We start from the raw sequence: 57,671 nt of genomic DNA, 5'->3' as shown, positions 1-57,671 counted from the left end.
GCACCGCCGGCCGCGCTGCCCGTGGCCACGGTCTTGGCATCGGGGCTGCCCATGCGCATGTTGGTGGTCTCGCAGCCGGCCAGGGCCAGCGCGGCCACCACGGTGGCGGCCACGAGGGTCGCGCGGGCGGGGGTGGAAGGAAAGCAGGCGGAGGCAGCGCGCCCAGCGGGCTGGTTCGGTGTCGTCATGGAAGGCATGGCTTCAAGCAAAGCGTTGAACGTTATGCGCTGCGGGGGCCTGCCACAACCCCACCGGGGGAGGGTTGCTGTAACACGGCGGCAGGCCGCCGCCCCAGCCACGCACCATTCAGGTGCCGGCGCGTTCCAGCATGGCATGCAGCAGCACGTTGCAGCCAGCGGTGATGTGCCCGGGTTGGGCGTCTTCGATCTCGTTGTGGCTGATGCCGTCCTTGCACGGAATGAAGACCATGCCCGCAGGTGCCAGGCGCGCCATGTAGACCGCATCGTGCCCCGCGCCCGACACGGCTGGCATGTGGCTGTAGCCCAGGCTGGCGGCCGCCCGGCCCACCGCGTCCACGCAGTCGGGGTGGAACACCTGCGCGGGGTAGCTGGACACCAAGTCGATCTGGATCGGCAGGCCGGTTTCGGCGCTAAGGCGGGCGGCCACGTCGCGGATGTCCCGGTCCATGCTTTCGCAATCGGCGTCGGTGGCGTTGCGCAGGTCGATGCTGAACTTGACCTGGCCGGGGATCACGTTGCGACTGTTGGGGTGCACCTGCACCATGCCCACCGTGCCGCGACCGTGCGGCGGGTGGCGGTGCGCGCAGGCCACCACCTCCTGCATGAGGCGCGTGGCAACCTGCAGCGCATCCTTGCGCAGGGCCATGGGCGTGGGGCCGGCATGGGCCTCCATGCCGGTCACGGTGCAGTCGTACCAGCGGATGCCGAGCACGCCCGTCACGACGCCGATGGTCTTGCCGTGGTCCTCCAGCACCGGGCCCTGCTCGATGTGGGTCTCGAAATACGCACCGATGGGGTGGTCGCCGGGTACCTGATCGCCCACGTAGCCGATGCGCTCGAGCTCGCCCTTCACCGTCTTGCCTTCGGTATCGGTGGCGGCGTAGGCATGCTCCAGGGTGAAGGCCTTGGCGAACACGCCCGAGCCCATCATCACGGGCACGAAGCGGCTGCCTTCCTCGTTGGTCCAGAAGGCCACCTCGATCGGCGCCTCGGTCTCGATGCCGTGGTCGTTCAGCGTGCGCACCACCTCGATGCCGGCCAGCACGCCGTAGTTGCCGTCGAACTTGCCGCCCGTGGGCTGGGTGTCGATGTGGCTGCCGGTCATGATGGGCGGAAGGTTGTTATTGCGCCCCGGGCGGCGCATGAAGCCGTTGCCGATCTGGTCGATGGTGACGGTCATGCCGGCCTCGCGCGCCCAGCGGGTGACGAGGTCGCGGCCCTGCTTGTCCAGGTCGGTGAGGGTGAGGCGGCAGACGCCGCCCTTGGGCGTGGCGCCGATCTGCGCCAGCTCCATGAGCGAATCCCACAAGCGCTCGCCGTTGACGCGCAGGTGGCTGATGTCGGTTCGGGTGGTCGTGTCCATGGTGTTCTCCGGATGCGTGGGCGGCCGTCAGCGGGCGACCGCGGTAGGGGCGAGGTCCTGCGCGCGCTTTTGCACGGCCTGGAACTGGGGGCCGAACGCGGGGCGCTTGATGTAGCGGCCCCGGCCCGGCTCGGCGCGCAGGTCGCCGTTGGCGAACACCACGCGCCCCTGGCTGATGGTGTGGCTGGGAATGCCGCGCACGGTGCGGCCCTCGAAGATGTTGAAGTCGCCCTTGCTGTGCTGCGTCTTCGCGGAAAACGTCTTCGTGCCTTGCGGATCCCAGAGCACCAGGTCGGCATCGGCCCCGGTACCGACGAAGCCTTTGCGCGGGTAGATGTTGAAGAGTTTGGCCGCGTTGGTGGAGGTGATCGCGACGAACTCCGAGGGCGTGAGCCGCCCGGTGTTCACGCCGCCGTCCCAGATGGCGGCCATGCGCTCTTCCACGCCGCCGGTGCCGTTGGGGATCTTGGCGAAGTTGTCGCGGCCCATGGCTTTCTGCGCAGCGCAGAAGGTGCAGTGGTCGGTGGCCGTGGTGTGCAACTGGCCCGATTGCAGGCCGCGCCACAGCGCCTCCTGGTGGCCGCCCGAGCGGGGGCGGAACGGCGGGCTCATCACGTGGGCGGCGGCGGTGGCGAAGTCCGGGTCGCGGTACACGCTGTCGTCGATCAGCAGGTGGCCGGCCAGCACTTCGCCGAACACGCGCTGGCCCCGGGCGCGGGCGCGGGCGATGGCCTCGGCCGCCTCGGCGCAGCTCACATGCACCACGTAGATGGGCACGCCCAGCACGTCGGCGATGGCGATGGCGCGGTTGGCCGCCTCGGCCTCCACCATGGGCGGGCGGGCCAGCGGATGGCCCTCGGGACCGGTGATGCCCATCTTGGCCACCTCCTGCTGCAGCAGGTAGACGAGTTCGCCGTTCTCGGCGTGCACGGTGGGCATGGCGCCCAGCTCCAGCGCGCGCCGGAAGCTGTTCACCAGCGTTTCGTCGTCGCACATGATGGCGTTCTTGTAGGCCATGAAGTGCTTGAAGCTGTTGACGCCCTCTTCCTGCACCAGCGTGCCCATGTCGGCCCGCACCTGCTCGCTCCACCAGGTGACGGCCACGTGAAAGCCATAGTCGGCCGCCGATTTCTCGGCCCAGCCGCGCCACTTGCGGTAGGCCTCCATCATCGGCTCCTGCGGATCGGGGATCACGAAGTCGATGATGCTGGTGGTCCCACCCGCCAGGCCCGCCGCCGTGCCGGTGAAGAAATCGTCCATGGTGACGGTGCCCATGAAGGGCAGCTGCATGTGCGTGTGCGGATCGATGCCGCCCGGCAGCACGTACTGGCCGCTCGCGTCCAGCGTCTCGGCACCGGCAGGCGCCTCGCCCGCCACATCGGGGCCCACGGCGGCGATGCGGCCGTCCACGCACAGCACGTCGGCGTGCTCTTCGCGGTCGGCATGCACCACGGTGCCGCCGCGGATCAGCACGGCGTTGGAAGGGGTCGGGCTCATGGCAGGTCTCCTGAAGGATGAAGGGGTGGTCGCCGTGCTCAGGCGCGGCGCAGCGGAGTGGGTGCCGGGCGTGCCTGGCCGGCCATGCCGAGGCGGTACACCACGGCGGCAATGGCCAGGCCGATGAACCAGGCATAGGCATAGATCTGCTTGAACACCTCGCCCACACCGGGGAAGGTGGCCGGGAACGCCGCGTTCAGAAAGCCGGGAACGTTGGGCGCCACGCCCAGCACGAAGGCCACCACGGCCACCGCATTCCAGCCGCCGCGGTAGCGGTAGGCGCCGCGCTCCTCGTACAGCGCGGCCACGTCCAGCTCGGTGCGACGCACCAGGTAGTAGTCCACCATCAGGATGCCGGCCACCGGCCCCAGCAGCGCCGAGTAGCCGATGAGCCAGGTGAAGATGTAGCCCTGTGTCGATTCGAGGATCTTCCACGGCATCATCGCGATGGCGATGCCCACGGTGATGTAGCCGCCCACCCGATAGCTGATGCGCGACGGGCTCAGCGCGGAGAAGTCGTACGCCGGTCCCACGAGGTTGGCAGCGAGGTTCACGCTGACGGTGTCGATCAGCAGGATGATGAGCGCGATCAGCACGGCCGCGCCCGTCATGCGGCTGGCCAGGTCCACCGGGTCCCACAGCGCCTTGCCATAGATGACCACCGTGGCCGAGGTCACGAACACCGCCAGCGCGGCCAGCAGGCCCATGGGCACGGGCAGGCCGATGGCCTGGCCTACCACCTGATCGCGCTGCGACCGGGCAAACCGCGTGAAGTCGGGAATGTTGAGCGCCAGCGTGGCCCAGAAGCCCACCATGGCGGTCAGCGACGGCCAGAACACGGCGCTGAACTGCCCCGCCTTCTTGCCGCCGGGCGCGAACTGCGAGGGCTGGTCCAGGATGGGCCCGAAACCGCCCGCTTTGTCATACGCCCACCACAGCAGCAGAAAGCAGATGACGATCTTGATCGGCGCCGTCCACGTTTCGAGCTTGCGGATGGACTCGATGCCGTGCACCACGAAATAGAACTGGATGGCCCAGAACACCAGGAAGCACACCAGCTGGCCCAGGTTGATGCCCAGCCCCGCGATCTTGTCGCCCTCCAGGGGATGCCCGAGGAGCACGCCGGCCAGCGTGTAGATCATCATTCCGCCAAACCAGGTCTGGATGCCGTACCAGCCGCAGGCCACCAGTGCGCGCAACAGCGCCGGCAGCTTGGCGCCGCGCGTGCCGAACGACGCGCGCGCCAGCACCGCATAGGGAATGCCGTACTTGGCCCCTGCGTGGCCGATGAGCAGCATGGGCACCAGCACGATCAGGTTGCCCAGGAACACCGTGCCCACCGCCTGTCCCCACGACATGCCGCTGTCGATCAGGCTGGCGGCCAGCGTGTAGGCGGGGATGCACATCACCATGCCCACCCACAGGGCCGCGAAGTGGTACCAGCGCCAGGTGCGCTGGTGCGGCTGGGTGGGCGCCAGGTCGTCGTTCCACAGTTCGTTGCTGGCACCGGGGGCATGCAGGGTCTTCATGGGGCGGTCTCCGAGACGTTGCAGACAGGCTGGCAGGCGGAAGGCGGGCGCGAAGGTGCGCACCAACGCGGGCAATGGGCCGCGGCAGCGCGGCTCAGGCGGCCACGCGCTGCGGGTTGTTGGGGTGCATGGTCCAGTTGGCGTACTCGCCTGTCACCACCTTGCCGGTGCGCGCATCGACCTCGCCAGGCGCGAGGCTGCGCAGCGTGATGCATTCGGGCACGGGGCAGATCGACACGCACAGGTTGCAGCCCACGCATTCGGCCTCGTTCACCTCGAACCGGCGCACGCCGCCATCCTTGGTGAAGGTGATGGCCTGGTGCGACGTGTCTTCGCACACCACGTGGCAGCGGCCGCACTGGATGCAGGCATCCTGGTCGATCACCGCCTTGTCGATGTGGTTCAGGTCCAGCTGCTTCCAGTCCTTGACCGTCGGCACGGCCTGGCCGCGGAAGTCGTCGAGGGTGTGGTAGCCGTGCGCGTCCATGAAGTTGGACAGCCCATCGCACATGTCCTGCACGATCTTGAAGCCGTAGACCATGGCCGCCGTGCACACCTGCACGGTGCCGCAGCCCAGGGCGATGTACTCGGCCGCATCGCGCCAGGTGGAGATGCCGCCGATGCCGCTGATGGGCAGGCCGGCGGTCTGCGCGTCGCGCGCGATCTCGGCCACCATGTTGAGCGCGATGGGCTTGACCGCCGGGCCGCAATAGCCGCCGTGCGAGCCCAGGCCGCCGGTGCTGGGACTCATGGCCATGCGCTCCAGGTCCACGCCCATGATGGAGTTGATGGTGTTGATGAGCGACACCGCATCGGCCCCGCCGGCTTGGGCAGCGCGGGCGGGCTGGCGCACGTCGGTGATGTTGGGCGTGAGCTTCACGATCACCGGCAGCCGGCTGTAGTGCTTGCACCAGGCTGTCACCATCTGGATGTATTCGGGCACCTGGCCCACGGCGGCGCCCATGCCGCGCTCGCTCATGCCGTGCGGGCAGCCGAAGTTCAGCTCGATGCCGTCGGCCCCCACGTCCTCCACCATGGGCAGGATGCGCTTCCAGCTTTCTTCCACGCAGGGCACCATGAGCGAGACGATCATTGCGCGGTCGGGCCAGTTGCGTTTGACGCGGCGGATCTCGTCCAGGTTGGTCTGCAGCGGGCGGTCGGTGATGAGCTCGATGTTGTTGAGCCCGATCACGCGGCGGTCTTGCGACATCAGCGTGGCATAGCGCGGGCCGTTGACGTTGACCACGTGCGGGTCTTCGCCCAGCGTCTTCCAGACCACGCCGCCCCAGCCCGCCTCGAAGGCGCGGGTGACATTGATTTCCTTGTCGGTGGGCGGTGCGGAGGCCAGCCAGAATGGATTGGGGCTCTCGATGCCGAGAAAGCGGCTGCGGATGTCTGCCATGGGAAATGCTCCGGGGGTGCGGGGTGTTGGAGGGAGAAGGCGCCGGCCGTCAGCCGCGCAGCGCCTCGCTGATGGAGAGGGCGGCCACCTTGCCGTGCTCGACCGCCTCGACCGTGAGGTCGCGCCCGCCGGCACGGCAGTCCCCGCCGGCCCACAGCCGCGCCACGCTGGTGCGGCCCATGTCGTCGGTGGCGATGCGCCCGCCCTGCAGGGCCACCGTGGGACCTGCATGCTCGGGCAGGTAGCTCTGGCCGATGGCCTTGAGCACCATGTCGGCCTCCAGCGTGAAGGATTCGCCCGTGTCCACGAGGCGTCCACCCGCCAGGGCCGTGGCCGCGAACCGCATGCCACGCACCACCCCGCCTTCGCTGAGCAGTTCCTTCGGCGCCGCCCAGTGGCGGATGGCAACGCCGTTCGTCTGCGCCCAGCGCTGCTCCACGGCGGAGGCGGACATGCCGTCGGCACCGCGGCGATAGACGATCGTCACCTCTTCGGCGCCCAGCTTGCGCGCCTGCACGGCAGCGTCCACAGCCGTCATGCCGCCGCCGATCACGACCACGCGGCGGCCCACGGGGACGGTCGAAAGGTCCTGCGCTTGGCGCACGTCGGCAATGAAGTCGACCGCGTTGCACAGCCCCTCGACCTGCGGCTCGGCGATGCCCAGCGCATTGACGCCCGCCAGTCCCAAACCCAGGAACACGGCGTCGTAGGCCTGAAGCAGGCTGTCCACGGTGGCATCGCGGCCCAGAACCTGGTTGCAGCGCACCTCGATGCCGCCGATGGACAGCAGCCATTCGATTTCCTTTTGCGCGAAGCCGCCCGTGGTCTTGTAGCTGGCCAGGCCGTATTCGTTCAAACCGCCCAGCTTGGGGCGCGCCTCGAACAGCACCACGTCGTGCCCGCGCACCGCCAGGCCATGGGCGCAGGCCAGCCCTGCGGGCCCCGCACCCACCACAGCCACCCGGCGGCCCGTGGGCGCGGCACGGGTGAACAGGGGCGCGCCCGGGTCGGCAAAGTACGCATCGGTGGCGTGGCGCTGCAGCGCGCCGATCTCCACCGGCTTGTCGTCATGCGAGTTGCGCACGCAGGCCTGCTCGCACAGCACCTCGGTCGGGCAGACGCGGGCGCACATGCCGCCGAGCGGGTTGGCCTCGAGAATGGCGCGGGCCGCGCCGCGGTCGTTGCCCTGTGCGACGCGGTGGATGAATGCGGGAATGTCGATGCCGGTCGGGCACGCCGTGGCGCACGGCGCATCGAAGCAGTAGTAGCAGCGCTCGGCCTCTACCAGAGCCTGCGCCTTGGTGAGCGGCGGATGCGCGTCGCCGAAGTTCACGGCGTAGTCGGCCAGGTTCAGGCGTGCGGCATGAATGCCGCACGCGCGGCTTGCGGTCGTTTCCATCGGTAGTCCTCGGGGCGAAGGGTCAGGGACGGGAGATCAGGGACGGGAAAGGGGCGCGCGAACGCGGCGTGGCGCGTGGGCGTGGCGCTTGCGGCGTTGGCGGGGCCAGGCGCAGGCGGCCGGGCGGCCGCACATCGGAACAGTCTGCAGAGGTTTCATCGGGGGGCCTCGCTGTCGTGGTGCAGGTGTCTTCGGCGGTGCCGTGCCCTGCTGGTTTCAATTTACCAATCAGTAAAAATTTACCAATCGGTAAAATCCCCTAGTGCAAACACCGTGCCAGCGAAAACACCCCGCAGTCGTTCCACAATGGTGCAAATGAGCCCTTCGCCCAAGCCCTCCCGCCCCGCACCTGTGCGAACGCGCACCGCCCTGCAGCCCCCCGCGCCCGATGGAGCGCCCGCCGACCCGGGGCGCCCGCCCACCGCCTCGCGGCTCAAAAAGGAACAGGCCATCCTCACCGAGGCGGAGACGCAGTTTGCGCAGTTCGGTTTCGAGGGCGCGTCGCTGGAGAGCATCGCCGCGGCCATCGGGCTGAGCCGCCACAACCTGCTGTACTACTTTCCGAACAAGGAGGCGCTGTACCTGCGCGTGCTGGACGACGTGCTCAACCAGTGGCTGGCCGGCATGGAAGAGATGTCCCATGGCGATGATCCGCACGAGGCGCTGCGCCGCTACATCCGCGCCAAGCTGCGCTCGTCGCTGGAGCGGCCGAACGCCGCCAAGGTGTTCGCCAAGGAGGTCATCGCCGGTGCGCCGCGCTACGCGGGCGTGATCGCCGAACGCGTGGGCCCCGTGCTCAAGAACGATGTGCGCACCTTCGAGCGCTGGGCGCGCGAGGGCCGCATCGCCAAGGTGAATTTCACCCATCTCATGTTCATCATCTGGTCAGTGACCCAGGCCTACGCGGACCAGCAGGCCCAGTTCGCGCTGCTGCTGGGCAAGCCCGCGCTGACCGAGCGCGACTACGACAAGGCGGAGGAATTGCTCTGCCACCTGGTGCTGCGGGGCCTGGAACCCGGGCCGGCGGCGCCCGCCCAGGACTGAAATCGGGCCGCCGGGCCGCTGGCAATGGCCCGGCCTGGAGGCACCCCGCATCCGGCGGTGCCAAGCGGGTGCGAAAATTCCATCGCTTAGACTTCCCGGCTGCCTGCGCGCACTGCCACGCACCGCTGCGCCCGTCCACCTGCTTCCTATCCGCCCATGGTCAAACCGTCCATTTCCCTTGCTGTATTCGGCATCGCCGTTCTGGCGGCCGTGCTGGCCATCTACCTGCCCGGCTGGAACCATGCGTTGCTGTTCGACGATCTGCGGCTTTCCGACGGCGCGATCTTCGGTAGCTACGGCAGCCTGCTCACCTTCAAGCAGCGGATGCTGTCATATGGCAGCTTCATCTGGGTGGACTCCTTGGCTGGCCCCGGCTGGGGCAAGCAGCGGCTCGTGAACATTGCACTGCATCTGGCCACGGTGGCCGCGCTGTATGCGCTGGTGCGCGACCTGCTGGCCCGCACGCGCTTCCCGGAGGAATTCGAATCGCAGCCGCATTTCGGCCTGTCGCAACAGGCGGCGGTGCGGGTGGGCGTGGCACTGTTCGCGGTCAATCCCATGGCGGTGTATGCCGTGGCGTACCTGGTGCAGCGCTCGATCGTCATGGCCACGCTGTTCTCGGTGCTGGCGTGCTGGTGTTTCGTGCGGGGCCTGTCCGGCCGGGGCGTGCTCTGGTATGGCCTGGCCCTGCTGAGCTACGTGGCGGCGGTGCTGTCCAAGGAACATGCGGTCATGGTCGCCGCGATGAGCGTGCCGCTGTATATCCATGTCCGCCGCCCGAGCTGGAAGACGGTCGCCACGCTGGCTGGCGCATCCGCCGCGCTGATCGCGGTGGCAGCGGTGGTCTTTTTTGGTATCTACGGCGAATTCATCGGCAAGCTCTTCGACCAGCGCTCGCTGGACTTCGCCCAGCAGCTGGAGCGCCTGAGCCCGGGGATCACGCAGCGCATGTACCCGCTCAGCATCCTGAACGAGGCGGCGCTCTTCTTTGCCTACGGGTTCCTGTGGTTCTTCCCCAACGTGATGTGGATGTCGGTGGACCTGCGGCCCGCGTTCCCGCTGTCGTATGCCGCATTCCCGCAGATCCTGGGCATCTTCGGCTATGTGGCGCTGTGGGCCGCCGCGCTCTGGGCCGTGCTGCGCCGCCGCGGGGCGTTGAGCCTCGTGGGCGTGGCGCTGATGTTCCCGCTGCTGCTGTACGTGACCGAGTTCGCGACCGTGTGGGTGCAGGACCCGTTCGTGCTCTACCGCAGCTATCTCTGGGCCATCGCCGTGCCGGTGCTGGTCGCCATCGTGCTGACCGGCTTCAAGCCGAAAACCATTTACGTGCTGGGCTGCATGGTGGGCCTGGTGTTCAGCCTGCTGGCGTTCGAGCGGGTGGAATCCCTGCGGGACGACTACGCCGCCTGGGGCGATGCGGCCGAAAAGATCGACCTGCAGGCATCGCCGAGCGCCGTGGGCCGCTGGCGTCCGTTCCTGAACCTTGGGGCCTACCACCTCGATCGCGGTTCGGTGGCCGAGGCCCAGAAGAGCTTTGCCACCGCCGAGGCGCTGGGATCGCTGCAGGGCTCCGCCCGCTTCAATATCGGCGTCGCGCTGCAGCAGCAAAAGAAGCACACCGAAGCCTTGGCGGCCTTCGCAGAAGCGGAAAAGCAGGGATTCACCGACCTGCCGCTGTACTACCACCGGGGCGAGTCCGCCTTCGCGCTGGGACAGTTCGCCGCGGCGTACGACGCCTTCACCCAGGGCATGACACGTGCAGCCGAAGGCGTCACCGACAAGGAGGTCGAGCGCATGCGCGAAGCCATGCGCATGCGCCGCGCCGAAGCCGCCATCGGCGCACAGCGGTACGACGACGCCATCAGCGACTTCAGCACCTTGATGAAGGCCACGCCCAACAACCAGCGGCTGATGCTGGGCCTCGGGATGGCGCAGGTCGGCAAGGGCGACACGAAAGCGGCGATCGCGCTGTTTGATCAGATCATCGCCCGCACCCCCAACGCGGCCGCGGCCTACTACGGGCGGGCCATGGCCCACCGCACGGCCGGCCGCCTCGACGACAGCCTCAAGGACCTGGACCGCGCCATCGCGATCGATCCGCGCAATCCGCAGTACCCGCAGGTGCGCGCCCAGGTGGCGGCCCTAAAGAAGTAATCTGCGGCAGAAAGAACTCCGTGGCACTGCGCGTCCTGCACATCGGCAAGTTCTTTCCGCCCTACCTGGGCGGCATGGAAGTGTTCCTGGCCGACCTCATCGAGGCCCAGCGGGCCCAAGGCATCGAGGCGTTCGCGCTGGTACACGGAACCCCACTACCGGACGACCCGCCCTGGCTGGTGCGGGTACCGGTGCAGTTCAATCTGGTCTATGCCCCCATCGCCATCGGCTTTCGCTCGGCACTGGGGCGGGCGATCCGGCGCTTTCAGCCCGATGTGCTGCACCTGCACTTGCCCAACAACTCTGCGCTGTGGGCGCTGACGCTGCCTGCGGCCCGCAAGGTGCCGTGCGTGGTGCACTGGCATTCGGACGTCGTCGTCTCGGACATCAAGCTATCCGTGGCGCTGGCGTATTTTCTGTACCGCCCGTTCGAGCACGCGGTGCTGGACCGGGCGCAAATGATCTTCGCGACGTCGCCGCCCTATCTGGAGGCCAGTGCGCCCCTGCAGCCGTGGCGCAGCAAGTGCGAGGTCATTCCCCTGGGCATCAACCTGCGGCGCCCGCCCCCGCCCGCCACCTTGCGCAGCGAGTTGCAGTGGGGCGCGAAAACGCAACTGCGGCTGCTGTCCATCGGCCGCCTCACCTACTACAAGGGGTTCGAGACGCTCATCAAGGCGGTGCAGGCCATGCCAGGAGTGGAACTGGTGATCGCCGGCGAGGGCGAGTTGCGGGTGTCGCTGGAATCCCTGATCCGGGACACCACGCCCGCCGGCCGTGAACCTGCAGTGCGCCTGGTCGGCTCGGTGCTCGATGCGGAAAAACACGCCTTGCTGGAAGGCTGCGACGTCTTTTGCCTGGCGTCGCGCGAGCGCACCGAGGCGTTCGGCATCGTGTTGCTGGAGGCCATGATGCACAAGCGCCCCTGCGTGGTGACGGACCTGCCCGGCTCCGGCATGCCCTGGGTGGTGGCCTACGCCCGTGCCGGGCTGCATGTGCCCATCGAAGACGTGGAGAGCTGGCGCAGTACCCTGGCGCGCCTGCAGCACGACACGCGGCTGCGCATCCAGTTCGGCGAGGCGGGCTACCAGGCGCTGCTCCAGCATTTCGACATTGCCCAGTGCGAACGCGCACTGGCGCACCAATACCAATACCTGGCCCTGGGCAGCACGCCAGCCGCGCCCAATCCACGCGTGCTCGTGGTGATCTCCACCCGCAACCATGCGGCAAGCATCCAGCACCTCATCCAGCGCGTTCGCGCGCTGGTGGGGGCCGACGTGCTCGTGGTGGACAACCGCAGCAGCGATGGAACCTGCCATCTGGCGGAGAGCGCGGGCGCGTGGGTACTGCGCCCACTGCTGGCCATGACCACCTGGGGCAGCCTGCAGACGGGGCTTCGCTACGGGCTGTCGCGGGGCTATGACGCAGTAATCACCATCGATGCGGACGGCCGCTATGAGGTGGAAGAGATCTCCAGCCTGCTGTCCCGCCGCCAGGACGGCGATGTGGTGGTGAGCCATTTCGCGACCCGAACCAGTTGGGCGCGCCGTTTGGCGTGGGGCTGGTTCCGGTTCCTGACGGGGTTTGCGCTGCACGACTTCGTGTCCGGCTTTCGCCTGTACAACCGCAAGGCCCTCGAAGTGGCGGTGTCCACCGAGGCCACGCTGCTCGACTATCAGGACATCGGCACCTTGCTGCTGATGCGGCGTCAGGGCCTGCGCATCAAGGAAGTCGCCTTGCCGATGCACACCGCCAAGGTAGACCGGTCGAAGATCTTCCAGTCCTGGGCCAATGCGCTGCGATACGTTGCGGTGTCGTCGCTGCTGTGCATCGCGCACTGGCGAACCCGCGGCTCGGCCGACTGAGCCCAGGACCTATCGCAGGATCGCCTGCATTCGGTCGATGAAGGCGGCTTCGGTGAATCGCCGGGCGCGTTGCCGGCATTGTGCAGAAAGTTTCTCGCCATGGATCTGCTCAATCCGTGCCACGGCGTCCATCACCGCCTGGGGGGCGGGATCGGGTGCGATGAGCACCCCCGTTTCGCCGGGCAGCACCGTTTCCAACAACCCCCCTTCGGCCACACCGATCACGGGTTTGCCTGCAGCCATGGCCTCCACAGGCGACATGCCAAAATCCTCGTCCACCGGCAGGTAGATCACGCAGCGAGCGTTGCCTACCCAGCGCCTCAGCGCCTCATCGGCCTGCCAGCCGGTGAACCGGATGTTGGGAGCCTCTCCCGCGATCGCTTTCAATCGCTCCAGCTCCGGCCCGCCAGAGAGCACCACCAGGGAGCGCTCGGGCATCTGAAGGAAAGCCCGCACGATCACATCCACCCGCTTGTTGGGCACCAGTCGTGCGGTAGAGAGGTAGTAGCCTTCATCGGCCAAAAACCGAAAGTGCTGTGTGGCCACAGGGGGGTAGACCACCTCGGCATCCAACCCGGTATACCGCTGGAGCCGTGCGCGAACATTCTCCGAGTTCACGAAAATGCGGTCCATGCGCCCGATGGCCGCCTCGTACTGCGCCCGGAACCAACGCACGAATACCGCATAGAAAGGCCGGAGCCAGAACGGGAAGCCTGCCAGCGTGCTGTCGTACAGATCGTAGGCGAATCGGGGAATCGTGTGGCAATAGTAGAGGCGCCGGCCAGATCGCTGCTGGTAGACCGCCAGCGGGGCATAGAAGCCGCTGTAGAGCACGGTGTTTGCATTCTGCAACCGCTCGGCCCGGAACCGGAAGCACCACAGGCTCTCCAGAATACGCGGCAGCCGCGCAGACCAGCCACCCTGCAACTCCTGCACCTTGGCGGCAGAACCATCCAGCAGGGGTTGGGCCTCCGGATAGCAACGGCTGACCAGGGTCTGGAATTCCGGAAACGCCTCTGCCAGCGTGAGCGTGACACGCTCCGCGCCTCCGGCCACCTGCATGAAGTCGTAGAGAAGGTAGTTTTTCATGCCAGCAACATCTCCAGACGGGCCAGCATGGTCTGGGCGCGCGTACTCCAGTCATGGGCTTGCACGAAGTCTTTCGCGAAGCTCGCAGGGCGGGCACGCGCGCTCTCCCGGGCCTGCACGATGGCATCGGCGAATGTCCGCGCATCGTCGCCATAGCAGGCCAGATCACCCATTCCGTGGCGCAAAGCGCCCAGATCGGTGCTGGCCACGCCCAATCCGGCTGCGATGTATTCATAGAACTTCAGAGGGCGCTCGACATAGCGCATGCGGCCCTCGGCCTCGCGAAAAGGAATCAGGCCCACTTCGTGGCTTTGCAGAACCGCTGGCAGCTCAGCGCGGCCCACGTGGCCGCGCCAATGCAGGTTCGCAGGCCATCCTTTCTGCTCCGACGCGCCGGGCGCATAAACCCCGAAGGTCCAATCGGGCAGCAACCGCGCGGCATGGCACAGCAAACCGATGTCCAGCCAAGCCGTCAGCCCACCGACATAGACCGCGCTGCGCGGCTGCCGCACCACCGGGCTTTGGGACTCAGGCACCAAGAGCCGCGCCTCCACCCCATTGGGAATGTGCACCACCTCACCCTGCGGATTCAGCGCCCGGGCATATTCCGCCAGGGGTTCGGAGACGGCCCACACTTCATCGAACTCAGAGCCGCCCACCATGGATTCGAGCGCGTTGACGAGCACCGGATGCAGATCGCGGGCGAACCCCTGCGGCCAGTCGTTGAGGCGACAGACCTTCGCGCGGGCTTTGATCTGGCGCATCAGCAACATGTTGGGGGCCACGTCGGCAATACATGCATCGAAAGGCACGCTGCCCAGCAGGGCCGGGCACCGTTGACCGTACGCTGCCAGTTGCCAGGGCCAGCGCAGAAAAAGCCGATGCGCGGGAAACATCGACTGAAGGCTCCATTCGGTGAGGCCTTGAGAAATACCCACCGAGCGCTGCCGCAGCCCATGCCCCCATGCTCTCGCCAGCCTGGCATGGCGCTGGCGCCCCACCACATCGACGGGCGACGAGAGCGTGGGCACGTAGTCCACCGACCAACCCTCCGCCGCCAGCGCTTGCGCAAGATGCTGCGAGCCCACCTTGGTTCCGCCGTCGATGAACGACTGGGTGCCTAAAACAAGTGCGCGCATGGGGTCAGTGGACCGCGCTTGCACGGCCGGCCAGAAGGCCATCCACCTCGTCACGAAGCCATTGGCGGGTGGCCGCCGCATTGAAGCGCTGGCTGGCCGAGTCCGAAGCATGCTTCATGGCATCGATGTCTTGGGGCGTGAGGCGCGAGAGATGCGCGGCCAGGTCTGCTGCTTCGAAACTGCCGCTGACCACGCCGCAGCCAAGCTCCGTCACCAGGGCCTGCATTTCCGGCGAAGGACCGATGGCAATGGCCAGGCGTGCCTGCATGAATTCGAAGAATTTGTTGGGCAAGGCATGCAGGTAATTGAAATTGGTGGGCGGCAGCAGGAACAGGCCAATGTCATAGCCGTTCGTGTGCACCGCGATATCGCGCATGGGCACGGGCGGAATGAACCGGATGCGCGCGTGCCGAGCGGCCCGTTGCTTCAACGCGGCCAGGTAGGCCGGATCTTGCTCCACCAGCATCAGGTCGAGGCTGAAGCGATCGTCCAGATGGTCCATGAGATCGATCATCACCTCGATCTTGCGCGAGGCGATGGCTGCACCGTGGTGGATCAGCCGAATGCGGTCGGCGCGTGTCGGCTGCACGGGCAATGCTTGAGGCTCGGGGCAATTGGGCATGACAGACGCCGGCACGCCATAGCACCGCTCATACTCCCGTGCGATGCCCGCGCACACGGTGCTCATGCGCGCCACACGCGGTAGCGCTTCCCGGCAGGTGGCATCGAAAAAAGGCCCCAGCAGCATGCGCCACGCCCAAAGGTCCTCGAATTCGCGGGGCGCATATTCGTGCGCGTCCAGCCACACCGGGGCTTTGCCCGCCAGCCGCAACGCCATGGGCAAAGCCATCACGTCGTTGGCCAATACCAGGTCGAAGTTGGCCGGCACATGCGCGGCGGCCTTCTCCAACGCAAGAATCTGGGGGTGCTGGCAGTAATAGGCGTCATAGCGGCGAAAGGCCAAACGCAGCGCATTGCGTAAAACCCCCATGCGGCTCGCACGCGGCTGCTCCACGGCAGTGAAATGGCGCACCCCGGGCGGGCACGCACCAAAGCCCATCACATGGACATCATGCGCATTGCTCAGCGCCTCGTACTGGCGCATCACGCGGGGGTCGGACGCGATGGGCGAAAGCGACAACAGCAGCAGACGGGCCACAGTCACTCAACCCGCGAAATGCTGCGCATACCAGCGCGTGAAATTGATCCAGCGCCAAACCTGCCAACTGAACGGCCGCTGTCCCGCGACGACCTGATCGAAAGCCTTCAGCACTTCGTTCTGGTGTAAGAACGGCAAATTCAGCGGATACCGCAGCCACCCCCGCACCTGCGGCGCCATCTGCAAAAGCCATGCTTGTTCGGGCGTGGCAAAGCCGATCTTGTCCCGGCGGTTCAGAATCTCATCCGGCACGAGGCCCCGCATGGCGCGGCGCAGCAAATGCTTGGTTTCGCCCTGGGGCGACACCAAGTATTCCTCCGGCAACGTCAACAGAAAGTCGGCCAGCTCCGTCGTCAAAAAGGGCACCCGGCTCTCCACTGAAAATCGCATGGAATTGCGGTCGCCGTGGCGCAGAAGCCCGGGGAGACCGACGCCGTGAAGCGAGCGGGCCAGCTCAGCCACCATGCGGCGTTCTGAAGCAGTTTGAGACGGCAACTCCCGCGGAAACCGCAGGGCCACACCGGCGTCCGCCAGAACATGCGCGTCAATCCACGACGGGCTGGCATCGGCCCCGTTCATGCGGCGCAGAGCTTGGTAGGCCGCGTCAGAGGTGTATTCGGCAACGGCGGCCTTCAGGCCGTCCAAGCCCGCTCGGCCAGGCCATCGCCCCCATTTGCCCAGAAACGAAAGTGCACCGAGCCAATGCCCACCATCCAACAAACTGCGCACTCGCGGTCCTGGGTAACCCACATAACCACCGCACAGTTCATCCGCACCCTGCCCGTCGAGAGTGACGGTCATGCCGTGATCCCGCGCCAATTTGAAAACCCGGTATTGGGCGTAGATGCTCGTGCTGCCGAAGGGCTCGCCTTGCGCCGCGATCATGTCGTCGAGGTCGGCGGCCAGTTCACTGGGAGCAATGCTGACTTTGTGAGCCACCGCGCCGACCTGGGTGTTCACTTGATCGACCCAGCACTCTTCGGATACTGCGCTGCCAGAAGCGATAAAGCTGAATGTGTGAATGGGCACATCAGGTTCGAGGTGGCGCATGCACCCGACGATGGCCGAGGAATCCAGTCCACCAGACAGTGCCGCGCCGAGAGGAACATCACTGCGCAAGTGCAGGCGCACGCTGTTCAACAAATGATTCCTGAGCCCATCCGCAGCATCGCTAAATGCAATAGGTTCTACCGGTGTGATCTTTGGTGCCCACCAAGGCTTTATCTGCAAGACATTGGACCGCAGGTCATAGGCGAATTGGTGACCTGCAGGCAAGGCCAGGACGTCAGAGAAGAATGTTCGCTCCCCCGCGTCGTAATTTCCGTGCACAAGATAATCGTAGGAGGTCTGTAAATCGAGCTTCGGCGCAGTGGAACGCAGCGCTTGAACCGCAGGGATCTCGGACGCAAAAACGAAACTGGCACCGCTGGTGCTGTAATAAAATGGCTTAATCCCAAAGGCATCACGAGCGCCGTATAAAGTACCTGTTTCGCGATCGAAAATGACGAAGGCAAACATTCCAACGAAGCGCGTCAACGCTACTTCACCCCAATGTGCCCACGCTTGCAAAAGCACCTCGGTATCTGACGCAGAGCGAAACCGCCTCCCAACGGCTGTCAATTCAGATCGAAGTTCCTTGTAGTTATATATTTCGCCGTTAAAAACCAGTGTGAATCGATCATCAAGCGAATTCATCGGCTGAGCGGCAGCCTCTGTCAAATCAATAACGCTGAGCCGCGTATGGCCCAACATCAAGGTTTTTTCACACCATTGGAATTGAAATGTGGAGCTTCTATCCGGACCTCGGCGCTTTAGAAGTTGCAAGCTACGCTGCATGCGCTCAGCGGCAAATGCTGTCGTATCGGAGAGCGCCAAACCAGCTATACCACACATAATTACAACCAGTGCTCGCGTCTTGAAGGAAATTTACCAGGGTTGATTAATTTAACTAATTTCATCGAATCAATCAAAATCACGCTCATCACCATTGCGTGGCCATTCTTATTTTTTATTCATAGGCTTTGCAGGGTTTCCAACTACAACACTGTTTGCCTCCACATTTTTAAGGACTGTAGCGCCGATACCAACCACTGCATCTGGCCCTATGTCAATCTGATTCATCAACGCAGCATTAGGAGCGATCCAAGCCCGAGCGCCAATGCGAACGCCCCCACTAACCTCCGCACATGCAATCACAAAAGCGTCTTCACCAATGTAAACGTTATGTGCAATATGGACGTGATCATCTATTTTGCAACCATCCGCTAACGTAGTAAGTCCAAGGGTGCCTCTGCAAACGGTCGTTAACGAGCCCACCTCAACATTGTTGCCAATTTTCACGCTGCCCACATGGGGTAATCGCACTGCCCGCCCAACGGAATCACGCTCGAAACCGAATCCCTCCTCCCCGATCACCGCGCCTGATTTGATGGTGCAAAAATCACCGATCACGACCTCTGGGCCAATCACTACATTATGGGCAATAACAGAGCCTTGACCGATAGAAACGCCATCACCCAAAACCACGTTACGACCTATTTTGGCAGATGGATGAACGGCTGGAGCCACCACGCTCCATTCGAATCCCACTTGATCTTCCAAATAAGCGAGTGCCCTGGCAAAATCAAGCCTGGGGTTATCTGAAAATATTAATGAATGTCCCGATGCGGCGTCATCCTTGCGGCATAGCAGCGCTACGCCAGGAGGGGCCTTTTTGACCCAATCCGCATTCTTTGCAAAAGAGAGATTGCCGGTCTTGGCGTCAGAAAGTGCTGCAACAGCGTTGATGAAAATATTTTCGCCAACAAAGGGTAAATGAAGAGCCTTTGCAATTTCAGCCAACTCAATGGAATTTTTTAACTTTCTACCCATCTGATCACCTCAAATGCTTCTGCGAAATCCAAGCCCGCCTGACTACCGCGCTGAATAGCCAAGCTATTAATTAAATCGGAAAAATTTGGCGCACGAAAGGCCTGCGATTTGTATGCAGCAATCGATGCGACCTTGGCATCCAAACAAATACGATCAACGCCGTTGAAAAAAGTCAGATCGATCCGACGGTTGTTCCAGGGTATCTCGTAGCCAAGAATGGTACATCGCTTGAACGCTCGGAAAGCCTCTTGACTGATGACCTCATGGTCCTGATGCGTATCGAACGAGCTGGGAACCACCACCACATCGGGTTTGATCTGCTTGCGCAGTCCAACCATGGTTTCCAAAATTTCTTGGCGATCCCGAGGGAAGTGTCGAACTCTGAAAGTAAAAACCTTCAGGTTTTCAATCGATATGCCCAAGACGGCGATGGCATCCACAATTTCTTTGCGCAAGATGTCTGGAGGTAATCCGTCAGGCACGGACTCTTCGGCAGCCGAAAATGCCGCGTAGTGAACCGTATGTCCCTCTTTGATCCATTTCACAATGGAGGCCCCACACCCCCATTCACCGTCGTCGGTGTGAGGACCCAAAACCAGATATACCTTTTTACGCATTCGCTCGCCTCATGAAACTTGCAATCGATAAATGAAGAGCAATCAGGCCCCAAACAAAAAGACGATGATTCTTTTCACCTGACAGATGTTCTCGCCAAATTCTGAAAGCCACACCAATGTCCAGATAATCACGCAGAGGAGAGCTTGATCCAAGCACCTCGCCTTCAATCCAGCCACTCAAGTCTCGTCGAAACCAAGTTTCAAATGGAGGCGAAAACCCTTGCTTGCGTCCACCGGAAATAGCCTCTGGTACATAGGGTGACAACACTTCACGAAGAATTTTTTTCCCGGTTGCATAATGGGGCATTACAGATACACCCGCACTACCATATGTGCCTTCAGAGGCATTAGCCTGCATCGAAACTTTCATTTCAGCAGGAATGGTGAACGCAAGATCAATGATGGAGTTATCCAAAAGGGGGACCCGAACCTCCAAGCCATGGGCCATGCTTGCCTTGTCTTCAGAGATGAGCAGCCCATGCAAAAAAGTCTCCAATTCGAAAATAAGGGAGGCATCAAGAAATTGATTACCTGAACCCTCGACACGCTTTCGTGCGCTATCCATCAATTCCCGAAAAACTGCTTGCGGTTGATATTGCTTATTTTCAGTGACACCGACCAATGCACGAAGGTCATTCGCAGACACCATGCGGTTCCAATAGCCGTAGTATGAACCAACAAACTCATCCCAATTGGAAGAAGAAACAGCGGGCTGGTACCTCCAGGGATATCCGGCAAACAACTCATCCCCTCCAGTACCCGAGAGGCAAACTTTCGTGAATTTCGCAGCTAACCGAGAGACGCAAAAATTAGGAAAACTCGACCCAACACGAGGTTCCTCTGCATGCCAAGCCCACTCATGCATATCGGCGAGAAAATCATGCTCCCCTAGCACTGTTTCGTAATGTTCGCTACCTATCGTCGCGGCGACAGACTCCGCGCTGAGCCTTTCATCAAACAACTGCTCGTTGGCCGTCACACCTTCAAGCATGAAACCACAAGTGAATGTTTTGATTCGATCGAAATTTTTTGAAGCAATGGCCGCGATTGCACAGCTGTCGATTCCGCCGCTCAAAAAAAGAATTGACGGGAACATCTGCCTGCGTCTGGTTGCTGACCGCCGATCGCAACGCAATATGAAGGCTGGTTTTAATGTCTTGCGCAGAGGCTTTGCTAGGCAAAAATGAAGCCTGCCAGAACTTCCTCATGCTCACGGTCAGCGCACTCGAGTCAATACGCGCAATAGACCCTGCGGGAAACAACTCAACTTTATTAAAGAGGGTTCTCTCCTGAAAATTATTCTGGAAAGTGAGATATTCAAGAAACGAATTTTGATCAACGCGAAGCTGAACAAAACCAGAAGCTGCTAGCGCTTTTATCTCAGAACCAAAAATTATCCGCCCTGCCTCACGCGCCCAGTACAAAGGCTTAACGCCCAATCGATCCCTTGCCAGCAATACGCACTGCCGACGCACATCATGAATGGCAAAAGCAAAAATGCCATTGAGCTTTTCAATGAATTGCTCACCCCAATGATCATAAGCGGAAAGCAAAACTTCGGTATCCGAAGACGTCTTGAATGACACCCCTTTACTTAGTAATTCATTGCGGATATCTTTGTAATTATAAATTTCGCCATTGAATACAATGATCGCTCCGGTGGCATGACTCCGCATGGGTTGATTGGCATGCACCGAGAGATCAACGATTGCTAGCCGCGCATGCGCGAGCCCAACTGAGTCTTTAATTGCCACCGAGTGTCCGTCAGGTCCTCTATGGAGCAATGATTCGATCATGCGAGACATGCGACTTCTTTTGTCTGCTCCGAGTCTTCAGAAATGATGCCTGCTATTCCACACATGATTTTATTGAGCGTTAGCTACCGCTTTAGGAACGAAATTGATATCCGAGATTTTTTCGTAGCAAGCTAAAACCTTCGGGGATTCATTCGACCAAAGATATTTATGCCTGGCAGCCAAAACGCTCGAACGGAATCGCTCTGGTCCTTCAGGGTGATCAAACATCGCTTTAATCAGCCATATGTAAGAATCAACCTCTTTCAGCAGCGTCACTATTCCAAGATCGTCCTCTTCAACCGCCTTACGAACATTCACTAAATCGCTGCTCGCAATAATAGGAAGACCCGCCACTACGAATTCATACAATTTATTGGGAGAGGCTATTTGCGCATTGAAATTGGTCACTTGATACGGCATGACTCCAACATCAGCAGATGCCAGCCAATCATTCACCTCGTCCCAGGGTATTTCCAGAATGTAATGAACTCGGTGATGCACCCCAAGACTGCGAGTCATCTGCTCGTAGTAGGGCACATCCTTTTTATAAGTGATGAATCCAATATGAATATTTTCGTCACAATGGACAAGTGCTTGAACAAGAGGGTCGACATTTCTGACGGGATTGATACCGCCTTGAAAAACCATGATACGTACGGTTTCTGGAAGGGCGAAAGTTTCATGCCATTTCTTCTTGCGCTCTAGCGGATCAAAATTAGGTGGAGATTCCGTTGCATTGGTGACAGGGATGGCATTTGAAATTCCATATTCCCTGCACAGGACATCCACACATTGTTGATTAACACTAATTACCGCATCAGCACGCCCAATCAGCCTGCGCTCAAGATTCAGGAGTTTTATTTTTTGCTTTTCATCAGAAAAATATTGAAAAGGATACAACTCATGAGCGTCATAAATAAGCACTGCTTTCAATTGCTCAGCAAGTTGACATCCCATTTCAAGATTGGGCAAATCATGCGCGTGAACAATGTCAGGTTTTAAAGCCATGGCATACGTCTTCAGCTTGTATTCCCAGCTATTTTCATCGTCTGCTGGAGAATCACCAAGTTTCTTGGCCGGATTCTTAATCAGGTAAAATGCCAGCGTAAAATATGGCGCCACAAAATCAAATCTGAGTATCCCCATGTAGACCAACGGCTCAAAAGCCCGACCAAGCCATCGCTTGAGAATCGGAAGGCGTAGTCTTAAGACATGGGCGAGTGCCGGAGGCCATGCAAGCGCATAGCCAATGGAATTGAGCAGCGTGGGCTGACTTCCACGGATTTTCTTCTCCACCGTGTAATTACCAGCGCACCTGATCCAGGATTCGATTTTCTGGCGTGCGGCTTCTCTTCTTCCTGCCGGGCTTTTAGGATCTGAAATCGCCTCTTCTTGTGAATCGCAAAATCTTCTGACCTCAATGCCGTGTACATTTTCTACAGATGGCTTTTTCCCATCGCCACGCGTGGCCAGATAAACTGTATAACCACTTTCCACAAGACTCTTGCCCTCGAGAACAATTCTTCGATCAATGAGCATCGGTTCATGATCAAGCATCAATACAGTTTTTCTCATTACTCCTACTCCCACACTCTCATTTTTTATTTATCGAAGCCAGTGCTCGAACCACTCTCAACTGATCTTTTTGATCAAGGTAGGGGCCCATCGGAATACTAAGAACTTCTGCTGCAAGCCTGTCACCTACCGGTAACTTTGCATCGGGCTGACTACCGCGGGTTGCTTGTTAAGAGGGATTGGATAGTGGACTGCAAATGGAATCTTTTCTTCAGCCAACACTTGCTGAGCCAATTCTCTGTTCTCAAATCGCACGGTATATTGAGCCCACGCACTTTTGCATTCTGGCGCTATATAGGGTGGGCAGATCCCGATCTCACTGAACATTTCGAGATAGCGGTAGGCCACACGTTGCCTCTGATCCATCTCTTCATCGAATACTTTTATTTTTTCAAGCAAAACGGCTGCCTGGAGTGTGTCCAAACGGCTGTTGACGCCGACTCGAATATGGTGATACCGCCGATCTTGGCCATGCCTTGAAATGTGCCGCATCGCCAAAGCCAGATTTTCATCATTGGTAAAGATCGCACCGCCATCGCCATAGCATCCCAATGGCTTACTCGGAAAAAAGCTAGCGCATGCAATGGTCGTCAAGTTGCAACTTTTTTCTCCATGATAAGTTGCGCCGAAACTTTGCGCTGCATCTTCAATCACCGGAATTTGATGGCGTGCAGCAATTTCGTTGATTGCTTTGTAATCTGCACACTGCCCATATAGGCTGACTGGAATAATTGCCTTCGTACGAGGAGTAATTGCCGCTTCTAGCAGTTCAGGATTTAAATTATAGGTATCTGGCGATACATCCACATAAACAGGTTTAGCACCCAGAAGGGCCACCGTTTCAGCCGTGGCAATGTAGGTGAATCCTGGCGTGATGACCTCATCACTTGGCCCAATACCCAATGCCATCTGGGCGATCTGAAGCGCATCGGTTCCATTGGCGACGGTAATGCAATATTTTGCCCCCGTATAGCTCTGCAACTGTTCTTCCAGTTCGTTGACTTCTGGCCCCAATATATATTGACCGTGATCCAGTACTTTCTGAATTCGCGCGTCAATATTATTTTTCAAGCGCTGATATTGCGCCTTCAAGTCGATGAATTCCATTTAACGCCCTCCTAGTCGTTATTGATTGGTGCGACAGAGTTGATCGCCGTTAAGGGTATACACACCACCCTCTTCTGGACACTCCACAGCAGCATTTCCTTCCAGAGGAAGATTAAGGCGCTCCCCTCGCTCACTCATCCATCCAATTTGGCGTGCAGGAACACCGGCCATAAGCGCATAGGGCTTCACATCTCGATTGATGACAGCCCCAGCCGCAATAAAAGCATAGGTACCAATCGTAATACCACAGACCACTGTGGCATTGGCTCCTAATGTGGCACCTTGACGAACAATGGTCTTCCTATATTCATTTTTTCGCACCACCGCACTGCGGGGATTATAAACATTGGTAAAAACAACACTTGGCCCACAAAATACGTCGTCCTCCAACACCACGGCGTCGTAAACGCTGACGTTATTCTGTACCTTGACGTTATTTCCGATCAGCACATCATTGCCGATATATACATTCTGCCCAAAAGAACATCCATTACCGATCCGGGCTCCCGCTGAGATGTGCACCCAATGCCATATTCTGGTGCCAGCGCCTATGTGAGCACCGTCGTCTATGATGGCAGTCGGGTGAGCGGTATAACATGCTGCTTTCAAGTAATGGCTCCCTATAGGCACTTAACTTGCATGGTATGCAGCCAAGCAATCTTCAATATTTCCTTGCATGCGAATTTGCCCCTCATTCAGCCATATGCCTTGATTGCAGAACGTTTTCAAAATGGGGTCGCTATGCGAGGCAAGAACCAAAATCCTGACCTTGCTCATCATCTTTTCCAAACGGCCACGCGCCTTGTCTATGAATTGCGCGTCGCCTACTCCGATCATTTCATCCATTAATAAAATATCTGGAGCGATGGCGGTAGAAACAGCAAATGCCAAACGGAGCAGCATGCCAGATGAATAGGTCCGCACAGGCAAGTGAAGGTAGTCACCAAGTTCGGTGAATTCCTCAATATCAGGGACCAGCGCTTTTGCTTCTTTACTACCGATGCCCATGACTACGCAACGCGTGGCGATGAACTCGTAACCACTGGCGTCAGGGTCCATGCCCAGCATCAGGTCGATCAGCGAGGATACATTTCCAGAGGCCCTCAGTACACCAGAGGTAGGCTCATAAACGCTGGACAAAACCCTCAACAGGGTGGACTTACCCGCGCCATTGCGGCCGACAAGCCCCATCCTGTCTCCATCTTTGAGCGATAAAGTAATATCGCGCAGGGCACGCACTGCAATGGCGCCGCCACCAATATCCTCGATCCGTCCCCTATGCCCTTGGGCTTTTCCCAGAAGGGTATTCAACAGGCCGCGGGACCTTGAAGAAAACAGTGGGAAATCAACGTTAACCTGCTCCAGTTCAATGCTTGCCATGCTCAGAGCCAATATACGAGCCTGCGGCGGCTCTTCAGGAAAATAGTAAAGAAAGCGATCAACAGCAGGATAAAGGTACACCCTGCCATCAAATAGCTGTAAATGCCTACGGATTGGCCTAATACCGGAGCGCGTACCAATTCAAGAAAGGCAGCCAAGGGATTGATATGAACGATCAACTGGGCCCGCTCACTCAACTGCGATGGTTGCCACATGACTGGCGTGAGGAACATAGCGATCTGCATCAAACTGGTAACTATCATCGGTATATCGCGAAAACGCGCGCAAAGTGCACCCAAAACGCACGATAGCAGCGATGCACACAGGATCGTAAAAGACAATCCCAAGATGAAGTGCATTACTTTGATTTCATTCAAACCACCGAAAGCAAAAAGCACGATCATCGCGATAGGAATGTTATGTCCCATCATCAATAGATTTCGCCAAATTACCCGAAGGCCGAACGCCGTTTTAGGGTAAGGGGTCTGCTTTAAAAATGCACTGGCCGCCATGAATGTTTGGCAGCTGTCCGATATGGATTGCGAAATGAATAGAAAAAGAATATGGCTGACGCAAAAAAAAAGGCAAATACGTCTGAATATCGATCTTGAAGACCTGAGAACCGATCAATCCAAATGCGCCGATAAAAATCGCGGTATTGATCGAAATCCATATCGGACCGAGAAACGAGCGGCGATATTGTTTCAGAATATCTTCCAGGCCCAGGTGCAGCCAAAAACGCCAAAGCCTGAGGGCTCCCCGGACATCCCCTAAAAGCAATTGCAGTTGGGAAAGCGGCTTCAAACCAGAAGCTTGCATGCTCTCAATACCCCTTGTTGCGCACGAAGGGATGCACACGCTCATCCCTATCGGCCGCAATGGACGCGCTGCGAATCACGTCCACCGTTTCGATGCAATGCCGCGCATCCGCCAAGCCGTACCCTCGGCCCGCCAGGATTTCGCGGTAACTGGTAGTGTGCAGATCGGTGAAGCCTTCGGAAAACTCGAGTTGCTCACCGCTGACATCGATGTTCCGGTACGTGGGCTTCTTGCCTTTGACTTCTTCCGGTAGATCGTTGGCATCGATGGACAAAAACCATCGCACCCGGGCGCGTTCGTATTCCAGATAGCCGGCGGCCTTCGTTTCCTCACTCAGGTGGATGCGATTGTCCTGAAGCTTGCCGAAGATGAAGTGCAGCATGTCAAAGAAATGCACGCCGATGTTGGTGGCCACGCCAAACGATTTGCGCGGGTCGCCCTTCCAGCTCTCCAGGTACCACTTGCCGCGCGATGTGATGTAGGTCAGTTCGACATCGAATTTGGTGTCCTTGGGTGCCGCGGCCACTTTGTCGCGCAGCTTCAGGATCGCTTCATGGTGGCGCAACTGGAGAATGTTGAATACCCGCCGGCCCGTTTCCTGTTCGATGCGCGCCAGTTCGTCCATCAATTGCGGCGTGGGAACGAGCGGTTTTTCGCAGATCACATCACATCCCAGGCGCAGGCCAGCAGCGATGTGGGCATGGTGCAGGTAGTTGGGCGAGCAGATCGACACGTAATCGAGTGCGGTGGCTGGATCGCGCTTGAGCTGGTGCGCATGCTCCGCAAACCGTTCAAACTCGGTAAAGAAGTCGCTCTGCGGCGAAATGCTGTCGATGATGCCGACCGAATCGTTGATGTCGTAAGCCACGGCCAGATGGTTGCCGGTGTCCTTGATGGCACGCATGTGGCGCGGCGCGATGTAGCCGGCGGCGCCGATGAGGGCGAAGTTTTTCATGGCGGATCCGAAGGGGAGAATTAGAGGCGAAAAACGGTGAAGCCGGCTTCGGCGGCCTGCCCGCGGTGGTAGAGGCTTTTGACGTCGGCCAGGACAGGCTGTGCGCCACGGCAGTACGTGCGAAGCTCCGCGGGCGTGGCCTGACGGTATTCGTTATGGCCGACCGCCACCACCAGGGCATCGACCGGATGGTCGGCATCGACACGACCCAACGCCAGGCCGTACTCGTGGTCCACCTCTTGTGCGCTGGCCCAGGGATCGGCGATCACCACGTCCGCGCCCCACGCCAGGAACTCGCGCACCATGTCCACGACCTTGCTGTTGCGGATGTCCGGGCAGTTTTCCTTGAACGTGATGCCCAGGATGCCGATGCGGCAACGGGGCACGTCCATGCCGTTCTTGAGCATGAGACGAATGGTGTTGCGCGCCACGTAGCGCGCCATGTTGTCGTTGATGCGCCGCCCGGCCAGGATGACCTGCGGGTGGTAGCCCACTTCCTCGGCCTTGTGGGTCAGGTAATAGGGGTCCACACCGATGCAGTGGCCGCCCACCAGTCCCGGCCGGAAGGGCAGGAAGTTCCACTTGCTGCCCGCGGCCTCCAGCACGTCGAGGGTGTCGATGCCCAGCCGCTCGAAGATGACGGACAGCTCGTTCACCAAGGCGATGTTCAAGTCGCGCTGGGTGTTTTCGATGACCTTGGCCGCTTCGGCCACTTTCAGGCTGCTGGCCTTGTGGGTGCCGGCCGTGATGATGCTGCCGTACAGCGCATCCACCGCGTCGGCCACTTCGGGGGTGCTGCCGCTGGTGATCTTCTTGATCTTCGTGAGGGTGTTGACCCGGTCGCCCGGATTGATGCGCTCCGGGCTGTAGCCGCAGAAGAAGTCCGTGTTGAAGGTCTTGCCGCTGAGCCGTTCGAGCACCGGCACGCACACTTCTTCGGTCGCGCCAGGGTACACGGTGGATTCGTAGATGACCACGGCGCCGTCCGGCATGACCCTGCCCACCGTTTCACTCGCCTTGACCAGGGGCGTCATGTCGGGGCGGTTGGCCTTGTCCACCGGGGTGGGCACCGTCACGATGAAGACCTTGCAATCGCGCAGGTCCTCCGGGTTGGCGCTGTATTGAAGATGGCTGGCGGCTTGCAGGTTTTCCGGGGTCACCTCCAGCGTGCCGTCCTCGCCCGATTGCAACTCGGCGATGCGTGCGGCATTGATGTCAAAGCCGATGACCGGCCGCTGGCGGCCGAACTCCACCGCCAAGGGCAGGCCCACGTAGCCGAGCCCGATCACGGCAATCCTTGCTTGTTCTAGATTCATGTTTTTATGTTGGAAGAATGGGGAGGGTCAAGTGCAGGTGCCGCACTGCTCGCACGCCGGGAAATGCGTGCGCGCGGGCCTGGCAATCGTCACGCCGGTCGCGAAGGCAATCCAATCCATCATGAAACGCCTTCGGCACCGGTAGAGCGCCCGTAGATGTCGTCGAACCGGACGATATCGTCCTCACCCAGATAGTCGCCCGATTGAACCTCGATGATTTCGAGAGGCGTCTTGCCCGGATTGGCCAGCCGATGGCGGCGGCCCACCGGAATGAACGTGGACTCGTTCTGTGCCAGCAGATAGGTGTCGTCGCCATTGGTGATTTCAGCGGTCCCCCGCACCACCACCCAATGCTCAGCGCGGTGGTAGTGCATCTGCATGCTCAGGCGCGCGCCCGGGTTCACCACGATGCGCTTGACCTGGAAGCGTTCGCCGCTGTCGACAGCGTCGTACCAGCCCCATGGCCGGTGCACTTTCCGGTGGTGGTGGGCCAGCGCGTGCCCCAGCTGCTTCAGCCGGGCCACGATCCTCTTGACGTCCTGGGTGCGGCGCTTGTCGGCCACCAGGACCGCATCGGGTGTTTCGACGACCACGATGTGGTCGAGCCCCACGCCGGCCACGAGCCGGTGGGTGGACATCAACAGGGTGTCCTGGCTGTCTTCCAGCAGGGCATCGCCCACGGTGGCGTTGCCTTGGCCGTCGCGCGGCAGCACGCCCCACAGTGCATCCCAGGCGCCCAGGTCGGACCAGCCGGCCTGCAGCGCGACCGCGAACGTGGGGATGCCGATCTCCGGCATCAGCGGCAACCGTTCCATCACGGCATAGTCGATGGAATCCGAAGGGCAGGCCTGGAAGGCGGCCGCGTCAGGCCGGATGAAGTCGAGATCACGCTGCGCCCCCGCCATCGCGGCCTCGCAGGCCTGGAGGATGTCGGGGCGGCAAGCACGCAGAGCGGCCAACCACTGGCTGGCGCGCACCATGAAAAGGCCGCTGTTCCAGAAATAATCACCCGCATCGAGATAGCGCTGCGCGGTCGCGGCATCGGGCTTCTCGGCAAAGCTGGCAATGCGGTGGATGCCCGCACCCTCCGGGCCCGCCGCATGGCACTGGATGTAGCCGTAGCCGGTTTCCGGCCGGTCCGGCACGACGCCGAACGTCACCAGTCCGCCCGACAGGGCCATGGAATGGGCCCGCCGGACCGCGGCGTGAAACGCGGGCAAATCCTTCACCACGTGATCGGCCGGCATGGCCAGCATGATCGGATCATCGCCTCCAGCGCATGCCTGCAAGGCGGCCAGCGTCAGTGCGGGCGCGGTGTTGCGCCCCTCGGGCTCCAGGAGTACGCGTGCCGTCCGGATGCCGACTGCCAGCAACTGGCTGGCCGCGATGAACCGGTGCTCGGTGTTGCAGACCAGGATGGGATCGGGCGCGACGCCGATCTCCGGCGCCCACCCCTGCAGCCTCAGTGCCGTGTCCTGGAGCATGGTGCGGGAACCGGCCAACGCCAGAAACTGCTTGGGATAGGCCTCCCGCGACAGGGGCCACAAACGCGTGCCCGACCCGCCGCACAGGATGACCGGCAACAACGGCTGCGCCAAGGTCATGGCTGCGATCCATCGCCCATCACGCGCGCGCGCAGGCTTTCATTGTCGGCCTGCAACAGGGCCAGCCGCTGGTTCAACCGGCGGACATCCCTCTCGATGCGGGTATTCACCATGTCGGTGTGCAACGACTTCACCAGCAGCACCATGCTGGCCAGCAGCAGCAGCAGCGCAGGGGGATAGCTGATGCCCAGCAGCTTGGCCAGACGATCGATCAGTCCCGGCCAAGCCCCCAGCAAGGCAGCGGCCCCCGCCACCACCACCCAGAACAGGCCGTGCATCAGATACAGGTGATCCCTGCGGATCAGGTAAAGGATCAGCACCGCCAGGCCGATGCCCATCAGCGCGGTGGTTGCTTGCAAAGACGCCATTGGACTCCCGAATCTATGGATCTGACCCGCATCGGGCGTTTGATTGAGAGCACCGCCGGGAACAGCGCCCATCCCTGCTTGGGGACCAAGCGGGCTGCGGGCGCCGAATCACCTCCGGCCTCAAGGAGGTCGGTATTGTAGGTGCACGCCTCATCCATCCCTCAGCCGCCGTCCTTCCTGTGGGCGCGCCGCGCTCCCACTGCCAGTCCCCCTCTTGAAATGCGAAAGAATGCCCGTATCATTAGCACTCGACGCGACCGAGTGCTAGCAACGCTGGCGCCAAGCCGCTGAAGTCAGAAAGCGCCCGCACCCTGCGGGCGTGTTGTTGATGTCGCAATCCTTTTTTGAACCAGGAGAGATGCAATGAACCTTCGCCCCCTGCACGATCGCGTGATCGTCAAGCGCATTGAAAGCGAAACCACGACCGCTTCCGGCATCGTGATCCCCGACAACGCCGCTGAAAAGCCCGATCAAGGTGAAGTGCTGGCCGTCGGTCCCGGCAAGAAGAACGACAAGGGCGAGCTGATCGCCTTGAACGTGAAGGTCGGCGACCGCGTTCTGTTCGGCAAGTACTCTGGCCAGACCGTCAAGGTCAACGGCGACGAGTTGCTGGTGATGAAGGAAGACGACCTGTTCGCAGTCGTCGAGAAGTAAGCCTTTCGGCCCTTTTCCCGAACATCCTGTTTACTGAATCCGGAGAAATCAAATGGCAGCAAAAGACGTAGTTTTCGGCGGCGAAGCCCGCGCCCGCATGGTCGAAGGCGTGAACATCCTGGCCAATGCGGTCAAGGTCACCCTGGGCCCCAAGGGTCGCAACGTGGTGCTGGAGCGCTCGTTCGGCGCCCCCACCGTGACCAAGGACGGTGTGTCCGTGGCCAAGGAAATCGAACTCAAGGACAAGCTGCAGAACATGGGCGCCCAGCTCGTGAAGGAAGTGGCTTCCAAGACGTCCGACAACGCCGGTGACGGCACCACGACCGCCACCGTGCTGGCACAGGCCATCGTGCGCGAAGGCTTCAAGTACGTGGCCGCGGGCATCAACCCCATGGACCTCAAGCGCGGCATCGACAAGGCCGTGACGGCCCTGGTGGAAGAGCTGAAGAAGGCTTCCAAGGCCACCACGACCTCCAAGGAAATCGCCCAGGTGGGTTCGATCTCCGCCAACTCCGACGAAACCATTGGCAAGCTGATCGCTGACGCCATGGACAAGGTCGGCAAGGAAGGCGTGATCACCGTGGAAGACGGCAAGTCCCTCGAGTCCGAACTGGACGTCGTGGAAGGCATGCAGTTCGATCGCGGCTACCTGTCGCCCTACTTCATCAACAACCCCGAAAAGCAATCCGCGATTCTGGACAACCCCTTCGTGCTGCTGTTCGACAAGAAGATCAGCAACATCCGTGACCTGCTGCCCACGCTGGAGCAAGTCGCCAAGGCCGGCCGTCCGCTGCTGATCATTGCCGAAGAAGTCGAAGGCGAAGCCCTGGCAACGCTGGTGGTCAACACGATCCGCGGCATCCTGAAGGTTGTGGCAGTGAAGGCCCCTGGCTTCGGCGACCGCCGCAAGGCCATGCTGGAAGACATCGCCATCCTGACGGGCGGCAAGGTCATCGCCGAAGAAGTGGGCCTGACGCTCGAGAAGGTCACCCTGGCCGACCTGGGCCAAGCCAAGCGCATCGAAGTGGGCAAGGAAAACACGATCATCATCGACGGCGCCGGCGCCGCTGAAGACATCGAAGCCCGCGTCAAGCAAGTGCGCGTGCAGATCGAGGAAGCCACGTCCGACTACGACCGCGAAAAGCTGCAAGAGCGCGTGGCCAAGCTGGCTGGCGGTGTGGCCGTGATCAAGGTCGGCGCTGCCACCGAAGTCGAAATGAAGGAAAAGAAGGCCCGCGTGGAAGACGCCCTGCACGCCACGCGCGCAGCGGTGGAAGAAGGCGTCGTGGCTGGTGGCGGCGTGGCGCTGCTGCGCGCCAAGCAAGCCGTGGGCAACTCGATCAAGGGCGACAACGCCGATCAGGATGCCGGTATCAAGCTGGTGCTGAAGGCCATCGAAGCCCCCCTGCGCGAAATCGTGAACAACGCCGGCGGCGAAGCCTCGGTCGTGGTGAACGCCGTGCTGGCCGGCAAGGGCAACTACGGTTTCAATGCCGCCAACGACACGTATGGCGACATGCTGGAACTGGGCATTCTGGACCCCACGAAGGTCACCCGCACGGCCCTGCAGAACGCCGCTTCCGTGGCCTCCCTGCTGCTGACGACGGAATGCATGATCGCTGAAGCCCCCAAGGACGACGCACCGGCCGGCGGCGGCATGCCCGACATGGGCGGCATGGGTGGCATGGGCGGCATGGGCATGTAATTGCCAGCCGCACCGGACGGGATGCACTCCCGCCCGGCTGCTCCATCAAAAAACCCCGCAGGCTGCAAGGCCTGCGGGGTTTTTCTTTGGCGGGGCCGTGGGTGCGGCCCGCAGGATCGAGGGGCCGCTCAGAAGCGGTAGGTCGCGCTCAGCACCACGTTGCGCCGGGGCGCCCACCAGCAATCGCCGCGCGACAGGCAGGTGCTCATGTACTGCTTGTCGGCCACGTTGTTGATGTTGAGCGCGTAGCGCCATGCCTGGCTGTCATAGGCCAGCAACGCATCTCCGACGAGCGAAGATGGAACGCGCGGGCCGGAACCATCGCGGAACGCGGAGAGGTACCGCACCCCGGCCCCGGCCGAAAAGCCGCGAATCCCCGCGACGGAAAATCGATACAGCCCCCACACGGCCGCCTGGTTGCGGGGCAGGCCTTCCAGGGTCGGATCCACATCGGTGTAGTTGTAGTGGGCGATCAGATCGAACGCGGTGGTCACGCGGGTCTTCAGTTCCAGCTCCAGCCCCTTGTTGCGGGTCTGTCCGACCTGCAGCGTGTTCATCGGATTGGTCGGATCGGTGACCTTCTGGTTCTTTTCCTTCAGGTCGTACACCGAGGCGGTGAACGAGGTCGCGCCGCCTTCGGGCAGGTACTTCACCCCCACTTCGATCTGCTCGCCTTGCAGCGGCTTGAAGCGGGCCCCCGAGGTGTTGGTGCCGCTTACCGGGCTGAACGACTCCGCATAGCTGATGTACGGCGTCCAGCCGCCGGCCAGTTGGTACATCACGCCCAGGCGCTTGGTGGTGTCGCTGGTGCGGTCATCGGCCGAGCCGGCCAGGGCATTCGCCACGCGGTCATGGCGCAGGCCGGCGATGAAGATCCATCGGTCCCACTTCATCTGGTCCTGCACATAAATGCCGGTCTGGCGCTGCACATTCCGGGGCTGCGCGGTGAGCGGCCGGTCGGTCCGCCCGCTGTACACCGGCGCGAACGCGTCGATGGGCGAATCGTAGGCATCGCCGGATTCCGCCTTGTCCTCCGACTGGCGATTCCAGTCGAGGCCCAGCAGCAACTGGTGCTGCACGGCGCCCGTGGTGAGCCGGCCCAGCAGGTTGGTGTCGACCGCGGCCATGCGCGTGCGGGTCACGTTCTGCCCATACAGCCGGCCGATCAGGCGCTGGTTGACCGGGTCGGCGCCCCACCCGCCCGGATCGGTGAAGAAGTCCGCATAGTGGTAGCCGCCCCGGTTCTCGTTGCGGGCCCAGCGCAGGTTCTGGCGCGCCGTCCAGGCATCGTTGAAACGGTGTTCGAGCTGGTAGCCGATGGATTGCCGATCGGTGTCGTAGTAGTCGCCCGGCTCGCCGATGAACCGGCTGGTGGGCAGCTGCCCGTTGGGATTGGGAAGCAAGGTGCCCGACCAGGGCAGGAACTGCGACGTGCTGCCCGAGCGGTCCTGCTGCCAGTGCGCCTGGAGCAGCAGCGACGTCGCCGCATTGGGCCGCCACATCAGCGACGGCGCGATCAGGCGGCGGTCGTCGGGCACGTGGTCCACCTGCGTGTCGGCGTCGCGGGCCAGCGCCACGAGGCGGTACGACCACTGGCCATCGGCCGTGAGCGGGCCGGTCAGGTCGGCCTGCAGCTGCTTGCGGTTCCAGCTGCCGATCTGCACGCCCACTTCGCGCTGCGCTTCCTGCAGCGGGCGCTTGCTCACCATGTTGACCACGCCCGCCACGGTGCCGGTGCCGAACAGCATGCCCGAAGGACCGCGCAGCACCTCCAGGCGCTCCAGCGTGTACAGCTCCGCGGGCGTGGTGCTGGTGTAGTAGTTGTAGCTCTGGCGCAAGCCATCGAGGTAGATGTCCGGGTAGCTGCCGCGCACGCGCACGCTGTCGGAGCGGCTGTCCAGACCATAGGCATCGCTGCGCACGCCCGCGGCATAGAGCAGCGCCCCCTGGAAGGTCGTCGCGCCCTGGTCGACCATCTGGTCGCGCGTGATGACGGTGACCGATTGCGGCGTTTCGCTGAGCGGCGTGTCGGTTTTGGTGGCCGTGGTGGCGTTGCGGGCGCGGTAGCCCACCACGGGGCCGGTGGCGGATTCCTTTTCGGCGTTGGCATCCACCCGCACTTCGGACAGCGTGGCGCCCACGCCCTGGGCATGCGCCCAAGGCACCAGCCCCAGGGCGGCGGCCACGCAGGCCGTGCCCCGCAGATCAATGAATTTCATGGCAAACATAAATAGTATTGATAACGATTCCCATTTTAGAAATCGATCGCCTATTCGTAAGCCATTTGTTGCAATCGGGCGACATCCCGGCGCGGCATTCCCGGCATGGTGCGCAACCGCCGGCCAGGCGCCTGCCCCCGCCGTTCGCCCAGGAAAAATCCCCGCCGGTCTTGCAACTTGCGGGGATGGGGGGAGGCGCGGTGGATGGCAGCGCCGGCAGCAACCGCGCAGCGCCGGCCGTTCAGGTCAACGCAGCTGGCGCAACAGGCCGGCGGTCGAAGCGTCCAGCCCGTCGGTGTCGCCCGAGGACAGGCGGGGCTCCAGCTCCCGGGCCAGCACCTTGCCCAACTCCACCCCCCACTGGTCGAAGCTGTTGATGCCCCAGACCGCACCGCTCACGAACACGCGGTGCTCGTAGAGCGCGATGAGCGCACCCAGCGAGGCAGGCACCAACTGGTCCAGCACCAGGAACGTGCTGGGGCGGTTGCCGGTGAAGTGCCGGTGCCCGGACTCCTGCGGCCGGCCCAGCATCAGCGCCTTGGCCTGGGCCAGGGCGTTGGCCACCAGGCGCGAATGGTGGTGCGGCAGGTCGCGCGCGCCCTTGCGCAGCGCGATGAACTCCACCGGAATCACGTCGGGCCCCTGGTGGACCATCTGGAAGAACGCGTGCTGGCCGTTGGTGCCGGGTTCTCCCCACACCACGGGCGAGGTCTGCACCGCCAGCGGCCGGCCTTCCCAGTCCACGCCCTTGCCGTTGCTCTCCATCTCCAGCTGCTGCAGGTAGGCCGGCAGCCGGCGAAGGCCGTGGCTGTAGGGCGCCACGCAGCGGCTGGCGAACCGGTGGAAGTTGCGGTACCACACGTCCAGCAGGCCGAGGCGCACCGGCAGGTTGCGCTCCAGCGGCGCGTGGCGAAAGTGCTCGTCCATCGCGTGGGCGCCGGCCAGCAGGTCGCGGAAATGCGCCGCGCCGATGGCGATGGCGATCGGCAGGCCGATGGCCGACCACAGCGAATAGCGCCCGCCCACCCAGTCCCAGAAGCCGAGCGTGGTGTCGATCCCGAACTCCGCCGCGGCTTCGACGTTGGTCGTCAGCGCGACGAAATGGCGCGACACCGACACGCGCCCGGCCTGCCGCGGACTGCCGCCGTGCGACAGGAACCAGTCGCGCGCCGCATGGGCGTTGGACATGGTCTCGGCGGTGGTGAACGTCTTGGAGGCGATGAGGAACAGCGTGCTCTCGGGCCGCAGCGTGTGCAGCAGCGTGCCCAGTTCCTGCCCGTCGACGTTGGAGACGAAGTGCAGGCGCTTGTCGCTCTGGCGCAGGTCGTCCAGCGCCTTCACCACCATGGAAGGCCCGAGGTCCGACCCGCCGATGCCGATGTTCACGATGTCGGTGATGGCGGTGTCGGCACGCACGCGCTCGGCCAGCGCCAGCATCGCATCGAGCGTGGTGTGCACGTCGCGCAGGCTGTTTGCTACGAAATCAGTAGCGCCAGGGGCATGATTTTCTAAGGCATCGGCCGGATTTCGCAACAACCAGTGCATCACCGCGCGCTGCTCGGTGTGGTTGATCGCCTCGCCGGCGAACATGGCGTCGCGGTAGGCCTCCAGACCGCATTCGCGCGCCAGCTGCATGAGCAGCGCCTCGGTCGGCCGGTCGATGCGGTTCTTGGACAGGTCGGCGAACAGGTGCGGCGCCTCCTGGCTGAAGTCCTCGAAGCGCAGCGGGTCGATGGCGAACGCCTGGCGCACGTCGAAGGTGCGGCCGATGTCGTCGTAGCGGGCCTGCAGCGCCGCCCAGGCGGTGGTGTGGTCGCAGCGGATGCGTTGGGGCATGGTCATGGGTCAGGCGGCCTGCATCATGTGTTCGAGCTTGGCCGCATCGGCCGCGAAGGCGCGGATGCCTTCGGCGAGCTTCTCGGTCGCCATGGCGTCGGCATTGAACGCGTAGCGGAAGGCGGGCTCGTCGTATTCGACGGCCGGCAGGTCCAGCGCGCGCGCCGCCTCGGGGTCGAGCGCGCGGGTCAGCGGCGCATCGCTGGCCGCCAGTTGCGCGAGCAGGTCGGGGGCGATGGTCAGCAGGTCGCAGCCGGCCAGCGCGGTGATCTGTCCCACGTTGCGAAAGCTCGCCCCCATGACCTCAGTGGCGATGCCGAAGTGCTTGTAGTACTGGTAGATCTGGCGCACCGACTGCACGCCAGGGTCGTTGGGGCCGGCCATGGCCGCCTCGTCCCACTGGGCGCCGGCCTGCTTCTTGTACCAGTCGTAGATGCGGCCGACGAAGGGCGAGATCAACTGCACCTTGGCGCGGCCGCAGGCCACGGCCTGCACGGGCGAGAACAGCAGCGTGAGGTTGGTGTGGATGCCGCGCTCTTCCAGGATGCGGGCGGCTTCGATGCCCTCCCAGGTGGCGGCGATCTTGATGAGCACGCGGGCGGTGTCCACGCCCTCGGCCTGGTACAGCTCGATGATGCGTTCGCCCCGCGTGACGGTGGCCATGGTGTCGAACGACAGGCGCGCATCCACTTCGGTGGAGACGCGGCCGGGAATGAGGGAGAGGATTTCGCAGCCGAACCGGACGATCAGCCGGTCCATGATTTCTTCCACCGGATGGCCCTTCCAGCGGGTCACGGCCTCTTGCAGCAGGGGGGCGTAGTCGGGCTTTTGCACCGCCTTGAGGATTAGCGAGGGGTTGGTCGTCGCATCCTGCGGCTGGTAGGCGCTCAGTTGGCGGAAGTCGCCCGTGTCGGCCACCACGGTGGTGACCTGTTTGAGGGCGTCGAGTTGGTTCATGCAATGCTCCCGTGAGGTGGCGTGCGGGGGCGCTCGGGCGGGCCCCGTCGGCACGGCAACCGCAGAGTGTATTGCGCGGTAACCCGGGTTCCTGTCAGTCGCCGCCTCATCATGAAACTCGGTAACATGCCCGGCAGCTTAATTACCAATTTTCTGGGACGCGACAACGATGAGTTTCGATCTGGTTCTGTTCGGCGGCACGGGCGATCTGGCATGGCGCAAGCTGCTGCCGGCCCTTTTCCAGGCGTTCCGCCACGGCTCGCTGCCCGCAGGCGGCCGCATCATCGGCGTGGCGCGGGACGACCTGACCGATGCCGCCTACCGTGAACTGATCGCCAGCCGTTTCGCCGCTGTGGTGGACGACAAGCGCCCGAGCGCGGAGGAGTTCCAGCAGTTCGCGGCCTTGCTGCAGTACCAGCGCATGGACCTGTCCAAGCCCGAGGACTACGCCCGGCTGGCCGAGCGGCTGGGCGAGCGGCAGGCCGACACCGTGGTGATGTACCTGGCCACCGCCCCGGGCCTGTTCACCACCGCCTGCGAGCAGCTCGGCGCCGCCGGGCTGGCCACCCCAAACACGCGCGTGGTGCTGGAAAAGCCGCTGGGCCACGACCTCGAATCCAACCGCGCCATCAACGCGGCGGTGCGCACGGTGTTCAACGAGTGGCAGATCTTCCGCATCGACCACTACCTGGGCAAGCCGTCGGTGCAGAACCTGCTGGCGCTGCGCTTCGGCAATGCGCTCTTCGAGCCCCTGTGGCGCCGCGAGACCGTCGCCAGCATCGAGATCACCATGGCCGAAAAGCTGGGCGTGGAAAAGCGCGGCGCGTTCTACGACGGCACGGGCGCCCTGCGCGACATGGTGCAGAACCACGCGCTGCAGCTGCTGTGCGCGATCGGCATGGAGCCGCCCATCAACGCCCATGCCGATGCCATCCGCGACGAAAAGCTCAAGGTGCTGCGCTCGCTGGTCCCCTGGACGCCCGCCACCCTGGCACGCGACGTGGTGCGCGGCCAGTACACCGCCGGCAGCCTGAGCGGCGAGCGCGTGAAAGGCTACGCCGACGAGGACGGCGTGGCGCCCGGCAGCCGCACCGAGACCTTCGTGGCCCTGCGCACCGAGATCGCCAACTGGCGCTGGGCCGGCGTGCCCTTCTACGTGCGCACCGGCAAGCGACTGGCCTCGCACGAGGCGCACATCGCCATCAACTTCCGGCCCACGCCCCACCCCATCTACCGCTCGCCGATGGGCGCGGCCAACCGGCTGGTGATCCACCTGCAGCCGCGCGACGGCGTGGCCCTGCACCTGTTCGCGGCGGGCCAGGAAAAGCGCGGCACCCGCGTGTCGGAGGCGCAGGCGCTCGCGCCGGTGCACCTGGACCTCGACTTCGAGCAGCGCTTCGGCACCGAGCGCGTGGGCGCCTACGAACGCCTGCTGCTGGACGTGATCGGCGGGCGCCTGAACCTCTTCGTGCGGGCCGACGAGCAGGAAGCCGCCTGGCGTTGGGTGGAGCCCATCATGCAGGCCTGGCGCGACTCCGACGACGGCCCCCGGCCCTACTCCGCCGGCAGCTGGGCCCCAGCGCCGCCAGCGCCATGGTGGCGCGCGACGGCCACACCTGGATGGAAGAGACTTGAGCCGCCCCCTGTGTCGCCTGCGGCGCCTTCCCCCGGAGGGGGACGACGCCAGTGGCCTGGCCAAGCCAGTTCCACGGCGTCTGCTGGCATGGCCTGCTCCGCGGCCACCTGACGGTCAAGGCCGCGTCGGTGGCTCGCAGCACGCGTGCTGTCCGGCGATGAAGGGCCCCCGTCATGCTTGAACGAATCACCGCATCCCTGCCATCCCTGGCCCCGGCCGAGCAGCGCGTGGCCCAGCTCGTGCTGGACGACGCGCGGGCCTTTGCCCGGCTGCCGGTGCGCGAGCTGGCGGCCCGCGCCAGCGTGAGCAAACCCACCGTGGTACGGTTTTGCCGCAGCATGGGCTACGACGGCCTGGCCGACTTCAAGCTGAAGCTGGCCGGCAGCGTGAGCGAAGGGGTGCCCTTCATCCACCGCAGCGTCGACGCTGACGACAAGACCGGCGACGTGCTGGTGAAGGTGGTGGACAACGCCGCAGCCGCTTTCCTGCAATACCGCAACGCCGCCAGCACCGGTGCCATCGAACGCGCCGCCAAGGCCATCGCGGACACCTGGCAGACCGGCCGGCGCATCGAGTTCTACGGCGCCGGCAATTCGGGCATCGTCGCGCAGGACGCGCAGCACAAGTTCTTTCGGCTGGGCATCACCAGCATCAGCACGAGCGACGGCCACATGCAGGTCATGAGCGCCACCCTGCTCGGCCCGGGCGACTGCGCGGTGATCGTCTCCAACTCCGGCCGCACGCGCGACCTGATGGACGCGGCCGACATCGCGCGCAAGAACGGCGCCACCACCATCGCCATCACCGCGAGCGGGTCGCCCCTGGCCCTGGCCTGCCACATCCACCTGGCGGCCGACCACCCCGAGGGCTACGACCGCTACAGCCCGATGGTGTCGCGCCTGCTGCACCTGCTGGTGATCGACGTGCTCGCCACCTGCGTGGCCCTGCGCATCGGCGAACCCCTGCAGCCCCGCCTGCAGCAGATGAAGGACAACCTGCGGGCCAAGCGGTACACCTGATCCGGCCCGCCCGCCAGGAGGCGGAGGCTTTCAGGCCTCCAGCGCAATATCCACTAGGGCATTCAGCTATTATTTTTATAGCATCTCAGGGCACCCATCGGCGGAACACCAGCGAGGCGTTGACACCGCCGAAGCCGAAGCCGTTGACCAGCGCATGCGCCAGCTTCATCGGGCGGGGCCGGTGGGCCACCAGGTCCAGGCCCTGGGCGAGATCGTCGGGCTGGTCCAGGTTCAACGTGCCGGGCACGACCTGATCGCGCAGCGCGAGGACCGTGAAGACCGATGCCACCGCGCCCGCCGCCCCCAGCAGATGCCCGGTCGCCCCCTTGGTGGAGGCAATGGCCACCGCGGCCCCTTCGCCGAACAGGCGGCGGATCGCCGCCAACTCGCCCCGGTCGCCGACATAGGTGGACGTGGCATGGGCATTGAGGTGCTGCACCTGCTCCGGCTGCAGCCCGGCCTGCGCCAGCGCCGCCTGCATGCTGCGCAGGGCACCGTCGCCGTCTTCCGGGCCCGAGGTGATGTGGTGCGCGTCCGCAGAGGTGCCGTAGCCCACCACCTCGGCCAGCGGCACGGCGCCGCGCGCCAGCGCGTGCTCCAGCGCCTCCAGCACCAGAACACCGGCGCCCTCCCCCATCACGAAGCCGTCGCGCGCCGCATCGAACGGGCGAGACGCGGCGGCAGGGTGGTCCGCGAAGCCGGTGGACAAAGATTTGGCCGCGGCGAAGCCGCCCAGGCTGACGCGGTCGATCGCGGCCTCGGTGCCGCCGCACACGGCCACGTCGGCTTCGCCGCAGCGGATCATGCGCACGCCGTCACCGATGGCCTGGATGCTGGCGGCGCAGGCCGTCACGGGCGCGCCGATGGGCCCTTTCAGGCCATGCCGTATCGACACGTGCCCCGCCGCCAGATTGACCAGGAACGATGGCACGGTGAAGGGCGACAGGCGCTGCGGCCCCCGCGTATCGGTGGTGCGCACCGCCTCGGCAATGGCGCCGAAGCCGCCGATGCCGGAGGCGATCACCGTGGCCGTGCGGTGGGCCGCGTGGGCATCCGCCGGCGCCCATCCGGCCTGCGCCAGGGCTTGCTGCGCCGCGCCGAGGGCGAAGGGGATGAAGCGGTCCATCTTGCGCGCATCCTTCGGGCCTACCACCGTGCCGGGGTCCCAGCCGCCCTCCGGGTCTTCCATGGTCGTCGCACCACGCCGCCCACCTTGGCGGCCAGGCCCTCCACGGTGGATTCCGGCAGGCGCCGAAGGCCCGAAGCGCCCGACAGCAGCCGGCTCCAGGCCCGCTCCACGCCGCAGCCCAGCGGGGACACCAACCCCATGCCGGTGACGACCACGCGCCGCATCACGGCGCTCCGTTCGAAGGCAGGCAACTCGGGTTCATTCTTGGGATTCGCCATCATGGGCCTCGCTGGTATGTGCGCGGACGGCCGCGCATTTAAGATTACGGCCGTCATCATAAATGCATGGCCATTTTTTGCGTACGGTCGCAATCAAAAAGGAATTTCCCCATGAAAGTCTCCAAGGCCCAAACGGCAGAAAACCGGCAGGGCATCCTCGATGCCGCCGCGCGGCTGTACCGGGAGCGTGGCCTGTCCGGCGTGGGCGTGGCCGACATCACCCGCGATGCGGGGCTGACGCACGGCGGCCTGTACCGGCATTTCGCCTCCAAGGACGCGCTGGTGCGCGAGGCCTGCGCGCTGGCCTTCGACTGGTCGATCCCCGCGCTGGAGGGCAGCGAGGGTGACACCCCCCTGGCATCGCGGGTGGCGAGCTACCTGTCCCCGGTGCACCGCGATCGCCCTGGCGAGGGCTGTCCCGTGGCGGCGCTGGCGGTGGATGCGGCCCGGGCCGGGGGCGGCCTCTCCGAGGTGTTCGCCCAGGGCATCGAACGCAACATCGACCGCTTCGCCCGGGTGATCGAGGGCCTGGCGCCCGCCGACAGCGCCCCCAGCGCCCAGGGCCGGGCGCGCGCCATGGCCATGCTGGCCACCATGGTGGGCGGGCTCGTGCTGGCGCGGGCCACGGCGGACGGACGGCCCGCACTCTCGGACGAGATCCTCGCCACGCTGCGGGAACAGCTGGCCGCGCCATCCCCCGGCGCGTGACGAACGCCGCCCCTGCCGGGCAAGGGGCGCGGCCGCATGCACGGCCATCTCCCGGACGCAAAGTTGTGCGAAAACGCACTGACAGCCCGGGCGCGTCCCCGCATACTGCGATTTTTGACCTGGAGAGGAGAACCCCATGAACAACGCATCCCGCCACCCCGCCTCCGCCGCCGCATCGGACGATGCCGGCAAACTCGTCCTGCGTATCGCCGTCGGCGTGCTCGTGCTGCTGCACGGCATCTTCAAGCTGCAGAACGGGGTGGGCTTCATCAGCGGCATGCTGGAGCGGGCCGGCCTGCCGGGCGCCCTGGGCTACCTGGTGTTCGTCGGCGAAATCCTGGCGCCGGTGCTGATGATCGTCGGCCTGGCCACCCGCGCGGGCGCCGCCATCGTGGTGGTCAACATGCTGGTGGCGTTCGGCCTCGTGCACATGGCCGACCTGTTCGCGCTCAACAAGCAGGGCGGCTGGGCGCTGGAACTGCAGGGCCTGTACCTTTTCGGCGCGTTGAGCGTGGTGCTGCTGGGCGCCGGGCGCTACAGCGTGGGCGGCGTGAACGGCAAATTCAACTGAACGGGGGATGGGCGGTGGCGCCTGCCGCCGCTCACCCGAATCCAACCGAGTCCCTTTTTTTGCTATAGAAAATATAGCTGAAAGGGCATGCTTTACTAGGGCATCGGCCCGATTTCGATCAAACCGCGGCGGGAACGGGCACCGCCACCAGCGGAATGCGCCCTTCCTCGATGCCGTGGCAGGCCACGCGGGCGCCGCCCTGGTTCAGCAACTGCGGGCGCTCGGTGCGGCACCGGTCGTTGGCGTGCGGGCAACGCGGGTTGAACGCGCAACCGGGCGGCGGGTTCAGCGGATTGGGCACCTCCCCCTGCACCGGCGTGCGCGAGCGGCCGGTGTCGTGCATCTTGGGGATGGCGTCCAGCAGCATGCGCGTGTAGGGGTGGCGCGGCGTGGCGAAAAGCTCGCGCTTGTCGGCCAGCTCCACCAGGCGCCCCAGGTACATCACTCCCACCTGGTCGCTCACATGGCGCACCACCGCGAGGTTGTGCGAGATGAACAGGTAGGTCAGGTGCCGCTCGCGCTGCAGGTCCTTCATGATGTTGAGCACCTGCGCCTGCACCGATACGTCGAGCGCCGACGTGGGCTCATCGCACACGAGGAATTCCGGCTCGGTGGCGAGCGCCCGCGCGATCGAGATGCGCTGGCGCTGGCCGCCCGAGAACTGGTGCGGGTACTTCACCATGTCCAGTGGCGACAGGCCCACCGACTGCAGCAGCTCGCCCACGCGGGCCTTCAGCTCGGCCTTGTCGGTGATGAGGCCGTGCTCGCGCAGCGGCTCGCCGATGATGTCCTCGACCAGCCAGCGCGGGTTGAGGCTGGCATACGGGTCCTGGAAGATCATCTGGATGCGGCGGCGCATGGCCTGGGCGTCCTTGCCCTTGAAGGCCGCGTGCGCGTCCTGCCCGTCGAAGGTGAGGCCGCCGCGCGTGGGCTCGTACAGGCCCACCAGCAGCCGCGCCACCGTGCTCTTGCCGCAGCCGGATTCGCCCACAAGCGCCAGCGTCTTGCCGCGCTCGATCTCGAAGCTCACGCCGTCGACGGCGTGCAGCAGCGTGCGCGGCTTGCGCTCCAGCACGCGGTTGAGCCAGGGGGCGGACACATCGAACGTCTTGGCCAGGTCGTGCGCCTGCACCAGGGGCTTGCCGGCGGCGGCGTTGGCGCTGGCCGAAGGGGTGGGAGTGTGGGCGCTCATGCGGCGGCTTTCTTGGGCAGGTCGTGCAGCCAGCAGGCGGCTTTCGTGGCGCCGGCCTGCAGCAGTTCGGGGCGCTCCACCTTGCAGCGGTCGAAGGTGTGGGGGCAGCGCGGATTGAAGGCGCAGCCCTGGGGAATGGCGTTCAGGCGCGGCATGGCGCCGTCGATCTGGTTCAGGTGCTCGCGCTCCTGCTCCATGTCGGGGATGGACGCCATCAGGCCGGCCGTGTAGGGGTGCGCCGGGTGGTTGATGACCTCGTGCACGGGGCCGATCTCGGCCACGCGGCCGGCATACAGCACCGCCACCCGGTCGCAGGTCTCGGCGATCACGCCCATGTCGTGGGTGATGAGCATCACGGCCGCGCCGCGCGATTTGCAGATGTTCTTGAGCAGCTGGATGATCTGCGCCTGGATCGACACGTCCAGCGCCGTGGTGGGCTCGTCCGCCACGATGAGTTGCGGCTCGGCCGCCAGCGCCAGGGCGATCACCACGCGCTGGCGCATGCCGCCCGAGAACTGGTGGGGGTAATGGTCCACGCGCTGCTCGGCGGCCGGGATACCCGTGTCCTTGAGCAGGTCGATGGCGCGGCGGCGCGCCTCGGCAGCGTTCACCGGCAGGTGGGCCTGGATGGTCTCGACGAGCTGCTGGCCCACCGTGTACAGCGGGTTCAGCGAGGTCAGCGGGTCCTGGAAGATCGCGCCGATGCGCCGGCCGCGGATGTGCCGCATCTCGCGCGACGACAGGTTGTCGATGCGCTGGCCCTCCAGCACGATCTGGCCGGAGGCCACCCGCCCCGGCGGCTCCAGCAGGCCGATGATGGCCGCGCCCGTGAGCGACTTGCCGGCGCCCGACTCGCCCACCACCCCCAGGATTTCACCGGGCGCGATGGAAAAGGAGATGTCGTCCAGCGCGCGCAGGGTGCCGCGGCGGCTCGGGAATTCGACGACGAGGTTCTTGACTTCGAGAAGGCTCATTGGGTGCTTTCAGCGGAGGCGGGGGTTCAGCGCATCGCGCAGCCAGTCGCCCAGCAGGTTCACCGACAGGGCGATCAACACCAGCATGGCGCCCGGAAACACCGTGATCCACCACTCGCCCGAGAACAGGTAGTCGTTGCCGATGCGGATCAGCGTGCCCAGCGAGGGCGAGGTGGGCGGCGCGCCCACGCCCAGGAACGACAAGGTCGCCTCGGTGATGATGGCCGTCGCCACCTGGATGGTGGCCAGCACCATCACCGGGCCCATCACGTTGGGCAGCACGTGCTTGCGCATGATGCGCAGCGAGTTGACGCCCGTCACGCGCGCGGCCTGGACGTATTCCTTGTTGCGCTCCACCAGTGTGGAGCCGCGCACGGTGCGCGCATATTGCACCCAGCCGGTGAGCGAGATCGAGATGATCAGCACCCCGAACGCCAGCGACTCGTGCGCATTGGGAAACACCGCGCGGCCCACGCCGGCGATCAGCAGCGCCACCAGGATGGCCGGGAACGACAGCATCACGTCGCACAGGCGCATGAGCACCGCATCCACCCAGCCTCCGCGAAAGCCCGCCAGCAGCCCGAGCGCCACGCCGACCACCACCGACAGCACCACCGAGGCGAAGCCCACGATGAGCGAGATGCGCGCGCCATAGATCACCGCGGACAGGATGTCGCGGCCCTGGTCGTCGGTGCCCAGCAGGTACTTGGTGGATCCTTCAGGGCTCCAGGCCGGCGGCAGCCGCGCATCGCCCAGTTCGAGCGTGGTCAGATCGAACGGGTTGTGCGGCGCGACCCAGCCCGCGAAGAACGAGCAGAACACGCAGATGAGCGCGATCACCGCCGCGCCGATGGCCACGGGCGAGGTGCGAAAGCTGTGGCCGACATCGCTGTCGAACCATCGGAAGAGCGTTTTTTTCATCGTGTTTGGAAACCCCAGGAAACTCACTGCGGCGGCGCCGGCTGGCCACCGCCTCGGTCGGGCACCTTGCCGGCGCACCCCGCTTGGTTGGCTACGCCGCTGCGGCACTCATTTGACGATGCTCATCCATTTGAAGGGCATGAAGTTGTCGGCCATCTGCACCAGCTTGACCTTCTTGCTCACGCCCCAGGCCAGCGCCTGCTGGTGCAGCGGCACGTGGCCGATGTCGGCGGCGTGGATCGCGAACGCCTCGCGGATCATGGCGTTGCGCTGGGTCTTGTCGGTTTCCGCCTGGATCCGTTTGGTGAGCTCGTCGACCTTGGGGTTGCAGTACGCGCCCAGGTTGAACTGGCCGGCGCCCTTTTCGTCCACGCACGTCATAAGGGCATTCAGCGCATTGTGCGCATCGTAGGTGGCGGGCGACCAGCCGAGCATGTAGAAGCTCGTGTCGCGGCGCAGCACCTTCGGGAAATAGGTGCCCTTGGTCTCGGCCTGCAGGTTGATCTTGACGTTGATGCGCGCAAGATTGGCCGCTACCGCCTGGCACACGCGGCCGTCGTTCACATAGCGGTCGTTGGGGCAGTTCATCGTCAGCTCGAAGCCGTTGGCGTAGCCCGCCTCGGCCATGAGCTTCTTGGCCGCATCCACGTCGTAGGGCAGCCGCTTCATGTCGGCCTGGAAGCCGTTGATGCCGGGGCCGACGAGCTGGGCGGACGGGTTGGCCGCGCCGCGCATGACGGTCTTGCGGATGCCCTCGATGTCGATGGCCTGGTAGAACGCCTGCCGCACCCGCTTGTCCTTGAAGGGGTTCTTGCCCTTCACGCTGGAATACAGCAGCTCGTCGCGCTTTTGGTCCATGCCCAGGAAGATGGTGCGCAGCTCGGGGCCCGTCACGGCGCGGGTGTTGGGGCTGGTGTTGACGCGCTCGATGTCCTGCACCGGCACGGGCTCCATCACGTCCACCTCGCCCGACAGCAGCGCCGCCACGCGGGTGGCGTCGTTGCCGATCGGCGTGTAGATGATCTCGCTGGCATTGCTCTCGATGGTGCCCCAGTAGCTGCCGTTGCGCGTGAACACCGTGCGCACGTTGGGCTGGCGCTCGCGCACGCGGAACGGCCCGGTGCCGTTGGCACGGAACGACGCGGCGTTCTCGATGCCCTTGCGGCGGTCCACCGGCGTCGTGGCCTGGTTGGTCTCGCACCACTTCTTGCTCATCATGTACACGAGCGTGAGCACGTCAGGCAGGATGGGATAGGGCGAGCGGGTCTCGATCTCGACCGTGTAGTCGTCGATCTTGCGCACCTCCTTGAAGTCGTTCGTGTAGCTCTTCATGTCCGAGCCCTCGACCTGCGTGCGGCCCAGCGAGAACAGCACGTCGTCCGCCGTGAACGGGGTGCCGTCGTGGAACTGCACGCCGCGCCGCAGTTCGAAGCGCCAGACCGTGGGCGAGGTCATCTTCCAGCTGGTGGCTAGCGCGGGCGCCAGGCTCAGGTCCTTGTTGCGCCCCACGAGCGGCTCGTAGACGTTGCCGGTCACGCTCAGCTGCAGCGATTCGTTGAGCGAGTGCGGGTCCATCGACAGGGCATCGCCCTGGTTCGCCACGCGGATGGTCTGCGCCCCTGCGACGGACACCATGGCGACCATCGCCAGGGCCAGCGCCGTTTTTGTCTGGAATTTCATGGGGACTCCTGAGGAAGAAAAGGGGGGATGTGCGCACACGGGCCGATGTGGGCGTCAGGCGCCCGCCAGCGGCATGGCCTGCTCGACCAGGCTGGCATGCAGCGCGGCGCCCAGCGGCAGGATGTCGTCGTTGAAGTCGTAGCGGTTGTTGTGCAGCGCGCTGTTGCCCGGGCCCGTGCCCTGGCCGATGCGCAGGTAGGCGCCGGGCTTGTTCTGCAGCATGAAGGAAAAGTCTTCCGCGCCCATGCTGGGGTCCATGTCGCGCACCACGTTCTCGCCGCCCACCAGCGATTCGGCCACGTCGCCCGCGAACTGCGCATGGCTTTCGGTGTTGATGGTGGCCGGATAGATGCGTTCGTAGCGCACCGTGGCGGTGGCGCCGAAGCCGAGCGCAATGGCGCTGCACAGCTCCTGGATGCGCCGCTCCACCATGTCCTGCACCACCGGATCGAAACTGCGCACCGTGCCCACCAGCGTGGCCGTGCCAGGCAGCACGCTGAAGGCGCCCAGGTCACCCGCCTGGATCGCGCACAGGCTGATCACGGCGCTGTCGATGGGGCGCACGTTGCGCGAGACGATGCCCTGCACCGCGGTGATGATGTGCGCCGCCACCAGCACCACGTCCACCGTCTGGTAGGCATGGGCGCCGTGGCCGCCCCGGCCGGTGATCTCGATCGTCACGCGGTCGGCCGCGGCCATCATCGCGCCCGAGTTCAGGCCGATGGTGCCGGGCTTCATGGCGGGCCAGTTGTGCATGGCGTACACCGACTGCACGGGAAAGCGTTCGAACAGGCCGTCCTCCACCATCACCCGCGCGCCGGCAAAGCCTTCTTCGCCGGGCTGGAAGATCAGCACGGCGGTGCCGTCGAACTGGCGCGTGGCGGCCAAGTAGCGCGCCGCGCCGATCAGCATGGCGGTGTGCCCGTCGTGCCCGCACCCGTGCATGAGACCGGACTTGCAGGACTTCCATGCGAAATCGTTCTGCTCGGTCATCGGCAGCGCGTCCATGTCGGCACGCAGGCCGATCATGCTGCGGCTGCCGCGGCCCTGCCCCCGGATGACGGCGACGATGCCCGTGCGCCCGATGCCGTCGTGGATCTCGTCCACGCCGCAGACCTTGAGGGCCTCTTTCACGCGGGCCCCGGTGTACACCTCCTCGAAGCCGAGTTCGGGGTGGGCGTGCAGGTCCCGCCGGAATGCGGTGAGTTCGGGGTGGTACTGCGCGATGTGCGCGAAGGCCCGGCCCCCGGCCTTGAAGCGAAGCGCCTGCGCCATGTCTCAGTGCCCTCCAGCCTTGCCCACGCGCAGGCGCGGATCGACGGCGAAATACAGCAGATCGACCACGAGGTTGATCACCACGAAGATGAGCGCGATCAGGCACAGGTAGGCCGCCATCACCGGAATGTCCGCGAAGGTGACCGCCTGGATGAACAGCAGGCCCATGCCCGGCCACTGGAACACCGTCTCGGTGATGATGGCGAAGGCGATGAGGCCGCCCAGCTGCAGGCCCGTGATGGTCATCACCGGCACCAGCGTGTTCTTGAGGGCATGGCCGAAGTGGATCGCGCGGTCGGACAGGCCGCGCGCGCGGGCGAACTTGATGTAGTCGGTGCGCAGCACCTCCAGCATCTCGGCGCGCACGAGCCGCATGATCAGCGTGAGCTGGAAGATCGCCAGCGTGATCGCCGGCAGCGTGATGTGGTGCCAGCCCTTGGGGGTCAGCAGCCCGGTGCTCCACCAGCCCAATTGCGTGACGGGGCCCCGCCCGAAGCTCGGGAACCAGCCCAGGTGCACGGCGAACACGAGGATCAGCAGGATCCCGATCAGGAAGGTGGGCAGCGACACGCCGAGCAGGGACAGCGTCATGAACAGCTGGCTCGCGAAGCTGCCGCGCCGCAGGGCGGCATACACGCCCATCGGCACGCCGATCAGCAGCGCGAGCACGGCGGCCACGAGGGCCAACTCCAGCGTGGCGGGAAAGCGCTCGGCGATCAGCCGCGACACCTTCGCGCCCTGGCGCAGGCTGAGGCCGAACTCGCCCTGCGCGGCGTTCACCAGAAAGTGCCAGAACTGCACGATGAAAGGTTTGTCCAGACCGAGCGCCGCGCGCAGCTCACGGATCTGCTCGGGCGTGGCATCCTGGCCGAGCAGGAAGGTGACGGGATCTCCGACGTACTGGAACAGCATGAAGGAGATGAAGGCCACCGCGATCATCACGATGACGGCCTGAATCAGGCGTCGCAGAATAAAGGCAAGCATCAGTGAACCGTGAGTGAATCGGGCATGCTAGCAGGGGGATGGGCCATCGCCGCGAATACCCCCCGGCCGGCAGTTGGGCAAGCGCCAGGCCGGGTTGGCAGCCTGGGCAGGATCGCGTGCATCAATTGATCTTGACCATGCGCATGTCCACGCGGTTGTCGGCCCGGTGGACCACGTCCACCGTCTTTTTCATGGCCCAGGGAATGACCTGGTCGTACAGCGGAATGTGCGAAACCGTGTCGTTGGACAGCTGCAGCGCCTCGGTCAGCATGCGCGAGCGCACCGGTGCATCCGTCTCCGCCTTGATGCGGTCCACGAGGTAGTCCATGCGCTCGTTGCTGTAGCGGCCCACGTTGTAGTTGCCGTCGCCGCCCGTGCCGACGGTGCGCACCAGCGACTGCAGGCTGTAGAGCGCGTCGAACGTCGGCACGCCCCAGCCGAGCATGTAGATGCTGGCCTCGCTGCGCTGGATCATCGGAAAGTACGTCACCTGCGGCAGCGTGCGCAGCTTGGCTTTCACGCCGATGCGCGCCCACATGGCCGTCACGGCCTGGCAGATGGCCTCGTCGTTGATGTAGCGGTTGTTGGGGCAGGCGAAGTCCACCTCGAAGCCGTCGGCGTAGCCGGCGTCCGCCATGAGCTTCTTCGCGGCCTCGACGTCATAGGGCATGCGCTTGCCTACCGCTTCGGTCCAGCCCGCGACCTGGGGCGCCACCAGCGTGCCGGTCGGTTTGCCCAGGCCGCGCATGATGCTGCGGGTGAGCGTGTTCACATCGACGGCCTGGTAGAGCGCACGGCGCACGCGCACGTCCTTGAACGGGTTCTTGCCCTTCACGCTGGAGCCCACCAGTTCCTCGCGGAACTGGTCCATGCCGAGAAAGATGGTGCGGTTCTCCACGCCATCGACCACCTTCAGGTCGGCGCCGGAGCGCAGCCGTGCCAGGTCCTGCGGGGAGGGATCGAGCACCATGTCCACCTCGCCGGAGAGCAGGGCCGCCACGCGCGTGGACGCGGATTTGATGGGCGTGTAGATGATCTCCGTCACGTTGCCTTCCATCGTGCCCCACCAGTTCGGGTTGCGCTTGAACACCATGCGCACGTCCGGCTGCCAGGACTCGAGGGTGTACGGCCCCGTGCCCATGGCATTGCGGTGCGCGAAGTTCTCGTCGGTGCCCTTGATGTCCTTGGGCTCCACGGACTTGTTTTTTTTCGGCCCAGGCCTTGCTCATGATGCGCAGCTCGGTCAGCTGGCGCAGCAGCACGGGATTGGGCGACTTGAGGAAGATGTCGAACGTCTGGGCATCGACCTTCACGATCCGGTCGAAACCTTGTACGAACGGTGTGTAGTTGGAGGTCTTGGCCATGGCCCGGGAGAGCGAATACACCGCATCGTCGGCCGTGAACGCCGAGCCGTCATGGAACTTGACGCCCTGCCGCAGCGTGAAGCGCACCTGCGTGGGGCTCACCTCGCGCCACGCAGTCGCCAGCACGGGTTCGATCTCGAAGGTGCGGCTGTTGTAGTACGTCAGCGTTTCGTACACGTTCGCGTGCAGCCCGTTCTGTAGGGCATTGTTCTGCGAGTGGATGTCCCAGGTGGAGATTTCGCCTTGGCTGGCCCATTTGAACGTCTTGGAATGAGCCAGGGGCGACGCGAGGATCGCACAGGCGGCAGCGCCCGAAACAATGGCAGTGATGAGCTTCATGGAACCCTCTTGGATAAAGCGTGGAACATGCCGCTTCCTTTTTGAGGAATGCGGAAGGTCGCTGGAAGCCGGGGTCTGGCCGGCCCAGGATCTGGCATGAGCGGGAAACCCATGCAAGGAAGGTGCCAGTCCCCGCCCTGCGCGGATCGGCGCTGGCGGGCCACCCGGCCCTTCGTGTGCACTCCGTGCAGACAGCCTCTTTCGAAGAGACTGGCGTTCGCATCGATGAACGGCTGCGCCTCGGCGCGCAGCCAGTGCCTGTCAGAAGCGGTGACGCAGGCCGATCGTGTAGCCCGTGCGGCTCTTGGCGCCATTGACCTGGCCCGCCGCGTTGCTCAGGCTGATCTGGTCGCCCTTGAGCTTGGTGTGGTCAAGTTCGAGGTACGCGTCAGTGCGTTTGGAGAACGCGTAGTCGAAGGCCATCGTGAAGAAGTCCGCCTTGCCCTTGGCGGCCGCCGTGCTGCCCTTCTGCTCGGCACGGAAGTAGTGCGCACCGATGTTCAACTGGGGCGTGATCTGATAACCCGCACCGATCTTGTAGATGGTGCGCTTGTTGGCAGCCAGGAAGGCCGGCCCACCGAAGCCGCCGTTGATCGTGCCCTGCCACATGGCGCCCAGCACAGCCCGGTCGACCGCCGTGAGGCCGTCATCCACCTTGTTCTGGCCGTAGCCCGCATTGAAGTACCAATCGCCCAGGCGGTAGGAGCCACCGACGGTCCAGGCATCGACCTTCTTGCCCGAAGCGAACTCGTAGTTCTGGTACCCCAGGCCAGCAGCCAGGCCGCCCGCTGCATAGCGCAGGTAGCCCCCGGCCGTCTTGCCACCGGTGGGGCTCTTCTCATCAAACGAATACTGCAATGCGCCCCGCCATGGACCGACCTCGGCCATGTACTTGAGCATGTTGTCGGCCCGCGCGCCCAGTGCGAAGCCGATTTCCGGCTTGTACACGTCCATGTAGGGGGAGTAGGGATAGGAGGCGTAGGTGCTCGTGACCAGGTCGAACAGGATGTTGTATTGGCGGCCCATGGTCAGCCGTCCGAAGCCTCCCTGCACGCCCACCCAGGACTGCTGGAAATAGGGCGTCGCCGGGGTTCCCGTGTCTGCCCCGAATCGGTTCTCCAGATTGACCAGGGCCTTCAGACCACCGCCCAGGTCCTCGGTCACATTGATGCCCCAACGGCTTTGAGACATGCCGCCGCCCACCATCTGGTTCAGCGAGCCCCCGGGACTGCCGGCCGGGCCTTCGTTGTTCGTGTGGCGATATGCCATATCCACAATACCGTACAGCTGCACGCTACTGGTATTGGCCTGGGCGAAAAGCAATGGCGAGGCCACACCCAGCGCTGCAGCAGCGATGGTCTTTGTCACAAACGAAATACGCATGTGCTGTCTCTTTCTGCTTGGAATAAGGGAAATTCATTTTAGAAATCCCGGTTTTTGCAGAACAGAGCGTATGGCAGCATACCCACAGGCGTTTTCCCTAGTCTTTTGTTACATACGCGACACAGGGGACACCAATGCAAAAAGCCGCCGACCCGAAGGTCGGCGGCTTTTTTTCTTCTCAAGAACCGCTGACTTGCGTCAGCGCCCTATTAGAAGGAGTGGCGGATACCAACTTGGTAGCCGTTGACGTTCTCGCCAGGCAGAGCGGTAGCGCCGGTCAGGCCGTTGCTGGCCAGAACGCGCGTTGCGCCGCCCTTGTTTTGCATGTGAGCGATCGTGCCGTACACAGCGGTGCGCTTGGACAGGTCATACACGTAGCCCAGAGCCAGCACGCGGGAATCGGCGCTGCTGTTCTTCAGGTCCAGGTTCGCGAACGAAGCCTTCACCGTGCCAGGACCGACAGGAGCGGTCAGGCCGATCAGGTACGTGCTGTACTTCGTTTGCACAGCAGCGTTGTTCTTTTCTTGGTGCCAGATGAAGATTGGCTTCACGACGCCCAGATCGTACGAACCAGCAATGGAGTACGTGGTCACGTCTTGAGGAGCCGTAGCACCGCGCAGCTTGTCAGCTGCCAGGGTCACGCTCAGAGGACCGTTTTCGTAGCCACCGGCCAGGCCGAGGTAGTTGCCAGCCTTGTCATAGGCAGCGTTGGAAGGCGTTTCGCCGAAAGCGTAGTGCACGGTACCGAAGAAGCCACCCAGGTTGCCAGGGGTGCGGTAGCTCACGCCGTTGCCGATACGGAAAGGTTGACCGCCGATGCCGAAGCCCAGGAAGTTACCCACGCCGACTTGGCCGAACGGATCGTACGAGCTGGGCTTGTCGTAGCCAGCCGTCAGTTCACGACCCAGACGAACTTCACCGAAGTTGCCCATCAGGCTGACCGTGGAACGGCGCTTGAATTCGAAGCCAGGACCCGTAGCGCCGCCGCCAGCACCGGTGCCGGTGTCGTTCTGGATAGCGCCTTCGAGCCAGAAACCAGCCTTCAGACCGCCACCGAGGTCTTCAACGCCGCGGAAACCCAGACGGCTGGTTGCATTGCCGCTGTTGTACACGCCGGTCACGGAATTGTCGGCGGAGATGCGGCCAACGCCTGCATCAACGATACCGAACATCGTGACGGAAGATTGAGCCATTGCAGCGCCGGAAGCAGCCAGCACAGCCAGGGCAATCAGGGATTTTTTCATTGCGAGTTACTCCAAGGTTAAACGAGGGCGCCGGTTCGGGGGGCTGAGATGCACAAGCGCAGTCCGCCGGATCCCCGGGCCAACCTCCTGGTGGGGAAGTTGTCCTTATTGCAACAGAGCCACGTCCGTTTCGCAAAGGAATTCCCTCACAATTGCACCGAAAGGCCCAAATCGTTGCTGTGTTGCAACAACCCTTGAGGCGTCACGGAACTGACTTATCGCGGCGCCCAGCGGGCAAAGGATGCTCGCATTTTTGTATTCATTCGAAAATTCTGTAGCGCTTTCGAACTTCACCCGATTTTTCCATGGATCCACTTCTGACGGCGGTCGATACCGCACTGCGCACCCTCTTCGCCAAGCCCCGGGCAGGGGAGCCCTCACCGGCACGCGCCCATTCTGACGCCAATCTCTCGCCCGCGGAAAAACGCTTGGCAGGCGCGCTCATGCGGGTGAACCACGTGGGCGAAGTGTGTGCCCAGGCACTCTACACCGGCCAGGCCGCCGTGACGCGCGATGCGCACCTGCGCGCCCACCTGCTGGAGGCGGCGCGAGAGGAAACGGATCATCTCGCCTGGACCCGCGAGCGGCTCGACGCCCTGGGCGACCGGCCGAGCCTGCTCAATCCGCTCTGGTTCGCCGGGGCGTTCGCCATCGGATGGACTGCCGCCCAGGTCAGCGACCGGGTGAGCCTGGGGTTCGTGGTGGAAACCGAGCGGCAGGTGGCGCAGCACCTGCAAAGCCATCTGGAGCGCTTGCCGGCGCAGGACCTGGCGTCCCGCTCGGTCGTGGCACGCATGAAGAGCGACGAAGAGCGGCACGCGAGCGGCGCCCTGGCCGCGGGCGGCCAGGAGTTGCCGGCCCCGGTGCGCCTGCTGATGAAGGCCGCCGCCAAGTGCATGACCACGGTGGCGCACCGCATCTGAAGGAATGCCCTCGGTGCAGTGGCCGCCGTCAGCGCGCCGCCAGGCCGATCACCCCTCGACGATGTCGAAGCCCGTGGTGATCTCCGCCATCTTGCCCAGCATGATGCTGGCGGAACAGTATTTTTCGTGGCTCATGGCGATCGCACGTTCGACCGCCGCCGCAGGCAGCGCCTTGCCCGTCACGGTGAATTGCATGTGGATGCGGGTGAACACCTTGGGATCGACCGGCGCGCGTTCGGAGGTGAGCTTGACGCTGCAGCCGCGGACATCGTGCCGGCCGCGCTTGAGAATCAGCACGACGTCGTAGGCTGTGCAGCCCCCCGTGCCGGCCAGGACTGTCTCCATGGGGCGCGGCGCCAGGTTCTGGCCCCCGTTGGCGGGGTTGGCAGCATCGGGCGCGCCGTCCATGGCCAGGACATGGCCGCTGCCGGTTTCGGCGATGAATCCCATACCGGACCGGGTGCCCGTGGCGCCCGTCCAGGTGACTGTGCATTCCATGTTGTTTTTCTCCATCAAAAAAAGCGAAAAACCGCGTTTCCATCCCGGGATGGTCTATCAATTTTGCTGCAACGCAGCATGGTTTGGGCTACACTTCGCACCATGCGTTGCCCGAAAGGGTGGACAGCAAGCCCAAACGGTTTGTTCGCACCCATTGTCTCCTCCATCTCCTCAAAGGATGGATTCGGCCCCGGACTTCACAGTCCGGGGCCGTTTTTTTTGCCCTGCGCACGACGGCAGCAGCGTCGGGCCACCGCCTATGATGGCGGCCCTGCCCGCGACCGGCGCGGCAACGATCCGCACGACATGACCCAGCACCTCACGCCCCTGGACTACCTGAAGAAGATCCTCACGGCCCGCGTTTACGACGTGGCGGTCGAATCGGCCCTGGAACCCGCCAAGGCGCTGAGCCGCCGGCTCCACAACCAGGTACTGCTCAAGCGTGAGGACCAGCAGCCGGTGTTCAGCTTCAAGCTGCGGGGCGCCTACAACAAGATGGCGCACCTGTCGCCCGAGCAGTTGCAAAAGGGCGTGATCTGCGCCTCGGCTGGCAACCATGCCCAAGGCGTGGCGATGAGCGCGCACAAGCTGGGGACCCGCGCCGTCGTCGTCATGCCGACGACCACGCCCCAGCTCAAGGTGGATGCCGTTCGGACGCTGGGCGGCGAGGTCGTGCTGCACGGCGACAGCTATTCCGACGCCTACGAGCACGCGGCCCAGTTGCAGGCAGCCCAGGGCCTGACCTTCGTACACCCCTTCGACGATCCCGACGTGATCGCCGGCCAAGGCACGATCGCCATGGAAATCCTGCGCCAGCTGCAGAGCCTGGGCAGCAACCGGCTCGATGCGGTGTTCGTCGCCATCGGCGGCGGCGGGCTGGTGAGCGGCGTGGCCAACTACATCAAGGCAGTGCGCCCCGAGATCCGCGTGATCGGCGTGCAGATGAACGATTCCGACGCCATGGCGCAATCCGTCGCGTCCGGCAGCCGCGTCACGCTGGCCGACGTGGGCCTGTTCTCCGACGGCACGGCCGTCAAGTTGGTGGGCGAGGAGACCTTCCGCGTGGCCCAGGGCCTGGTGGACGAGTTCATGACCGTGGACACCGACGCCGTGTGCGCTGCGATCAAGGACATCTTCGTGGACACGCGCAGCATCGTGGAGCCGGCCGGCGCCCTGGCCGTGGCCGCCATCAAGCAGTACGTGGATACGCACAAGACGCGGGGCGAGACCTACGCGGCCATCCTGTGCGGCGCCAACATGAATTTCGACCGCCTGCGCTTCGTGGCCGAGCGCGCCGAGGTGGGCGAGGAACGCGAAGCCCTGCTGGCGGTCACCATTCCGGAAGAGCGCGGCAGCTTCAAGCGGTTCTGCGAGGTGGTGGGGGAACTGCCCGGCGGCCCGCGCAACGTGACCGAGTTCAACTACCGCATCAGCGACGCCGCGCGCGCCCACGTGTTCGTGGGCCTGACCACACACGGCAAGGGCGAGTCGGAAAAGATCGCCCGCAACTTCCAGCGCCACGGGTTCGAGGCGCTCGACCTCACGCACGACGAACTGGCCAAGGAGCACCTGCGCCACCTGGTGGGCGGCCGCTCGGCGCTCGCGCAGGAGGAGCGGCTGCTGCGCTTCGTCTTCCCCGAGAGGCCGGGGGCACTGTTCAAGTTCCTGAGCCTGATGCAGCCGAGCTGGAACATCAGCCTGTTCCACTACCGCAACCAGGGCGCCGACTACGGGCGCATTCTGGTGGGCATGCAGGTGCCGCCGGGCGATGCGGCGGCGTTCGACGCTTTCCTGGCCACACTGGGCTACCCGTACGTGGAAGAAACGCTGAACCCGGCTTACCAGCTGTTCCTGCAGGCCGGGCGCGCCTAGCCCGAAGGCTTGGCACCAAAACGGCCTCCAGCGCAATTAATACTAGGGCATATAGCTATTTATTT

The 57,671-nt window shown here is 63.7% G+C and carries 44 protein-coding genes and 5 pseudogenes (1 of these 49 running past the window's edge); 11 read left to right on the top strand and 38 right to left on the bottom strand.

All coding sequences use genetic code 11. The features are described 5' to 3' along the window. The 6 genes from AC27IO_RS01910 to AC27IO_RS01885 all read right to left on the bottom strand — a co-directional run. Window positions 1-188 carry the start of a peptidoglycan-binding protein gene (locus AC27IO_RS01910; protein ID WP_317352677.1) on the bottom strand. It extends 934 nt beyond the left edge of the window, so the window shows 188 of its 1,122 coding nt (coding positions 1-188); its start codon is at window positions 186-188; the stop codon falls past the left edge of the window. Between the two features lie 118 nt (window positions 189-306). Then, window positions 307-1,563 (bottom strand): Zn-dependent hydrolase, encoded by a 1,257-nt coding sequence (locus AC27IO_RS01905; RefSeq protein ID WP_498736975.1) that lies wholly within the window; start codon window positions 1,561-1,563, stop codon window positions 307-309. A 27-nt stretch (window positions 1,564-1,590) separates the two neighbouring features. After that, complete coding sequence (gene hydA, locus AC27IO_RS01900) at window positions 1,591-3,060, bottom strand: dihydropyrimidinase (protein WP_498736974.1); 1,470 nt, start codon at window positions 3,058-3,060, stop codon at window positions 1,591-1,593. 38 nt (window positions 3,061-3,098) lie between these two features. Further along, entirely contained in the window at window positions 3,099-4,589 is a 1,491-nt protein-coding gene (locus AC27IO_RS01895; protein ID WP_487089228.1) for an NCS1 family nucleobase:cation symporter-1, read from the bottom strand. Window positions 4,590-4,683: 94 nt separating this feature from the next. Continuing rightward, window positions 4,684-5,991 (bottom strand): NAD-dependent dihydropyrimidine dehydrogenase subunit PreA, encoded by a 1,308-nt coding sequence (gene preA, locus AC27IO_RS01890; RefSeq protein WP_284429889.1) that lies wholly within the window; start codon window positions 5,989-5,991, stop codon window positions 4,684-4,686. A gap of 49 nt (window positions 5,992-6,040) precedes the next feature. Then, complete coding sequence (locus tag AC27IO_RS01885; RefSeq protein ID WP_284425965.1) at window positions 6,041-7,390, bottom strand: NAD(P)-dependent oxidoreductase; 1,350 nt, start codon at window positions 7,388-7,390, stop codon at window positions 6,041-6,043. 315 nt (window positions 7,391-7,705) lie between these two features. Between AC27IO_RS01885 and AC27IO_RS01880 the strand changes: the two genes are divergently transcribed. From AC27IO_RS01880 to AC27IO_RS01870, 3 genes are all read left to right on the top strand, one after another. Continuing rightward, window positions 7,706-8,434 carry a TetR/AcrR family transcriptional regulator gene (locus AC27IO_RS01880; protein ID WP_487088013.1) on the top strand — a complete coding sequence of 243 codons (729 nt, stop codon included), beginning with the start codon at window positions 7,706-7,708 and terminating at the stop codon, window positions 8,432-8,434. Window positions 8,435-8,590: 156 nt separating this feature from the next. Beyond that, window positions 8,591-10,588, top strand: a complete 1,998-nt coding sequence (locus tag AC27IO_RS01875; protein ID WP_498736971.1) for a tetratricopeptide repeat protein — start codon at window positions 8,591-8,593, stop codon at window positions 10,586-10,588. 20 nt (window positions 10,589-10,608) lie between these two features. Further along, the gene (locus tag AC27IO_RS01870; protein WP_498736969.1) at window positions 10,609-12,450 is read left to right on the top strand and encodes a glycosyltransferase; all 1,842 of its coding nucleotides are present in this window, start codon (window positions 10,609-10,611) and stop codon (window positions 12,448-12,450) included. Window positions 12,451-12,459: 9 nt separating this feature from the next. Here AC27IO_RS01870 and AC27IO_RS01865 read toward each other — a convergent pair whose 3' ends face one another. From AC27IO_RS01865 to AC27IO_RS01780, 18 genes and pseudogenes are all read right to left on the bottom strand, one after another. Further along, window positions 12,460-13,539 (bottom strand): glycosyltransferase, encoded by a 1,080-nt coding sequence (locus tag AC27IO_RS01865; protein WP_498736967.1) that lies wholly within the window; start codon window positions 13,537-13,539, stop codon window positions 12,460-12,462. Beyond that, window positions 13,536-14,312 carry a glycosyltransferase gene (locus AC27IO_RS01860; RefSeq protein ID WP_498736965.1) on the bottom strand — a complete coding sequence of 259 codons (777 nt, stop codon included), beginning with the start codon at window positions 14,310-14,312 and terminating at the stop codon, window positions 13,536-13,538. The genes AC27IO_RS01865 and AC27IO_RS01860 overlap by 4 nt, the downstream gene beginning before the upstream one ends. Window positions 14,313-14,682: 370 nt before the next feature. After that, on the bottom strand, window positions 14,683-15,843 hold the full coding sequence (locus AC27IO_RS01855) for a glycosyltransferase family protein (protein ID WP_498736963.1): 1,161 nt from the start codon (window positions 15,841-15,843) through the stop codon (window positions 14,683-14,685). Next, the gene (gene asnB, locus AC27IO_RS01850; RefSeq protein WP_498736961.1) at window positions 15,844-17,730 is read right to left on the bottom strand and encodes an asparagine synthase (glutamine-hydrolyzing); all 1,887 of its coding nucleotides are present in this window, start codon (window positions 17,728-17,730) and stop codon (window positions 15,844-15,846) included. It abuts the gene before it with no gap. A 108-nt stretch (window positions 17,731-17,838) separates the two neighbouring features. After that, a complete protein-coding gene (locus AC27IO_RS01845) occupies window positions 17,839-18,678 on the bottom strand; it encodes an LpxD N-terminal domain-containing protein (RefSeq protein ID WP_498736959.1) in 840 nt (279 codons plus the stop codon). A gap of 14 nt (window positions 18,679-18,692) precedes the next feature. Continuing rightward, window positions 18,693-19,325, bottom strand: coding sequence for a PIG-L deacetylase family protein (locus tag AC27IO_RS01840; protein ID WP_498736957.1), 633 nt, complete (start codon window positions 19,323-19,325; stop codon window positions 18,693-18,695). Further along, entirely contained in the window at window positions 19,318-20,421 is a 1,104-nt protein-coding gene (locus tag AC27IO_RS01835; RefSeq protein ID WP_498736955.1) for an asparagine synthetase B family protein, read from the bottom strand. The genes AC27IO_RS01840 and AC27IO_RS01835 overlap by 8 nt, the downstream gene beginning before the upstream one ends. Next, window positions 20,309-21,133: pseudogene (locus AC27IO_RS01830) on the bottom strand (asparagine synthetase B family protein); the annotation flags it as partial. The gene AC27IO_RS01835 and the pseudogene AC27IO_RS01830, both read right to left, overlap by 113 nt. A 57-nt stretch (window positions 21,134-21,190) precedes the next feature. Continuing rightward, window positions 21,191-22,696, bottom strand: coding sequence for a glycosyltransferase (locus AC27IO_RS01825; protein WP_498736953.1), 1,506 nt, complete (start codon window positions 22,694-22,696; stop codon window positions 21,191-21,193). 19 nt (window positions 22,697-22,715) lie between these two features. After that, window positions 22,716-23,803: pseudogene (locus AC27IO_RS01820) on the bottom strand (DegT/DnrJ/EryC1/StrS family aminotransferase). 18 nt (window positions 23,804-23,821) lie between these two features. Further along, window positions 23,822-24,412 carry an acyltransferase gene (locus AC27IO_RS01815; RefSeq protein WP_284410897.1) on the bottom strand — a complete coding sequence of 197 codons (591 nt, stop codon included), beginning with the start codon at window positions 24,410-24,412 and terminating at the stop codon, window positions 23,822-23,824. A gap of 21 nt (window positions 24,413-24,433) precedes the next feature. After that, window positions 24,434-25,183 (bottom strand): ABC transporter ATP-binding protein, encoded by a 750-nt coding sequence (locus AC27IO_RS01810; protein WP_284410893.1) that lies wholly within the window; start codon window positions 25,181-25,183, stop codon window positions 24,434-24,436. Between the two features lie 2 nt (window positions 25,184-25,185). Beyond that, on the bottom strand, window positions 25,186-25,719 hold the full coding sequence (locus AC27IO_RS01805) for an ABC transporter permease (RefSeq protein ID WP_498736990.1): 534 nt from the start codon (window positions 25,717-25,719) through the stop codon (window positions 25,186-25,188). Then, window positions 25,655-26,002, bottom strand: a complete 348-nt coding sequence (locus AC27IO_RS01800; RefSeq protein ID WP_498736950.1) for a hypothetical protein — start codon at window positions 26,000-26,002, stop codon at window positions 25,655-25,657. The genes AC27IO_RS01805 and AC27IO_RS01800 overlap by 65 nt, the downstream gene beginning before the upstream one ends. 4 nt (window positions 26,003-26,006) lie before the next feature. Continuing rightward, window positions 26,007-26,957 (bottom strand): Gfo/Idh/MocA family oxidoreductase, encoded by a 951-nt coding sequence (locus tag AC27IO_RS01795; protein ID WP_498736948.1) that lies wholly within the window; start codon window positions 26,955-26,957, stop codon window positions 26,007-26,009. A 20-nt stretch (window positions 26,958-26,977) separates the two neighbouring features. Next, window positions 26,978-28,273, bottom strand: a complete 1,296-nt coding sequence (locus AC27IO_RS01790) for a nucleotide sugar dehydrogenase (RefSeq protein WP_317352733.1) — start codon at window positions 28,271-28,273, stop codon at window positions 26,978-26,980. A 119-nt stretch (window positions 28,274-28,392) separates the two neighbouring features. Then, the gene (locus AC27IO_RS01785) at window positions 28,393-29,877 is read right to left on the bottom strand and encodes a mannose-1-phosphate guanylyltransferase/mannose-6-phosphate isomerase (RefSeq protein WP_498736946.1); all 1,485 of its coding nucleotides are present in this window, start codon (window positions 29,875-29,877) and stop codon (window positions 28,393-28,395) included. Then, the gene (locus AC27IO_RS01780) at window positions 29,874-30,245 is read right to left on the bottom strand and encodes a DUF2304 domain-containing protein (protein WP_317352738.1); all 372 of its coding nucleotides are present in this window, start codon (window positions 30,243-30,245) and stop codon (window positions 29,874-29,876) included. The genes AC27IO_RS01785 and AC27IO_RS01780 overlap by 4 nt, the downstream gene beginning before the upstream one ends. Before the next feature lie 363 nt (window positions 30,246-30,608). On the opposite strand from AC27IO_RS01780, the gene AC27IO_RS01775 reads away from it, so the two are divergent. After that, entirely contained in the window at window positions 30,609-30,899 is a 291-nt protein-coding gene (locus AC27IO_RS01775; protein WP_011804151.1) for a co-chaperone GroES, read from the top strand. A 52-nt stretch (window positions 30,900-30,951) separates the two neighbouring features. Then, complete coding sequence (gene groL, locus AC27IO_RS01770; protein ID WP_272567476.1) at window positions 30,952-32,604, top strand: chaperonin GroEL; 1,653 nt, start codon at window positions 30,952-30,954, stop codon at window positions 32,602-32,604. Between the two features lie 128 nt (window positions 32,605-32,732). Here groL and AC27IO_RS01765 read toward each other — a convergent pair whose 3' ends face one another. From AC27IO_RS01765 to tal, 3 genes are all read right to left on the bottom strand, one after another. Continuing rightward, window positions 32,733-34,823, bottom strand: coding sequence for a TonB-dependent siderophore receptor (locus AC27IO_RS01765; protein WP_498736942.1), 2,091 nt, complete (start codon window positions 34,821-34,823; stop codon window positions 32,733-32,735). Between the two features lie 246 nt (window positions 34,824-35,069). After that, entirely contained in the window at window positions 35,070-36,665 is a 1,596-nt protein-coding gene (gene pgi, locus AC27IO_RS01760) for a glucose-6-phosphate isomerase (RefSeq protein ID WP_498736940.1), read from the bottom strand. A 3-nt stretch (window positions 36,666-36,668) separates the two neighbouring features. Then, window positions 36,669-37,616, bottom strand: a complete 948-nt coding sequence (tal, locus tag AC27IO_RS01755; protein ID WP_317352764.1) for a transaldolase — start codon at window positions 37,614-37,616, stop codon at window positions 36,669-36,671. Between the two features lie 169 nt (window positions 37,617-37,785). Here tal and zwf point away from each other — a divergent pair. Both zwf and AC27IO_RS01745 read left to right on the top strand, forming a co-directional pair. Beyond that, window positions 37,786-39,251, top strand: a pseudogene (gene zwf, locus AC27IO_RS01750) (glucose-6-phosphate dehydrogenase). 174 nt (window positions 39,252-39,425) lie between these two features. After that, window positions 39,426-40,271 carry a MurR/RpiR family transcriptional regulator gene (locus AC27IO_RS01745; RefSeq protein ID WP_272551228.1) on the top strand — a complete coding sequence of 282 codons (846 nt, stop codon included), beginning with the start codon at window positions 39,426-39,428 and terminating at the stop codon, window positions 40,269-40,271. A gap of 85 nt (window positions 40,272-40,356) precedes the next feature. Here AC27IO_RS01745 and fabF read toward each other — a convergent pair. Next, window positions 40,357-41,624, bottom strand: a pseudogene (fabF, locus tag AC27IO_RS01740) (beta-ketoacyl-ACP synthase II). Window positions 41,625-41,789: 165 nt separating this feature from the next. On the opposite strand from fabF, the gene AC27IO_RS01735 reads away from it, so the two are divergent. Both AC27IO_RS01735 and AC27IO_RS01730 read left to right on the top strand, forming a co-directional pair. Then, a complete protein-coding gene (locus tag AC27IO_RS01735; protein WP_317352772.1) occupies window positions 41,790-42,386 on the top strand; it encodes a TetR/AcrR family transcriptional regulator in 597 nt (198 codons plus the stop codon). A gap of 136 nt (window positions 42,387-42,522) precedes the next feature. Then, a complete protein-coding gene (locus AC27IO_RS01730; protein ID WP_317352774.1) occupies window positions 42,523-42,957 on the top strand; it encodes a DoxX family protein in 435 nt (144 codons plus the stop codon). Between the two features lie 118 nt (window positions 42,958-43,075). Here AC27IO_RS01730 and AC27IO_RS01725 read toward each other — a convergent pair whose 3' ends face one another. From AC27IO_RS01725 to AC27IO_RS01685, 9 genes and pseudogenes are all read right to left on the bottom strand, one after another. Then, complete coding sequence (locus AC27IO_RS01725) at window positions 43,076-44,149, bottom strand: ABC transporter ATP-binding protein (protein ID WP_487113549.1); 1,074 nt, start codon at window positions 44,147-44,149, stop codon at window positions 43,076-43,078. Next, window positions 44,146-45,123: an ABC transporter ATP-binding protein gene (locus AC27IO_RS01720; RefSeq protein WP_498736936.1), complete on the bottom strand. Its 978-nt coding sequence runs from the start codon at window positions 45,121-45,123 to the stop codon at window positions 44,146-44,148. The genes AC27IO_RS01725 and AC27IO_RS01720 overlap by 4 nt, the downstream gene beginning before the upstream one ends. A 9-nt stretch (window positions 45,124-45,132) precedes the next feature. Beyond that, window positions 45,133-46,044, bottom strand: coding sequence for an ABC transporter permease (locus AC27IO_RS01715; RefSeq protein WP_284405054.1), 912 nt, complete (start codon window positions 46,042-46,044; stop codon window positions 45,133-45,135). Window positions 46,045-46,152: 108 nt separating this feature from the next. Next, window positions 46,153-47,724 carry an ABC transporter substrate-binding protein gene (locus AC27IO_RS01710; RefSeq protein WP_498736933.1) on the bottom strand — a complete coding sequence of 524 codons (1,572 nt, stop codon included), beginning with the start codon at window positions 47,722-47,724 and terminating at the stop codon, window positions 46,153-46,155. Window positions 47,725-47,778: 54 nt separating this feature from the next. Then, window positions 47,779-48,999: a M20 aminoacylase family protein gene (locus AC27IO_RS01705; protein WP_284429862.1), complete on the bottom strand. Its 1,221-nt coding sequence runs from the start codon at window positions 48,997-48,999 to the stop codon at window positions 47,779-47,781. 3 nt (window positions 49,000-49,002) lie between these two features. Next, a complete protein-coding gene (locus tag AC27IO_RS01700) occupies window positions 49,003-49,983 on the bottom strand; it encodes an ABC transporter permease (RefSeq protein ID WP_272567456.1) in 981 nt (326 codons plus the stop codon). Between the two features lie 121 nt (window positions 49,984-50,104). Next, window positions 50,105-51,686, bottom strand: a pseudogene (locus AC27IO_RS01695) (ABC transporter substrate-binding protein). Window positions 51,687-51,947: 261 nt separating this feature from the next. Next, complete coding sequence (locus AC27IO_RS01690) at window positions 51,948-53,069, bottom strand: porin (protein WP_487088067.1); 1,122 nt, start codon at window positions 53,067-53,069, stop codon at window positions 51,948-51,950. A gap of 209 nt (window positions 53,070-53,278) precedes the next feature. Beyond that, on the bottom strand, window positions 53,279-54,313 hold the full coding sequence (locus tag AC27IO_RS01685) for a porin (protein WP_284396449.1): 1,035 nt from the start codon (window positions 54,311-54,313) through the stop codon (window positions 53,279-53,281). 305 nt (window positions 54,314-54,618) lie between these two features. Between AC27IO_RS01685 and coq7 the strand changes: the two genes are divergently transcribed. Continuing rightward, complete coding sequence (coq7, locus tag AC27IO_RS01680; protein WP_498736929.1) at window positions 54,619-55,236, top strand: 2-polyprenyl-3-methyl-6-methoxy-1,4-benzoquinone monooxygenase; 618 nt, start codon at window positions 54,619-54,621, stop codon at window positions 55,234-55,236. Between the two features lie 48 nt (window positions 55,237-55,284). On the opposite strand, the gene AC27IO_RS01675 is transcribed toward coq7, so the two are convergent. Continuing rightward, on the bottom strand, window positions 55,285-55,734 hold the full coding sequence (locus AC27IO_RS01675; protein WP_284396445.1) for an OsmC family protein: 450 nt from the start codon (window positions 55,732-55,734) through the stop codon (window positions 55,285-55,287). Between the two features lie 306 nt (window positions 55,735-56,040). On the opposite strand from AC27IO_RS01675, the gene ilvA reads away from it, so the two are divergent. Continuing rightward, window positions 56,041-57,606 carry a threonine ammonia-lyase, biosynthetic gene (ilvA, locus tag AC27IO_RS01670; RefSeq protein WP_272567449.1) on the top strand — a complete coding sequence of 522 codons (1,566 nt, stop codon included), beginning with the start codon at window positions 56,041-56,043 and terminating at the stop codon, window positions 57,604-57,606. The last annotated feature ends 65 nt before the right edge of the window (window positions 57,607-57,671 follow it).

Source organism: Acidovorax sp. KNOB132 (assembly GCF_057541515.1).
The sequence above is the reverse complement of the archived record's forward strand: the minus strand, read 5'-3'. Positions and strand labels throughout refer to the sequence as shown.

What these genes read in the sequence shown, in the direction of transcription:
- AC27IO_RS01905 (WP_498736975.1), bottom strand. Translation starts at nt 1,563, where the DNA reads ATGGACACGACCACCCGAACCGACATCAGCCACCTGCGCGTCAACGGC.
- hydA (WP_498736974.1), bottom strand. Translation starts at nt 3,060, where the DNA reads ATGAGCCCGACCCCTTCCAACGCCGTGCTGATCCGCGGCGGCACCGTG.
- AC27IO_RS01895 (WP_487089228.1), bottom strand. Translation starts at nt 4,589, where the DNA reads ATGAAGACCCTGCATGCCCCCGGTGCCAGCAACGAACTGTGGAACGAC.
- preA (WP_284429889.1), bottom strand. Translation starts at nt 5,991, where the DNA reads ATGGCAGACATCCGCAGCCGCTTTCTCGGCATCGAGAGCCCCAATCCA.
- AC27IO_RS01885 (WP_284425965.1), bottom strand. Translation starts at nt 7,390, where the DNA reads ATGGAAACGACCGCAAGCCGCGCGTGCGGCATTCATGCCGCACGCCTG.
- AC27IO_RS01880 (WP_487088013.1), top strand. Translation starts at nt 7,706, where the DNA reads ATGAGCCCTTCGCCCAAGCCCTCCCGCCCCGCACCTGTGCGAACGCGC.
- AC27IO_RS01875 (WP_498736971.1), top strand. Translation starts at nt 8,591, where the DNA reads ATGGTCAAACCGTCCATTTCCCTTGCTGTATTCGGCATCGCCGTTCTG.
- AC27IO_RS01865 (WP_498736967.1), bottom strand. Translation starts at nt 13,539, where the DNA reads ATGAAAAACTACCTTCTCTACGACTTCATGCAGGTGGCCGGAGGCGCG.
- AC27IO_RS01860 (WP_498736965.1), bottom strand. Translation starts at nt 14,312, where the DNA reads ATGTTGCTGATGCGCCAGATCAAAGCCCGCGCGAAGGTCTGTCGCCTC.
- asnB (WP_498736961.1), bottom strand. Translation starts at nt 17,730, where the DNA reads ATGTGTGGTATAGCTGGTTTGGCGCTCTCCGATACGACAGCATTTGCC.
- AC27IO_RS01840 (WP_498736957.1), bottom strand. Translation starts at nt 19,325, where the DNA reads ATGCGTAAAAAGGTATATCTGGTTTTGGGTCCTCACACCGACGACGGT.
- AC27IO_RS01835 (WP_498736955.1), bottom strand. Translation starts at nt 20,421, where the DNA reads ATGTTCCCGTCAATTCTTTTTTTGAGCGGCGGAATCGACAGCTGTGCA.
- AC27IO_RS01825 (WP_498736953.1), bottom strand. Translation starts at nt 22,696, where the DNA reads ATGAGAAAAACTGTATTGATGCTTGATCATGAACCGATGCTCATTGAT.
- AC27IO_RS01810 (WP_284410893.1), bottom strand. Translation starts at nt 25,183, where the DNA reads ATGGCAAGCATTGAACTGGAGCAGGTTAACGTTGATTTCCCACTGTTT.
- AC27IO_RS01800 (WP_498736950.1), bottom strand. Translation starts at nt 26,002, where the DNA reads ATGCAAGCTTCTGGTTTGAAGCCGCTTTCCCAACTGCAATTGCTTTTA.
- AC27IO_RS01795 (WP_498736948.1), bottom strand. Translation starts at nt 26,957, where the DNA reads ATGAAAAACTTCGCCCTCATCGGCGCCGCCGGCTACATCGCGCCGCGC.
- AC27IO_RS01790 (WP_317352733.1), bottom strand. Translation starts at nt 28,273, where the DNA reads ATGAATCTAGAACAAGCAAGGATTGCCGTGATCGGGCTCGGCTACGTG.
- AC27IO_RS01785 (WP_498736946.1), bottom strand. Translation starts at nt 29,877, where the DNA reads ATGACCTTGGCGCAGCCGTTGTTGCCGGTCATCCTGTGCGGCGGGTCG.
- AC27IO_RS01780 (WP_317352738.1), bottom strand. Translation starts at nt 30,245, where the DNA reads ATGGCGTCTTTGCAAGCAACCACCGCGCTGATGGGCATCGGCCTGGCG.
- AC27IO_RS01775 (WP_011804151.1), top strand. Translation starts at nt 30,609, where the DNA reads ATGAACCTTCGCCCCCTGCACGATCGCGTGATCGTCAAGCGCATTGAA.
- groL (WP_272567476.1), top strand. Translation starts at nt 30,952, where the DNA reads ATGGCAGCAAAAGACGTAGTTTTCGGCGGCGAAGCCCGCGCCCGCATG.
- AC27IO_RS01765 (WP_498736942.1), bottom strand. Translation starts at nt 34,823, where the DNA reads ATGAAATTCATTGATCTGCGGGGCACGGCCTGCGTGGCCGCCGCCCTG.
- pgi (WP_498736940.1), bottom strand. Translation starts at nt 36,665, where the DNA reads ATGACCATGCCCCAACGCATCCGCTGCGACCACACCACCGCCTGGGCG.
- tal (WP_317352764.1), bottom strand. Translation starts at nt 37,616, where the DNA reads ATGAACCAACTCGACGCCCTCAAACAGGTCACCACCGTGGTGGCCGAC.
- AC27IO_RS01745 (WP_272551228.1), top strand. Translation starts at nt 39,426, where the DNA reads ATGCTTGAACGAATCACCGCATCCCTGCCATCCCTGGCCCCGGCCGAG.
- AC27IO_RS01735 (WP_317352772.1), top strand. Translation starts at nt 41,790, where the DNA reads ATGAAAGTCTCCAAGGCCCAAACGGCAGAAAACCGGCAGGGCATCCTC.
- AC27IO_RS01730 (WP_317352774.1), top strand. Translation starts at nt 42,523, where the DNA reads ATGAACAACGCATCCCGCCACCCCGCCTCCGCCGCCGCATCGGACGAT.
- AC27IO_RS01725 (WP_487113549.1), bottom strand. Translation starts at nt 44,149, where the DNA reads ATGAGCGCCCACACTCCCACCCCTTCGGCCAGCGCCAACGCCGCCGCC.
- AC27IO_RS01720 (WP_498736936.1), bottom strand. Translation starts at nt 45,123, where the DNA reads ATGAGCCTTCTCGAAGTCAAGAACCTCGTCGTCGAATTCCCGAGCCGC.
- AC27IO_RS01715 (WP_284405054.1), bottom strand. Translation starts at nt 46,044, where the DNA reads ATGAAAAAAACGCTCTTCCGATGGTTCGACAGCGATGTCGGCCACAGC.
- AC27IO_RS01710 (WP_498736933.1), bottom strand. Translation starts at nt 47,724, where the DNA reads ATGAAATTCCAGACAAAAACGGCGCTGGCCCTGGCGATGGTCGCCATG.
- AC27IO_RS01705 (WP_284429862.1), bottom strand. Translation starts at nt 48,999, where the DNA reads ATGGCGCAGGCGCTTCGCTTCAAGGCCGGGGGCCGGGCCTTCGCGCAC.
- AC27IO_RS01700 (WP_272567456.1), bottom strand. Translation starts at nt 49,983, where the DNA reads ATGCTTGCCTTTATTCTGCGACGCCTGATTCAGGCCGTCATCGTGATG.
- AC27IO_RS01690 (WP_487088067.1), bottom strand. Translation starts at nt 53,069, where the DNA reads ATGCGTATTTCGTTTGTGACAAAGACCATCGCTGCTGCAGCGCTGGGT.
- AC27IO_RS01685 (WP_284396449.1), bottom strand. Translation starts at nt 54,313, where the DNA reads ATGAAAAAATCCCTGATTGCCCTGGCTGTGCTGGCTGCTTCCGGCGCT.
- coq7 (WP_498736929.1), top strand. Translation starts at nt 54,619, where the DNA reads ATGGATCCACTTCTGACGGCGGTCGATACCGCACTGCGCACCCTCTTC.
- AC27IO_RS01675 (WP_284396445.1), bottom strand. Translation starts at nt 55,734, where the DNA reads ATGGAATGCACAGTCACCTGGACGGGCGCCACGGGCACCCGGTCCGGT.
- ilvA (WP_272567449.1), top strand. Translation starts at nt 56,041, where the DNA reads ATGACCCAGCACCTCACGCCCCTGGACTACCTGAAGAAGATCCTCACG.